The organism is Pseudomonas sp. c313 (genome assembly GCF_055407145.1).
In genome coordinates, this window is sequence record NZ_JBUZRD010000002.1 from 1 (window position 1) to 57,161 (window position 57,161).

The window sequence follows — 57,161 nt, forward strand, 5'->3', positions numbered from 1 at the left end:
GTCAATTGGAAAAAGCATCGGCGTTCCCTCGCGCTGAGTGATCAGGCGAGAGACTTTGCAGAGGTTTACAAGGCTGGGGAGTAGAGGTTATCTGGCCGCTTGGTAGGACGTTTCGTTAAAAAACAGCGTGGTTTCAAACCTCCGGACCCCAAGTAGCCGTTACCACAGCAACGGATATGCACTCCAACAAAAAGATCCCGACCCGCTACCAGCCCGCCCCCGAATGAAGCTTTTATGACAAAAGTTCGGTAGCTCCACCCCACCCCCGTCTTGCCTATGTAACGCGCTTGAGACCGCCGCAAGGCGCTTTTTCAGCCGGTAGCAGCAAGCCAGGAGCAGGGCGGGATGGGCACTATGGAACGTTACTCGAAAGTAGGCATGCAAGAGCTCGATCAGCGCCTGTCGAAGATCGTCGAGGCCGCGCGCAAAAAGCCGGTTTCGGTCTATCGCTACGGCGCGCCGTGGGTTTGGATCGTTTCCCAGGACGACTGGCAAGGCGCCCTGAAAGAAGTCTCCAACTACATCCCCGCAGGCCACTCGCTGGTGCTGCTGCGCCCGCAGATCGACGAGGTGTTCGACCAGCACCGCGACCTGCTCCAGGCCCTCAACACCGAGCCTGGCCTGTTGATTGCTCCCCGCACCGTGCTGCAAATCCTTTTGCTGCAACTGCTGTATTCGGTCCCCAGTGACCAGCAACTGCACGAACAGCTCAACTACAACCTGCTGTTCCGCTGGTTCGTCGGCCTGGACCTCCACCAGAAAGTCTGGGGCATCAACGTCCTGCAACGCGACATCGCCACGCTGTTGGACAACCCGCAGGCGGTGCAGCTGATCCAGAAAATCATCGGTGAAGTGTTCTGTGGCGCCTTGCTGCACATGCCGGAGTTCTCGCTGAACTTCGCCTTGCTGCATACCTGGCTGGCACGGCACGTCAACACCAAGGCATCCAGCCATTGAGCAGGCCAAACGCTGTGCAGACAGCGACGGCGAATATTTTCAGCAATCTAGGGGGCGGTGTGGAGCATCTGTTCAAGTCAACGCTGGCGCTGTGCTGGCTGACGCTGGGAGCACTGGCGCAGCCGGTGCAGGCCGAGGAGGAGGGCGCCGAGCCCCAGGCTCCGGTGCGGCTGGTGGACGTCAATGAGTACTTCGTGCGCGGCAATACCGTGCTCGATGCCCGGGCCATCGAGGAGGCGGTGTACCCGTTCCTGGGGCCGCAAAAAAACCTGGGAGATATCGAGGGCGCTCGCGATGCCTTGCAGAAGATCTACCAGGAACGCGGCTACCAGTCGGTGTTTGTCGAGCTGCCGGAGCAGAAAGTCGATGACGGCATCGTCTACCTGCAAGTCAGCGAGACCACCGTCGGGCGGGTGCGGGTGGTCGGTGCCAAGCACTATTCGCCCGTTGAGATTCGCGACGAAGTTCCTGCGCTCAAGGAAGGGGCCGTACCGAATTTCGCCCGCGTGCAAACCCAGTTGGCCGGCCTCAATCGCGGCGCCGGGCGCCAGGTCACGCCGCTGGTGCGCGAAGGCCAGCGCCCCGGCACCATGGACGTCGACCTGCAAGTCGAAGACCAGAATCCCTGGCACGCCAGTATCGGCCTGAACAACGACTACAGCGCCGACACCGAGAAGCTGCGCAGCGTCACCACCCTGGGTTACGACAACCTCTGGCAACTGGGCCACAGCGTTTCCCTGACTTACTTCACGGCGCCCCAGGACAGTGAAAACGCGAAGGTCTGGTCGGGCTCCTATAGCGCGCCGTTGAGCGAGCGCTGGACCTTGCAGTTCTCCGGTTATCAGTCCGACAGCAACATCGCGACCATCGGCGGCAGCAACGTCCTCGGCAAGGGCCACTCCTACGGTGTGTCGGCCATTTACAGCCTGCCGGCGGCGGGCAACTGGGCCAACTCGCTGTCGGTGGGGGTGGACTTCAAGGACTTCGATGAGCAGATGAAGTTTGGCGCCAGCAGCGACCAGATCCCACTCAAGTACGCACCGTTGACCTTCGGCTACAACGGCTACCGCTACAGCGACAACTCGCAACTGGGGCTGGGTTTGAACCTGGTGGTCGGCACCCGGGCATTTTTCGGCTACGGCAGCGATAACGAAGAGTTCCAGTACAAGCGTGACAAAGCCAGCCCCAGTTTTGCCGTGCTCAAGGGCGACCTGAATTACACCTACACCTTTACCGGCGACTGGCAGTCGGCGTCCAAGGCCGGTTTCCAGTTGGCCTCAGGGCCCCTGGTATCCAACGAGCAGTACTCCGCTGGCGGCGCTACTTCGATACGCGGGTACCTGGCCGCCGAGCGCACCGGCGATGAAGGCTACCTGTTATCCCAGGAACTGCGCACGCCGTCCCTGGCCAAGTTTCTCGGCAGTTATGTGCAGGAGTGGCGCTTCTACGCCTTCGCCGAAGGCGCTCGCTTGCGCCTGCATGACCCACTGCCCGAGCAAGAAGATGAATACAGCCTGGCCAGTGTCGGCCTGGGCACCCGCGCCAGTTTGAGCAAGTGGTTGTCCGGCAGCCTGGATTGGGGCTATCCGCTGCTCGATGGACCAAACACCCAGAAACAGGACTCGCGACTGCACTTCAGTGTGCAGGCGACTTTCTGACCCTTTTTACGGAGATCCCTTCACATGCAACGCCTATTTCTGAGCCTGTTGATCTGCCTGGGCTTCGCGCTCCCGGCCACCGCCCATGCCTGGTGGCAGGACGACTGGCATTACCGCAAGCAAGTTTCGGTGGACACCACCCCCCAGGGAGCGGCGATCAACCAGGCCCTGGGCCGCACCGCATTGTTGGTGCGTCTGCACACCGGCAACTTCACCTTCGACGGGGTCAAGGACGACGGCGCTGACCTGCGCTTTGTCAGCGCCGACGACAAGACCGTATTCAACCACCAGATCGAAAGCTTTGACCCGCTGATGGGCATGGCGTTGATCTGGGTTGATGTGCCCAAGGTCGAAGGCGCCCAGCGCCAGGACCTGTGGATGTACTACGGCAACCAGAAGGCCCCGGCCACCGCCAACGGTCAACTGACGTTCGATCCAAACTACACCGCGCTCTACCATTTTGACGGTGCCAACGGCACGCTGCCCCGCGACACCACGGTCTACGGCAACACCGCGCTGAACGCTATCGGCGCCAGCATCGACGGGGTGATCGGTCGTGCATTGCAGTTTAACGGCCAGCCGTTGCTGCTGCCCGCCAGCCCATCGCTGCAACACAACGCCGGCAGGGCGTTTACCTTCAGTGCCTGGCTGCGTCTGGACCAGGCCAATGGTGAACAAGTGGTGCTGGCCCGTCGCGAAGGCGCAGTCAGCCTGCTGCTGGGGTTGAACCAAGGCATGCCGTTCGTGGAAATCGACGGCCAGCGCGCGGTCTCGACCCAGCCGCTGAACCCCGGCCAATGGCAGCACCTGGCACTGACGGCCGAGGGCGACAAGGTGACGCTGTACGTCAATGGCCGCGAAACCGCGACCCTGGCCATGGCGATGCCGGCGTTCAATTCGCAGCTGGCCATCGGTGCTGATCTGCCGGAAGCGATCAGCAGCTTCCTGCCATTGGCCGGGGCCATGGATGAACTGCGCCTGTCCAAGGTCGCTCGTCCGGCCAACCTGTTGCTGGCGGATGCCAGCGCCCAGGGCGCTGAGTCGAAACTGGTGGCTTACGGGGTCGATGAAGAGCAGTCGGGCTTCGGTTTCGGCAGCCTGGGTTTCTTGCTCAACGCCGTGCCGGTCGACGCCTGGGTGATCATCCTGGTGCTGGTGGCGATGATGTTTCAGTCGTGGGTCATCATGATCCGCAAGAACCGCATGGTTAGCCGGGTCAGCAGCGCCAACGAGATCTTCCGCGAACAGTTTTCGCAGATCGGTACACGGTTGGAAATGTACTACGACGACGCTGTGTTGGCCGAGCGGTTGACCTATTCCTCGCTGTGGCGCCTGTACCGCGTGGCGGTCAAGGAAATTCGTACCCGCCGTGCCCAGGGCGCCGACACCACGTCGGTCTCGGCGGCGACCATTGAGGCCATCCGCTGCTCCATGGATGGCGTGCGCACCCGCGAAAACCAGCAACTGAGTTCCAAGCTCTCGACGCTTTCCAACGCTATCGCCGGTGGCCCGTATATCGGCCTGCTGGGTACGGTGCTGGGGATCATGGTGGTGTTCCTTGGCACGGCCATGGCCGGCGATGTGAACATCAACGCCATCGCCCCCGGCATGGCGGCGGCCTTGCTGGCCACGGCCATGGGCCTGTTCGTCGCGATTCCGGCGCTGTTTGGCTACAACCGGCTGATTACCCGCAACAAGGAAGTCAGCGCCGACATGCGCGTATTTGTCGACGAGTTCATCACTCGCCTGGCGGAGATGCACGGCGAAAGCCAGTCCAGTGAAGCGGCGCATACGCGCGGCCACCACGTCACCGTATCGGCCTGAGGAGAACCAGCATGGCTTCCGTGAATGCCTCCCACGACGATGACGATGATGCGCCCGTCGACAGCATCAATATCACGCCCCTGGTGGACGTGCTGATGGTGGTACTGGTGATGTTTATCCTCACCGCCACCGCCCAGGTCTCGGGGATTCAGATCCACTTGCCCAAGGCCAGTGCTTCGGTGTCGCTGTCCGAGGCCAAGACCAAGGCCATTTCGGTGAATGACGGCGGCCAGGTGTTCCTCGACGCCTACCCGGTGACCCTCGGTGAGCTGGAAGAGCGCCTGCGCATCGAGAAGGCGCTGAACCCGGATTTTCCGGTGATCGTGCGCGGCGATGCCCTGGTGCAGTACCAGAAGGTGATCGAGGTGCTCGACTTGTTGCGCCGGCTTGAGCTGTCCCAGGTCGGGCTGGTCACCGGCAAACCGAGTCAGGGCTGAGCCATGACCGCACAGATCCCGAGCCCACCCATGCCTGTGAAGAACAAGCCGACGTTGCGCCTGCTGAAGTGGGGCGCAGGCCTGCTGCTGGCCGCTGTGGCGGCCTGGTTCCTCTGGCAATGGGCCAATGACATGAGCGGCGTGCGCCGTGAAGCGCCCAAGGTGCCAATGATTATTCCGTTGCCACCACCGCCACCACCGCCACCGGAAAAACCCAAGGAACCCGAGCCCCAGGTGGAAGAAACGGTGCCTGAGCCAGAACCAACGCCTACCCCCGACGAGGTCAAACCCGAGGAAGAAGCTCCACCAAGCCCCGCCGATGACCTGGCCAACCCGATGCAAATCGACGGTGATGCCCAGGCCGGCAACGACGGTTTCAACATCGGCGCAGGCAAGGGCGGCGGCATGGCCGGCTCTGGTGGCGGCGGCTTGGGAACCGGGACGTTCAAGCAGTACCTGGCCGGCGTCTTCCAGCGCCTGCTGCGTGAAGACCCGGAGCTGCGCAAGAAGGCCTACGCGGTCCAGGCCGATTTGTGGTTGAGCGCTGATGGCCAAGTCACCCGCGTGGAGCTTGCGAAGTCCAGCGGTGATGCCCAGACCGACGCCCAGATATTGGCAGCCTTGCGTGCCACGCCGCGCTTCAAGGAGCGCACGCCGACCTCGCTGACCCTGCCGGTACGCCTGTCCCTCAAGGGCCGGCGCCCGGATTGATCGAACCCTTTTTGCAGTTTCTACAGGAGTTGTGTGCAGATGATTTCCCACGTGAATCGATTGACCCTGGCGGTCGGTATGGTTATCGCGACCCTGGTCGGCCAGGCGGCGGCAGCCCCGGCCGCGCCTTCGCAAAACGCCACGATCAACCTGATCCGCCTGCTGGTGCAGCAAGGTGTGCTCAAGCAGGAACAAGCCGAAGGGTTGATTGCTCAGGCCGAAAACGAGGCAGTGCAAGCACGCCAGGCCAGTACCGCCACAGCGGCAGCAGCAGGCCCGGCCACGGCGGCGGGGGACGTGCGTGTGCAGTATGTACCGGCGGCAGTGCGTGACCAGATTCGCGACCAGGTCAAGGCCGAGGTCATGGCCACCGCCAAGCAGGAAAACTGGGCCCAGCCCAACACTTTCCCCGACTGGGTCTCGCGCATCAGCTTCGACGGCGACATCCGCCTGCGGGACGAGTCGCGGTTCTTCTCGGGCAGTAACAGCAATGAAATCGTCGACTACGCCAAGCTCAACGAGAGCGGCCCCTACGACGTCAACAAACACACCAATACCCGGCTACCGCCCCTGCTCAACACCCGTGAAGACCGCGACAACCTGTTCCGCCTGCGCGCTCGCCTAGGCATGAAAGCCATCATCTCGCCGGAATGGACCGCCGGCATTCGCATCGGCACGGGCTCCGACAACAACCCGGTCTCCACCACCCAAACCCTGGGCGGCGGCTTTGGCAAGAAAGACATCTGGCTTGACCAGGGCTACCTGACCTGGAAAGCCACCCAGGACCTGACGTTGACGGGTGGGCGGATCGCAAACCCGTTCTATTCCACCGACATGATGTACTCCAACGACCTCAACTTCGACGGTGTGGCAGCAATCTTCAATCACAGCCTCAACAACGACTGGGGCGTGTTCGGTACCCTCGGCGCGTTCCCGGTGGAATACAGCTCCGACACCGCCAGCAGCAACGGTTTCGACAAGGAAGACAGCGACAATAAATGGCTGTTCGGCGGCCAGATTGGCGCCAACTGGAAGCTCAACCGCAGCAACAGCCTCAAGGGTGCGTTGGCCTACTACCGCTTCGACGATATCGAAGGGCAGCGCTCCAGCCCGTGCTCGCCGTGGGCCGGTGCGCCGGGTTGCGACACCGACGGCTCGCGCGTGGCCTTCATGCAAAAGGGCAACAGCGTGTTCCTGCTGCGCAATATCAACGCCAACCCGGCCACCCCTGGGCTGACCCCGCAACCGCAGTACGTGGGCCTCGCCTCCAAGTTTGATGTACTGGACCTGAATCTGGTGTGGGACAGCGAGTTGCCGGACGACCTCAAACTGCGTAGCCAGACCAACTTCATCCACAACCTGGCCTACGACAAGGGCGAGATGCTCAAACGCAGCGAAGGCGAGATCGTCAACAACATTAACCGCAAGGGCGAATTCGAAAGCGGCGCCAATGCCTTGATGGTGCAGTTCACCCTGGGCAGCGCGCTGGAGATGAAAAAGGCCGGCGACTGGAACCTGTTGGCCGGCTACAAGTACATCCAACCCGATGCATTGCCGGACGGCTTTAACGATTCCTCGTTCCACCTGGGTGGTACCAATGCCAAGGGTTATTTCATCGGCGGCAACTACGGCATCGACAAGAATATCTACGCCAGTGCCCGTTGGCTCAGCGCCTCCGAAGTGTATGGCGCGCCGTTTGAAGTCGACGTCATGCAGCTGGAAATCAACACGCGCTTTTGACGCGCAGGGAGAAGCCACATGAACACGCGAATTTGCGGGCTGCTGTTGGTCCTTGGCTGCCTGGCCGCCAGCGGCGCCTCGGCCGAAGGCATGGAGGAACGCTTGCGCACCCAACTGCGCAGCACCACCGCGCAGTTGCAGACGCTGCAAAGCGAACAGGCCCAGGCCGCTGCCGCACGCATCGCCGCCGAAAACCAGGCCAAACAGGCCCAGGTGCAAATCAAGCAATTAACCGCTGAGCTGGACAAGGCCCGGGGCGTCGCCGAACAACTGGCCGGCCAGCAACAAAGCCTGCACAGCCAAGCCCAGGCTCAGGTGACGGCGAGCAATGAACAGACCGGCAAGTTCAAGAAAGCCTACGAAGAATTGCTGGCCATGGCCCGTGGCAAAGAGACCGAGCGGGCGCTCTTGCAAGTGCAATTAACCGAACGTGACACACAAGTGCAGCAATGTTCAGCCAAGAATCAACAGATGTACGGCGTGGCCCAGCAGTTGCTCGCGGCCTACGAAAAAATCGATGTGGCCCAGGTGATGAGCATTCGCCAACCCTTCGCCAGCGGCGCTCGGGTCAAGTTTGAAGAAATGGCCCAGGGCTTTGGCGACGATCTGTACAAAACCCGTTTTGATGCCCCCCAGGCAGCCGTTAATCACTGATCAACAAGGAAGAGATGACCATGAGCGAATTGATTACCAGCGTCACCCCCCAGAGCCTGACCGAGTTGCTGCAAGAAGCCGGTTATCGGGTCAACCAGACTGAACAGAACGGCATCGTGCAGTTGCTCAGCGCCAGCCAGGGCATTGGCTTTGCCGTGCGCTTCGGCAACCCGGCGGCAGAGCAGGGCAGTTACGTGGACTTCACCTACAGCTGCGCACTGCGGGTTCAGGGCCAGTTGCCCGATGGCCTGGCCCAGGTGTGGAATGCATCACGGCGATTTGCGCGACTGTCGTTGCAGGGCGAGTTTTTGTTGATGGAAATGGACGTGGTAGTGGCCGGCGTCGGCGCCACTCACCTGCGCAGCCAGTTGGAGCTGTGGGATCGGCTGTTGCAGGAGTTTATCGTCTACCTGCGTGAGTACAGCCAGCAGGCCGCCCAGCTTCAGGCTCAGGCCGAAGACGCACCTGCCGTGGATACCCGTGAAGAGGCGCCTGCCCTGTGAAAAAACCAACCCTGGTGGTCGGCGCCGGTGCGCTGGCCCTGCTGGTGGTGGCGGTGGGCTTGAGCCTGCGCCCGGGCAGCGACCCGGTCGCCGCCCAGCAACCGTCGCCTGCTGTCAGCCTTGATGGACCCGCGGTGGCGCGGCTGGGCAATCAACAGGTTGCACTGCCCGAACTCCAGGCCTTGCTGGCGACCTTGCCGGCCGACTCCCGCGAGCAGTTGCGCGGCAATCGTGGCGCCCTGGAAACCTGGATTCGTTCGCGCTTGGCGCAAAAAGCCGTACTCGAACAAGCCGACGCCCAAGGCTGGCGCCAGCGCCCGGAGGTGGAGCAACAAACCCGCGCCGCCACCGAGCAGATCGTGTTTCGCGACTACATGTTGTCGGTCAGCCAGGTGCCGGCCGATTACCCAAGTGCTGGGGAGTTGCAACAGGCCTATGACAGCGGCAAGGCGCAGTGGGTGACGCCGCCGTTGTACCAGGTCAGTCAGATTTTCCTTGCGGTGAATGATCCGCAAATGGTCGAAACGGTGCGCCGTCAGGCCCAGGAACTGAGCCGCCGTGCCCAGTCGGCGCCGGGTGAGTTTGGTGCCTTGGCTAGCCAGTATTCCCAGGACCCCGACAGCGCCCGGCGCGGTGGCGATTCCGGTCTACAACCGTTGCAGCAATTGGTGCCGGAGGTGCGTGGTGCGGTCTCGCGCCTGAAAATGGGCGCGGTGTCGGACGTGGTGCAGAGTGCGGCGGGCTTTCATGTGCTCAAACTTACCGGGCAACAGCCGGCGCGCACCGCCAGCCTCGATGAACTACGCGAACGCCTGACTCAGGCACTGCGTGCGCAACGCCAGGAACAGATTGCCAAGGCCTACTTGGAAGGCATGCTCAACACCGCCACCCTGAGCATTGATGGCGCCGAGTTGAACAAGGTTCTGGAGTAACCGGCCACTGCACGCATGGATGCACAGACCCATCAGACAGGGAGTCCCTCATGGCCTATTTAGAACCCGCTGCACCCCAAGGTATGACGCCATACCGTGCGCCTGGCGACGGGCGAGAGACCTGGCTGGCCGTGGCTGCCACTATCGATCCGGAGGTGGCCCGCTACTTCCTGATCAGCGCCCGTTGCGGCTGCTTCATGCAGGCGGCCCGCAGCCTCAATATCAAGGCGACGCTGTTGCGTAAACGGCTGGCGCAGTTGGAGGAGCAAATGCGCCGCACGCTGTTCAGCTACCAGGGCAACGTCCTGGCCCTCAGTCGCGACGGCCAGCAGTTGCAGGCGCGGCTGATTGCCCTGGCCCATGAGCGGCGCTTGCCGGTGATCGAGCAGCCGTTGATTCGCCTGGCGGTTGCCGAGTCGATCCTGCACGACGTTATCGGCCGCGACCTGATCGCGCTGCTGCGGCGTAACGCCAGCGTACGGCTGGACATTATCTCCATCGACAGTCAGCTGTCGTTGCAGGCTGTACAGGCCGACGTGGTGCTGTGGCTGGCAGGTATCGACTCGCCTGAGCCGGGGCCGAGTTTTGCCACACAAGCACCGCAAGCCCTGGCTCGCCTGGATTACCTGCCCCATATCTCCAAGCGCTACTCGCGGCTGGCGGCGCGACCGGACAGCGTTGATGATCTGGCCGATTACATGCTGGTGCAATGGCAGCACGACCGGCAGATCGAAGCCTTGCGGCCCTGGAACAGTGTGGTGGAACAGCGCCTGGCCGGAGTGGTGCAGGTGCAGGCGTATCCGTTGATGCTGGAGATGATTCGTTGCAGCGCCTGCATCGGTTTACTGCCGCGCTATATGAGCTGCTTTGACCGTGGGTTGACGGCCTTGCCGGGGTTGTTTGCCCAGAGTATGCAGCGTCAGGTGTGGATGGCGGTCAATGCCCAGGTTGAGCACCTGCAGGAGGTGGAGTTGATTGTTGAGCTGGTCCTCAATACGTTTCGGGAGCGGGGGGAGTGGTTTGATTGAGGGGGTGTTCAACTCCACCCCCAAAACTGCAACCACCAACCATGCCCGACCAGCCCGACGCCCAACAGTAGGCAAAACCATGCACCCGTGCGCGGCGCCAGGGCAATATCCTTGAGTTGCCGCCATCCCAGCCACAAGCACCAGCCCATCGCGGTGGCCAGTAACAGCCCCCGCGCCGGCTGCACCCAGTCCAGCAATAGCCCTTCGTAGCGCAGCAATTTCACCGTGGTCGCCGACAGCCCCAGAAACAGCCCCGCACCACCGAGTGGCGTAAGGGTCAGCGCCAGAGGCCAATACAGTGTGCGATCACCGGCAAGGCGTGCAGCCAGGCGCAGCAGGATCAGCAACCCACCGCCGATCAGCAATGAAGAGGCCCCCAGATAAACCACAATGCAAAAACCATCCAGCCAACTGAAGCTGTCATTGGCTTGTGGGTAATGCGTCAGCAGCCACCAGGGCGCCGTGTCCTGCAACGGCCAGAGCCAATCGCGCTCCACCAGCCACTGCGCGAGAAACTGCTTGAGACCAATAAACCATGGGCTGACCGTCCACTGAAACGCGCCCATCGCCAAGCCGATCACACCAAACAGCAACAGCCGCGCATCCCACACTGATGCTGGCCTGTGCGGCGCCTGGAGGATTTCTTCGTTACACGAGCGAGCGATCAACCGCACCGCGCCACGTTGCCCGCTGCAACGCCCACAGGCATGGCAGGTACTGGCGCCTTGCAGGCGACGGATGTCCAGCAAGGGGGCGCAATTGGGCAATGGCAGGCGTGGGCCATCGTTGGCTTTCCAGCGTTGTTCGTCCACCTGGAAATGCATCGGCGCCAGACGGGCGAGGAGGGCGAAGACGCCGCTGACCGGGCACAGGTAGCGACACCAGACCCGCTTGCCACGCCCGAACAGCAAGCCGACGATCACCGCCGCGACCGTGGAACCGCCGAGGATTAGCAACGCCGCCTGGGCGTAGTCATAGACGCTGATCAACTGGCCATAGAGGGTGGTCAGGAAAAACCCTAACGTCGGCCAGCCACCCCAGCGCAGGCTGCCGGGAATGCGCAGGCCGCGACCATGGTGGCTGGCCCATTCGCTGAGCGATCCTTCCGGACAGAGCACGCCGCACCACAGGCGCCCAAACAGCACTATCGACAGCAGCACAAACGGCCACCAGATCCCCCAGAACAGAAATTGCGCCAGCAGCGCCAGGTTATCCAGTATCCGTGCCTGGCTATCGGGCAAAGGCAGTAGCGTGGGGAGCAACAGCAGGCCGGCGTAGAACAGCACCACTGTCCATTGTGCGAGGCGAATCAGCCGGGCATGACGGCGCATGCCGTCGCCAAAACGCTGCAACCAGGGGGTATTCACAATGACGCTCGACGGGTCTGATGCAGGCCGCAGCCCACCAGTAACCAGTAGCCAGCGAGCACCAGCAGGGTAACGACGCTGGGTGTCGCTCGGTAACCGGCAAACCCGGCGAGCACGGCGCCGACACCATGACTGTCGCTAAGCAGGGCGCTGCTGTCCCACCAGGCTTCACCGAAGCTTGCGTAGACCCATTCGGGCATGTCCATCGCCAGCAATTGCCCGCCAATGCGCTCAGCGGCGGCCACCAGCATGGCGGCGCCCAGCAGCAACAGCAGGGCTTCGCTGAGGGCGAAAAAGCGTGACCAGGAGATGAAGCGACGGGTGCTGCGTAACAGCATCACCGTCAAGCCCGCCAGTATCAGCCCCAATACGCCGCCGAGAGCGAACAGACCCAGCGCCGGGCCGTGCAAGTGTGCGCCGGCGCCGAACAGGAAGACCACGGTTTCGCTGCCTTCGCGACTGACCGCCAATAGCGCCAGTGACAACAATCCCAGGCCGCCCTGGCGTGCCAAGCGCTGGTCGGCGTCCCGCAGCAGCGTGTGCTTGAGAGTGGGGCCGTGGCGGTGCATCCAGAACACCATTTGCACCATCAACAGGCTGGCGACCAGGGTCATCCCGGCCTGGAACCATTCGCCGCTGGCGCCGCTCATGGCGTCGCCGGCCCATAGCATCAGGCCGGCCAGTAGCCCGGAGCACAGCAGCCCCAGGATCACGCCCGCCCACAGGAAGCGGCCCAGGCGCGAGCCGTCGGGTCGCTGGCTGATCCAGGCCTGGAGGATGCCGATCACCAGCAACGCCTCGACGCTTTCGCGCCAGACGATAAACATTGATTGATTCATCAAACGCTCCAGGGCCGTTATTGGGCGAGGATGCTGCCTTCGGGCAACTGTGAATTGAATTCGTCGAAGAATGGGTACTTGCCAGGCTTGAGGGGATGGATCACCACAAAGGTGGTCACTCCCGGCGACAGCACTTTTTCCACCCGTAACGGCGTACTTTCAAACTCGGCCGGGCCCTGGCCGATGTTCTTGAGCACGATCTTGAAGCGCTCCCCGGCGGGCACCTTGAGTTGCGCCGGGCTGAAGTGACCGTCTTGCAGGGTCAGTTCATAGGTGGGCAACGGTGCAGCCAGGGCCGTGCTGCCGGCCACCAGCATCAGGCCGCCCAAAACCAGGGAGCGGGTCATTCAATAACCGCCTTTTTTGCCGATGCCGGCGTAGACGAACTCGTAGTGCAACTCGCAACGCTCGAACCAGGGAGCGACGCCGGTTTCCTTGTCGGTGTGGCGGCCCAGGGAGGCGTGACCACTGGGCGGCAGGACGGTGAAGGTCAGCTTGTACTTGCCAGGACCTTGCAGTTTGACGTTGTCGCCGTAGTGCGGACCGTCATTGGCCACCATGGCGTGGAAGTCACCGCTGATGGGGGTGGCGCTGCCTTGTTTTTCCAGACGGAATGACACGGTCAGGTACGGCACGAAGCTGCCTTCCTGGAAACCTTGCTGGTTGTCGGCGGTGGCGCGGATATCGGCTTCCAGGTGCACGTCGGAATCGGCGGTGGCGCGCATCATGCCTGCGGGCGCCATTTCAATCGGTTGCAGGTACACCGCGCCGACTTCCAGCCCAGGGCACATCTGCGGTTCGCCAATGGGGTACTCCTTGGCGAAGGCTGTGGATGTCGACAACAGCAGGGCCAGTGACAGCGTGAAGGGGATACGCATGGAGTGCTTCCTGACAGGGAAAAATTGTGAACCCGAGTCTAGAAACTTTCGCTGTAAATAATAATGATTCCTGTCAAGTTTTCAGGGGATATTTACCTGGCGGTTCTTGACGTTGATCAAGGTCGTGAAACCATCGTGGCGCTAGGCTCGACTCACTGCCCGCCACCGTGGAGCCAGGTCATGGCCAAGCCCTTTCCCCTGCATCCCAAGCATCCCGAACGTATCTGCTGGGGCTGCGACCGCTACTGCGCGACCACTGACCTGGCTTGTGGCAATGGCGCCGACCGCACCATGCATCCGGCAGAGATGATCGGGGACGACTGGTACTTGCATGGCGACTGGGGGATTGATCCGTTGATTGCCTCCGACAAGGTGCCCGAGCCTGTCTGACAACAGCGTTGGACATTGGCCTCCCGTGTTGGCAGCGTCCTTCGACTGCGCCAAGGCCGGGCGACCGCTTCCCCCCGGCAGTTCCTCAAAACGTCACCACCGGGAGCCGATCCCGAACAGGCGCTGCTCAGTTGGAACTGAGCCGTGGCCTGCAATTTTTAATGAACCCTCGCGCCCGTTGCCGGACCTAAGCCTTGAGACCTCAGGAGGTGAATCATGCAAATAGAATACGTTTGGATCGTTCTGGCGGCGCTATTGGTGCTGTCGGAGTTATGGGCGATCAATTGTGTACTGCGCAGTGGCAGTCGCTCCGAGACCAGATTGCTATGGGTGGTGGTGATTGTATTTGCTCCGCTGCTGGGGCTGATTCTCTGGGCAGTCACCGGGCCAAAAGTCGTGACCAAAGGGGCGTCCGGCCCTGGGCACAGCAAAAGCTGACAGGGAATGGGCAAAGCAAACAGGCGCCGAGGCGCCTGTGTTCTTGAGCGTTACCGACACCATTGCGAAGGCACTATTGGCGATACCCATGCCCGCCACAGCCGGTTACTCTCTGGGCTCAGTTCAGGGAGAGGTGGCATCGATGACGCTGATCACTACGATCGAAGACTTGCGTAAGCTGGCACAAAAACGCGTACCGCGAATGTTCTACGACTACGCCGACTCCGGCTCGTGGACCGAGAGTACCTACCGTGCCAATGAAACGGATTTTGCCCAGATCAAGTTTCGCCAGCGGGTGGCACGCAATATCGACGAGCGCTCGATACGCACCACCATGATCGGCCAGGACATGGCCATGCCGGTGGCACTGGCTCCCACCGGGCTTGCCGGCATGCAGCATGCCGATGGCGAAATCCTCACCGCCCGTGCGGCTGCGGCGTTTGGCCTGCGTTATACCTTGTCGACCATGAGCATCTGCTCGCTTGAGGACATTGCCGAACACGTCGGCAAGCCGTTCTGGTTCCAGCTGTATGTGATGCGCGACCGCGCCTTTATCGAACAATTAATTGAGCGAGCCAAGGCCGCTGGCGTTGATGCGCTGGTGTTGACCCTGGACCTGCAAATCCTCGGGCAACGCCACAAGGACCTGGTCAATGGCCTGTCGGCGCCGCCCAAGCTGACCCTGCCCAATATCCTCAACATGATGACCAAGCCTCGTTGGGCCATGGGCATGCTCGGCACCAAGCGCCACGGTTTCGGCAATATCGTCGGTCACGTCAAGGGCGTGGCGGACATGAGTTCCCTGTCGTCCTGGACGGCCCAGCAATTCGACCCACGCCTGAGCTGGGCCGATGTCGAATGGATCAAGCGTTGCTGGGGCGGCAAGTTGATCATCAAGGGCATTCTCGATGTGGAAGATGCTCGGCTGGCGGCGAATTCCGGCGCCGATGCCCTGGTGGTGAGTAACCACGGCGGGCGTCAGCTCGATGGCGCGCCGTCGAGCATCAGCCAGTTGCCGGCCATCGTCGAGGCGGTGGGTGAACGCATCGAAGTGTGGCTCGACGGCGGCATTCGTTCCGGTCAGGACGTACTCAAGGCCATGGCCCTGGGCGCCAAGGGCACGATGATTGGTCGCCCGCATTTGTATGGCTTGGGGGCGATGGGTGAAGCGGGTGTCACCAAGGCCCTGGATATCATTGCTCGGGAGCTGGATGTGTCAATGGCGTTGTGCGGCTATAACGATATTCGCAATGTGAACCGGGAGATTTTGCTGCCGGGCACTTTCCCCCAATAAAAATGCTTCCAGCGCAAAAAGAGTTGTCCACGAAAACCGTGGGTATCTCTGTGGATAACCTTGCGCGAGCCCGGTGGGGATGGCTATTTAACGTAAGGTTAATATTTGATCAGGCGACGTTGCAGGCCCGTATAGGGCGGCCTTGCGCTTGACACGCGCAGGCAAAACCGGTGCCGGATCAGCCTATGTCGCGTTGCCGCCGCGTGTAGGAACAGGCCCGGCGACCTGCTCGGGCATCTTCGCTTGCAGCAAGCCATTAAGGGCTTGGCGATAGCTGAGGCCGCCCAGGCTCATGCTGTTGTTGTGGCTGGCGCCGGGCACCAGCAACAGGCGCTTGGGTTCCTGGGCAGCTTCAAATAATTGCTGGCTGAAACGCGGTGGCACGTAACGGTCGTCCAGGCCGTGGACCACCAGCAATGGCATGTGGATGTCGGCGATCTTGTCGATGGAATCGAACTTCTGCGACAACAGCCAGCGTACCGGCAGCGAGGTATTGGCCACCGCCGTGGCGACGTCGGCCAGGGAGGTGAAGGTGGACTCGATCACCAGCCCGCGCACCGGTGCCGGGGCATGGGCCTGCGCCGCCTGCTTGCCCAGCTCTGCCGCCAGGTCGATGGCCACCGCACCGCCCAGGGAGTGGCCATAGATCAGGCGTTTGGCGGGATCAGGCTGCAATAGCTGGAAGCGCTCCCAGGCGATGCGGGCGTCTTCGTAGACGGTCTTTTCCGACGGCAAGTCGCCCAGGCTTTGGCCAAAGCCGCGATAGTCGATGGCCAGCACCGAGAAACCCTGGGCCCGCAGTTGCTGGATGCGAAACAGCTGGCCAGTGAGGTTCCAACGGACGCCGTGCAGATACAGGATCGCCGGTGCATCTTTCTGTTCTGCAGGCCACCACCAGCCATGGATGTTTTGCCCGGACTTGAAACTCGCCGGTTTCAGTTCGAACTCCTGTATTCCACGCGGCAAGCCGCTGTACCAACTGGCGGTACCCGGCTCGATGCGAAACACCAGCTCGCGCTCCTTGTGTTCCAGCACCGCACAGCCCACCGGCAAGCCGATGATCAGGACGGCCATGCACAGCAGGGGAAACCAGCGCAGGCTTAGGCGAGACAGAAAACGTGAAGGCATGGAGGTTCTAGGACAGAGGTGAAGCCGGTTTTTAACAGATGCCTCCGCCCCGCAGGAATTATTTCGACAGCCGTCACACCTGATTGCTTGCAAAGTGTTACAGCGAATTGAAGGGCAGGTGGCTGTCCAGCACTGTCAGAAAGTTGTCCAGCAACGGCGAGGTATTCTCACGGTTCCAGTTCAAGTACAGGCCGATGGCCGGGTTGGGCTGTGCGCCAACCTGGGTGATGGGCCGAAACACTACGTTGTCGCTGGCCACTGACCGGGCGATGGATTCAGGCACCAGGGCCACGCCAAACCCGCAGGCCACCAAGCCGATCAGCGTATGCAATTGCGCGGCTTCCTGAACTATTTTCGGTTGGAAACCGGCCGCCTCGCACAGGCTGATCAGTTGGTCGTGATAGCCACTGCCCAACACGTGGGGGGTGAACACAAAGTCTTCGTCGGCAAAATCGCTCAACTCGATCCGAGCCGCCCGGGCCTTGGAGTGGCCCAGGGGCAATGCCAGCAGCAACTGTTCATCGAGCAGCAATTGGCTTTCGATGTTGTCCGCCAAGCCAGGCAGTTGGCGCAGGAAAGCGATGTCCGCCTCGCCGCACAACAGTGCCTTGGCTTGGCTGGCGGAGGGCATTTCCTGGATAACCAGATGGACCTTGGGAAAGGTTTGACGGAACTGCCTGAGGGTGTCGAGCAGCGGTTTGTAACCGGGAATCGAAAGGGTGGTGACGGTGAGCGTACCGGCAATGCCCTGTGACACCAGCCTGGCATGAGCAATGCCTTGATCCAGTTGTCCAAGGATGGTCTGGGCCGTTTCCAAAAAGGCGGCGCCGGCTGGCAGCAACTTCACTGTGCGCTTGTCCCGTTCCAGCAGTGCAAAACCCAGTTTCTCCTCCAGGCGGTTGATGGCCTGGCTCAACGCTGGCTGGGCCATGTGCAGGCGCAGCGCGGCGTTGTGAAAGTGCAGCTCTTCGGCCACGGCAATGAACTGGCGCAAGAGACGGGTTTCGATCATTTCGATTGATCCTTCAAATGAGTTGTTCCTTCAGGGGCATTGATTCGCGATTGCCTGATACGCGGCAGCTATCAATTTCGCTGTTTTTTAGTATTAAACAACGAAGGTGCGCGTTGGTAGGGTGGGGCGCCTATCAGGAGAACACACCATGGACTTCAACGGTAAAACCGCAATCGTCACCGGCGCAGCCAGAGGGCTGGGCTTGAGTTACGCGAAGGAGCTGGCGCGCCTGGGCGCACAGGTCGTGATCAGTGATATCGGCGCGGACGGGGTCGGTGACGGCGCTGATTCGTCGGTGGTGCAGCAGGCCGTGGACGTATTGCAGGCGCAAGGCTACCGGGTGATTGGTCACAGTGGTGATCTGTCCGGCGAAGACGGGTGCAGTCAATTGATCGATCGCACTATTGATGCGTTCGGGCAGCTCGATGTGCTCATTCACAATGCCGGCTGGGTTGGCTATCAGCGGATTGAAGAGGCTGACGCCGCGTTTATCCAGCGGGCCCTGGACATCAGCCTCCATGCGCCTATCTGGCTGTGCAAACACGCCTGGCGGCACCTCAAGAAATCCGAAGCTCCGCGAATCGTCCTGACCACTTCCGATCGGGCGATGTACGCGCAATACGCCCAGTCGGGCCTGGTGGCTTATAGCGCCGGCAAGATGGCGCAACTGGGGATCATGAACGCGCTGAGCCGAGAGGGTGCCGAGGCTGGGATACTGGTCAACGCAGTATCGCCGGTGGCCAAGACCCGGATGTGGGGCGTGACCAGCGAACCGGATAACCTTAAGCCTGAGTGGGTAACGCCCGGCGTGTTGTACCTGGCGTCCGAATTGTGCCAGGACAGTGGCTACATCCTGCGGGCCAGCAACGGGCAATTCACCGCGATGCGCCTCAATGAAAATTCCGGTGTCGACTATCCCGTTGACCTGGCGCGGATCAAGGCTGCAAGCGTCGAGCAAGTGGTGGCGGCCTGGGCTCAAATCAAGGAGTGTTGATATGTCGGCCCAGGCCAACGTGCAGGTTTTTTCACGGTGTCAGGCCGACCTTGGGGAAAGTACGGCCTGGGATGCCAGGCGCCAATTATTGTTGTTCGTCACCGGTTCAGGACAGATGCCTAGGCCATCTGGACGCGGTTGCGTCCCCGATCCTTGGCCCGATACAGGGCTTGATCGGCTTGCGAAAGCAGGCGCGAAAGGTCGTAGCAAACCGGGGTCGTCGTTACGACGCCGATGCTCACACTCAGAAATCCCGGTGCCAACAGGTCCAGGTTGGCAAACCCCTGGCGAATGCGCTCGGCCACGTGGATGGCGCCTTGTTTATCGGTGTCGGCCAGCAGGCAAGCAAATTCTTCCCCGCCAATGCGGGCGAACAGGTCGTTTTTGCGCAACGCTGACTGGGTCACTCGGCTGAAGGCAATCAACGCCTGGTCGCCCATGGGATGGCCAAAACTGTCGTTCAAACGCTTGAAGTGGTCCAGGTCGCAGAGCAGCAGCGCCACGCTGGTGGCGCGTTTCTGGCTGTCGGTTAACAGTTGCTCGCCGTAGAGCATGAAGGCCCGGCGATTGCCGATTCCCGTCAGCACGTCGCTGAAGGCGGCGGCCTTGAACCGCAGTTCGGCCCGCTCCTTGACCATTGCCAGGGTTACGTAGGCAATGCCGATGGCATACAACATGGATTCAAACAGCATGAAGGAAAAAAACGATACCCCTTCACCCATCAAGGCATGCTCGCTCTTGATGGGCAGCCCTCGATCGATGAGGCTACGCATGCCGTAGAAAGAGGTGTGCCAAACGGTCAGGACCAGCGCCGGCATGTAGGCGACTTCAAGGGCCTTGCGATGACGCCACAGCTCCAGGGCCGACAGCACGCCATAGCTGGCCGCCAGTATCGAATACAGAGAGACCCGCGCGGACATTGAGCTGTAGAACTGCGGCACCAGGCACATCACCAGCCACAGGCCGGCGCCGCCAAGGATACCCGGCACACAGGGTTGGCGCCCGACAAACAGGCGCATGGCCGTCCAGTTCATTGCGGCGCTCAACAGCAGCACAATGTTACCCAGGATCAGCGCAACGAAATCCATGCCCACGCCGCGCACCACGATCAGCACTGTGCCCAGGGAGGCGAGCAGCAGCATGACACCCAGGTAGCCCAGGGTTGGTTCACGCACGCGACTCCAGGCGTGAACAGTCAGCAGGCCCATCAGGCAAAAAATGAACACCGAGACCATCAGCAGTGTTGGAATGTGCAGCATCATGTCCTTGACCCCGCAAACGCACTGTCGAGATACCCCCTGACGGACGCCAGGAAGTGGCGCAGCCTGGCTCTTGAGCCATCAGCGGGATGAAGATGGGGCGCGATTGTAGCCGGATCTACGGGGTGTTGCGCCATCGTCCGCTTGACGATGCGCGAGCGGCAACGACATGCTCCACATCCCAAGGAAAAAAGGCCTGGTCATGGACAACAGCTCTGTACGCATCACTGCTGAAGAAACCCTCTCGGACAACTGGTACCTGCTGAAAAAATACAGCTTCGACCTACGCCGTCGCGACGGCAGCTGGCAGGCACAGACCCGCGAGGTCTACGACCGTGGCAACGGCGCAACCATCCTGCTGTATAACGCCCTGCAACGCACCGTGCTGTTGATCCGCCAGTTCCGTATGCCGACGTTCGTCAACGGCCACGATGGCTACCTGATCGAATCCGCGGCGGGGTTGCTTGACAACGCCAGCCCCGAGGAACGCATTCGCCTGGAAGCAGAGGAAGAAACCGGCTACCGGGTCGGGCATGTGGAAAAGATCTATTCGGCCTTTATGAGCCCAGGCTCGGTGACCGAACGCATTCATTTCTTTATCGGCCAATACCAGCCCAGTGACCGTGTGGGGGATGGCGGTGGCCTGGAAGAAGAGGGCGAAGATATCGAGGTGTTGGAGCTGGGGTTTGAAGAGGCCATTGCCATGGTTGAACGTGGTGAGATCGTTGATGGCAAGACCATCATGTTGCTGCAGTACCTGGAGTTGCGGTTGCTCAAGGCCGCGTTGCCTGCGGATTAACGGTGTGGTGAGTGGCCTTGGCCCCCCACCACAAAAGTCATCCATCAGGCATAACCGGTGTGTTTGCCTACGGTGACGCGGCATTTCCGCAGGTTCGGTAGCGCGGGCGGCGATGTTGCTGCATTTGAGCAATAGCCTGGAGCGGATGCCGGGGGAGTGAGGGGCATTTTCTTCAATACCTGATCGGCAAGGCGCTTTATCGTGTTTGTCATACCCACCTGACAAAACAAAAGGGAAGCGCAATGAGTTTGATCATGTCCATGGCCGCCTTCGCACTGGCTACCTCCATTACACCGGGGCCGGTGAACGTGGTGGCCTTGAGTTCGGGGGCGCGTTTTGGTTTTGGCGCGAGCCAGAAGCATGTGGCCGGGGCATCCCTTGGATTCACCTTGCTGCTGGTGTTGATTGGCCTGGGGTTGCATGAGCTGTTGGTGCGCTGGCCGGTGCTGACTCAGGGCATTCAATGGGCCGGCGTCGCCTTCTTGCTCTATATGGCCTACAAGCTGGCGGTGGACGATGGGCGGCTCGATGCCGAAACCACAGCAACGGCTCCATCAATGCTCTACGGCGCGATTATGCAATGGCTCAATCCCAAGGCTTGGCTGGCTTGTGTCGCGGGGATGGGGCTGTTCGCCGCTCAGGGAGAGGCCAGGCAGGTCTGGCAATTGGCGGCGGTGTATCTGGTGGTCTGTTATCTATCGGTGGCGTGCTGGGCCTACGTCGGGACGTTCTTTCGCCGTTACCTGAGTAATGCCCGTGGCATGCGCCTGTTCAACCGAGTGATGGCGCTGTTGCTGGTGATCAGCGTGGTGTACCTGCTGCTGGCCTGACTCAGCCGCGATACTGCCCTGGCGTGGCCGCCAAGTGCTGCTTGAAGGCACGTTGGAAATGCGCCTGGTCGGCAAAGCCCGCGGCCAGTGCCACGTCGGCGATCAACTGGCCGTCGCGCAGTTGGGCGCGGGCAAACTGGATGCGCCGGTTAACCAGGAACGCATGGGGCGTCATGCCGTAATACTGTTTGAACGCCCGGATCAGGTACGACGGCGACAGCTGTGCCGCCAGGCAGATGTCTTCCAGTTTCAGCGCCTCGGTGCAATGTTCGCGGATGTACTCGGCGGCCCGTTCCAGCTTGTGGTTGACCTCACGTACAACGGTTGTCGCCGGGTTCAGGCGTAACTGCACCTCACTGAAGAAACTCACCACCGCGCTCTGCTTGTGCAAGTGCTCGGCCTGCTCGTCCACCAATACTTCATACAGCTCGTTCAGACCGCCAAATAGCACGGGGTCGCGAGTGTGGGTGGTGGTGAACTGACGAAAGTCCAGCTCGGTGCTGAACCCCAATTGATGCTGCAGATCGGTCAGCCAGGGCGTGTCGATATACAGCATGTGATAGGACCAGGGCTGGTCGTCGATGGGATTGCAGGCGTGGACGTCGCCGGGGTTCATCAGGACCACGGTGCCGGCGCTGATCTGGAAAGTAGACGAACCGTGGATATACAGGCTCTGCCCGGCGATGATTGCGCCAATCGAAAAGTGCTCGTGGGAATGCCGGGTGTAGCAGACCTTGCGACCATCGGCGATGGTCCGGGCCTCGATGAAAGGCAGGCTGTCGTCGCGCCAGAAGCGCGGCGACCGCGAAGGTTGATCAGTGGCGTTCAGCGACATGTCCGTAGCTCCATCCCGAGCAAGGTCGAGCCTGGAACATTACACAGCCTTGCGCTGAATCGCCACGTGCATCAGGTCAGAAGTCCCACTTGGTCGCTAGTTGCAGGCTGCGGGGCTCGCCATAGAAGCCGGTGCCAAAGTTGCCCAGGCCCGTGTAGTACTTTTTGTCGAAGGCATTCTTGACGTTCAAGGTGGTGCTCAAATGCTCGTTGAAGCGATAGCGCGCCATCAGGTCCACCAGGAAGTAGCTGTCCTGGGTGATACGTTCGTATTGACCGAAGTTGACCGGGTCATTGGGATTGGGCTGGAACACGTTGCCGAAGAACTCGTTCTGCCAGTTCACGCCGGCGCCCAGCGTCACGTTCTCCAGGGCGCCCGGCAGGCGATAGGAGTTGAACAGGCGCACCACTTGCTGCGGCGTGGTGGTTTGCAGGACTGAGCTGTAGACGTAGTCGTTGTTGGCATCGCGAGTGTGCTGGTAGGTGTAGCCGGCCGAGACATTCCAGCCATCGAGCACTTCACCGGCCAGTTCCACCTCGAAACCCTTGGTGGTGGCGCCGGCAATCGGGCGATACACCGAGTCGGTTTCAAAGCCGGAGACGTATTGGGCAACGTTGTCCTGCTCGATGCGGAAGGCGGCGAAACTGGCATTCAGACGACCGTCGAAAAATGCGGCCTTGAGGCCGGCTTCGTAGGTGTCGCCTTCGATTGGGTCAAGCAGTTTGCGGTCGACGTCCTTACTGTTTTGTGGCTGGAAGATCTTGGTGTAGCTGGTGTACACCGACCAGATGTCGTTGAGGTCGTAGACAATACCAGCATACGGGGTGACGACGCCGGTCTGCTTGTAACTGGTGCGGTTATCGGCAGTCGCCGGGTCGTAGAAATCGGTGTTGTCGTTGCTGCTGAAGTTGCTGAGCCGTGTGCCAAGGATCACCGACAAGTCATCGGTGGGCTTCAGTCGGGTGGCCAGATAGGCACCGGTCTGGCGCTCGACGATGTCGGTCTGGCCACTGCGCGGGATGTTCGGTTTCAGGTATTCGCCGCGCCAGTCATAAATGCTGCCACCCACTGGCGGGTAGATCGAGCCGTAGACCGGAATGTCCTGTTTCGAGCGGGTGGCCATGAAGCCCATGATCAACTCGTGCTCGCGGCCAAACAGGCTGAACGGGCCGTTGAGGTTGACGTCCAGGGTGTTCTGCACCTGATCGCCCTTGTACTTGCCCATGAACATGTACATGCCGTCGCCGGTGACCTGGTCCGGGTTGCCGCCACTGGCGGAGGCGAGCAGGGTGTCGTGCTGGCTGCGCTTGCGGTCCAGGCTGACTTTCAGCGACCAGTCGTTGGCCAGTTTTTGTTGCACCGAGGCGAAGAGCGTCTGGTTCTGGAAGTCGCGGCGGCTCCAGTCGGCGGCCGGGTTGAAGGACCGGGAGAAATTAGTCCGATTGCCGTTGCTGAAATACATCGGGAACCCGGTCCAGCTGGCGCCACGGGAGCGGGTGTCCTGCTGGTCGATGCCGAAGGTCAGCAAGGTGTCCGGCGTCAGGTCGGCTTCGAGGATGCCGTAGGCGATATCCTTGGTGTTCTGGTAGTGGTCCAGGTAGGACGAGCGATCCTGATAGACCCCGACAAAGCGTCCGCGCACGTTGCCCGATTCGGTCAGCGAGCCGGAAATATCGCCTTCGGTGCGGTAGTTGTCCCAGGAGCCGACGGTGCCGGTCACCGAGGCCTTGAATTCCTTGGTGGGCTTTTTGCGGATCAGGTTGACCGTGGCCGATGGGTCGCCAGCGCCGGTCATCAGGCCCGAAGAACCCTTGATGATTTCCAGGTGATCGTAGACGGCCATGTCGGTGCTGGTGGTGCCATAGTCATACACACCGTCGTAGGTGGAGTTGACGCCGTCGTACTGGAAGTTGGTGATCGGCAGGCCACGGCTGGAGAACTCCCAGCGCTCACTGTCGTAGTTCTGCACGCTGACGCCCGGCGCGCGGCGCAGGGTGTCGGCGATGCTGTTGGAACCCTGGTCGTCCATTTGCTGGCGGGTAATCACCGTCACCGATTGTGGTGTCTCGCGGATCGATAGCGGCAAGCCGGTGGCCGAAGACATCGAACCAGTGGTGTAGGAGTGACTGTCTTCGGTGGTGGCGTCCAGGCCCTGGCCGGAGATGGTGGTAGCGCCCAGTTCCAGGGCGCCGGTGCTGACAGGCGCCAGTTCCAGCACGTAGCCGTTGTTGTCCTGGGGTAGGGCTTGCAGGCCACTGCCTTGCAACAGGCGCTGCAAACCGCTGGCCGGTGTGTAGCTGCCACTGAGACCTGGGCTGGTTTTGCCGGTGGCCAGGCTGTTGTGACCGGCGATGAAAATTCCCGACTGCTCGGCAAAGCGGTTCAACACGCTGACCAGGGAGCCAGCGGCGATGTTGTAGCTGCGGGTGGCTTCTTGGGTCGATGGCGCTTCGGCGGACTGGACATTGAGCGAGCCCAGGCAGAGCAGGGTAGCGGTGATGGCCAGCGCCAACGGACGTACAGCGAAAGCAGCGGGTTGCGACATGGAGGGTTTCCCTTTTTTCCAGGCGTTGGATCAAGTCGTTCGGTGAATACGAAAGCGTCTGCTGGGTTAACCGAGCGAGCGTTGGAAAAGGGAACTGATAACGGAAACTTTTTTATGCCGAAGGGTTTTTTGGCCCGACCGTGACCCACCATGGCATGAGTATGTCCACGCGAATCGGCAGTGCGGCTTGCAGCAGGTGCAACGCGTGATTGCTGTCCTTGAGGGGGAATGAGCCCATCACCGGCAGTTGTGCCACCGCCGGATCGCAACCCAGATGGCCTGGGCGATAGCGATTGAGCTCGACGATCAGCTTGCCGAGAGGGAGGTTGTCCGCCAGCAACACGTCGCGGCTCCAGGCTTCGCGGGTGGCGGACGCTAGCGAGGTGGCGTTGAATCCGTTGCGGGTGAATGTCACCTGCTGCCCGGCCTCGATAATTCGCACCTGCTGGCTGGCGGCGGTGCGCACTTCGACTCGGCCCTCAAACACATTGAGGGCAGTGCTGTCGCCGTCTTGCAAGACACTGAAACGGGTGCCCAGTGCACGCAGGCGGCCCTGCTCGGTCTCCACCAGGAACGGACGGTTCCCATCCTTGGCGGTCTCGATCAGCACTTCGCCAAAGCGCAGGTACAGCAAGCGTTGAGCGGTATCAAAGCGCACATCCAGGGCGCTCAATGCGTTGAGCCATACGTGGCTGCCATCAACCAGCAGCGTTTCGCGGGTTTCACCGCTGGCGGTGGCATAGTCTGCACTCCAGCCGCCCACCAGCCGGGGCAGGGCGGTGTTGCGCCAGGTGCCCCAGGCCAGCGTTGAACCTGCGCACAACACCAGCAGGGCCTTGAGGGCCTGGCGCCGGGAACTGCGCAGGGCGCGGCTGGCGCCATGGGACTCCTCGGCCAGCGGCGCAAAGCGTTGGCTGACACGCTCCACATAACGCCAGGCAGCCTGGTGCTCAGGACTTTGCCCCAGCCAAGTCTGCCAGTGTTGCTGTGCCTGCGCGCCCACCGGCTGATCCTGCAGGCGTACGTACCATTGCGCGGCCTGTTCCAGGCTGGCGTGGCTGAGCTTTCCAGGGCTGTTCATTCCACCAGCATCCCGTCCAGTTCCGCTTCCAGCACCGCGCAATGCAGCAGCGCCTGGGCCAGGTACTTTTTCACCATCCGTTCGCATACCCCGAGCTGAATGCCGATTTGCTTGTAGGGCATTGCGTGCAACTGGGCCAGCAGGAAGGCCTTGCGGACCTTCTGGGGCAGGCGAGCCAGCATCGCGTCCACTTCGTAGAGGGTCTCGACGATGATTGCCCGTTGTTCCGGTGATGGCTGTACGGCTTCAGGGCGTGCAGCGAGACTTTGCAGCCAAGCCTGTTCCAGCTGTCGCCGGCGCCAGTGATCAATGCACAGGCCACGGGCGATGGTGGCCAGATAGGAGCGCTCGCGCACTTCACCAGCCTCGGCCGGTGGGCGCTTGAGCACGCGGATAAACGTGTCGTGGGCCAGGTCAGCCGCATCCCAACGGTTGCTCAGGCGCCGACGCAACAGCCCCAGTAGCCAGGAATGGTGAGTGCCATAGAGGAGGCTGAATGAGGTAGGCGAGGTCGACACAATATCCATCCGGCACAAATGCCTTGGTGTAAATAGGAATTGGTCGCGATTAAAGCAAAGAGGCGAAAGCAGTGCAAATGATATTGGTTTGCTTTTGGGTGTATTTCCTCAGAGTCCGTTGCCGCTACAGGGGGATAGATTCAGGGGCGCTCTGTGCACGGCACCAGAAACGCCGCCTCCAGTAACTGCCGGGTATACGCATGCTGAGGATCGGCGAAGATCGCTTGCGCATCACCCTGTTCCACCACTTGCCCATGCTTGACCACCATCAACTGGTGACTCAAGGCCTTGACCACCGCCAAGTCATGGCTGATGAACAGGTAGGTCAGGTTGTACTTGGCCTGCAGGTTGCGCAGCAGTTCTACCACCTGGCGCTGCACCGTGCGGTCCAGGGCCGAGGTCGGTTCGTCCAGCAGGATCAGCCTTGGTTTGAGCACCAGTGCCCGGGCGATGGCGATGCGCTGGCGTTGACCGCCGGAGAATTCATGGGGGTAACGGTGGCGGGTTTGCGGGTCCAGGCCGACTTCCTTGAGGGCGGCGATAATCGCTTCCTCCTGTTCGGCCGGGCTGCCCATCTTGTGAATGCGCAGGCCTTCGCCAACGATCTCGCTGACGCACATGCGCGGGCTCAAACTGCCGAATGGGTCCTGGAACACCACCTGCATTTCCCGGCGCAATGGTCGCACCTGTTGTTGGGTGAGGCGATCCAGTTGCTGGCCTTCGAAGCGAATACCGCCCTTGCTGCCGATCAGCCGCAGGATCGCCAGGCCTAATGTCGACTTGCCCGAACCGCTTTCACCGACGATGCCCAGGGTTTGGCCCTGGGGCAGGCTGAAGTTGATGCCGTCTACTGCCTTGACGTAATCGACGGTAGTGCGCAGAAAGCCCTTTTTGATCGGGAACCAGACCTTCAGGTCATCGACCTCCAGCAATGGCGGGCCGATGACATTGGTGGCTGGCAAGCCGCTGGGCTCGGCGGCCAGCAGTTCCTGGGTATAAGGATGTTGCGGTGACTGAAATAGCGTTTCGCAATCAGCCTGCTCGACGATACAGCCGCGCTGCATCACGCACACCCGGTGGGCAATGCGCCGCACCAGGTTCAAGTCGTGGCTGATCAACAGCAAGGCCATGCCCAACCGTGCCTGCAGCTCCTTGAGCAGTTCCAGGATCTTCAACTGCACGGTCACGTCGAGGGCGGTGGTCGGCTCGTCGGCGATCAGCAGTTCCGGCTCGTTGGCCAGGGCCATGGCGATCATCACCCGCTGGCGCTGGCCGCCGGACAGTTCGTGGGGCAAGGCCTTGAGGCGCTTGTGGGGCTCGGGGATGCCCACCAGCTCCAGCAGTTCCAGGGTGCGTTTGGTGGCGGCCTTGCCGGTCAGGCCCTTGTGCAGGCCCAGCACTTCGTTGATCTGCTTCTCGATGGAATGCAGTGGGTTCAACGAGGTCATCGGCTCCTGGAAGATCATCGCAATGCGGTTGCCGCGAATATGCCGGATGGTTTTTTCTTTCAGGGTCAGTAAGTCTTGCCCGGCGTACTGGATAGTGCCGGACGGATGCCGCGCCAGCGGGTAGGGCAGCAGGCGCAGGATCGAGTGAGCGGTCACCGATTTACCAGAGCCGCTTTCGCCAACCAGGGCCAGGGTTTCGCCGCGCTTGATATCAAAACTCACGCCATCGACCACGCGCTGGTGGTTGGCGCCCACCACGAACTCGACAGAGAGGTCGCGGACTTCGATCAGATTGTCCTGATTCATCTCATTTCCTCGGGTCGAAGGCATCGCGAGCGGACTCGCCGATAAACACCAGCAAACTCAACATGATCGCCAGCACGGCAAAGGCACTCATGCCCAGCCACGGCGCTTGCAGGTTGGATTTACCCTGGGCCACCAACTCACCCAGAGACGGCGAACCGGCTGGCAGGCCAAAGCCCAGGAAGTCCAGGGCGGTCAGGGTACCGATGGCGCCAGTCAGAATGAACGGCATGAAGGTCATGGTCGAGACCATGGCGTTGGGCAGGATATGGCGGAACATGATCGCGCCATTCTGCATGCCCAGGGCCCTGGCCGCGCGCACGTACTCCAGGTTGCGCCCACGCAGGAACTCGGCGCGCACCACGTCCACCAGGCTCATCCAGGAAAACAGCAGCATGATCCCCAGCAACCACCAGAAGTTCGGTTGCACGAAACTGGCGAGGATGATCAGCAGGTACAGCACCGGCAAGCCCGACCAGATCTCCAGGAACCGCTGCCCGACCAAGTCGACCCAGCCGCCATAGAAACCCTGCAACGCGCCGGCCACCACGCCGATGATCGAGCTGAGTACCGTCAATGTCAGGGCAAACAGTACCGAAATACGAAAACCGTAAATCACGCGCGCCAGCACATCGCGGCCCTGGTCGTCGGTGCCCAGCAGGTTGTCCGCTGAAGGCGGGGCCGGGGCCGGGACTTTCAGGTCGTAGTTGATGCTCTGGTAGCTATAAGGGATCGGCGCCCACAGGGTCCAGGCGTCCTTGGCCTTGAGCAGCTCACGGATGTACGGACTTTTGTAGTTGGCTTCCAGGGGGAATTCGCCGCCGAAGGTGGTTTCCGGGTAGCGCTTGAGGGCTGGGAAATACCAGTCGCCGTCGTAATGCACCGCCAGCGGTTTGTCGTTGGCGATCAGTTCGGCGCCCAGGCTTGCGCCGAACAAAATCAGGAACAGCCACAGCGACCACCAGCCACGCTTGTTGGCCTTGAAGCGCTCGAAACGACGGCGATTGAGGGGGGATAGATTCATCTCAATGCTCCCGGCTTTCGAAGTCGATGCGTGGGTCCACCAGGGTGTAGGTGAGGTCGCCGATCAGCTTCACCACCAGCCCCAGCAAGGTGAAGATAAACAGCGTGCCGAACACCACCGGGTAGTCGCGGTTGATCGCCGCTTCAAAACTCATCAGGCCCAGGCCGTCGAGGGAGAAGATCACTTCCACCAGCAACGAGCCGGTAAAGAAGATGCCGATAAACGCCGAAGGAAAACCGGCGATCACCAGCAGCATGGCGTTGCGAAACACATGGCCATAGAGCACGCGATGGTTGGTCAGGCCCTTGGCCTTGGCGGTCACCACGTATTGCTTGTTGATCTCGTCGAGGAAGCTGTTTTTGGTCAGCAAGGTCATGGTGGCGAAGTTGCCGATTACCAGGGCGGTGACGGGCAACGCCAGGTGCCAGAAATAATCGAGTACCTTGGCGCCCCAGCTCAACTCGTCAAAGTTATTGGAAGTCAGTCCTCGCAAGGGAAACCAGTCGAAATAACTGCCGCCGGCAAACACCACGATCAGCAGGATCGCAAACAGGAACGCCGGTATCGCATAGCCGACGATGATCGCCGAACTGGTCCAGACGTCGAAATGGCTGCCATGGCGCGTGGCCTTGGCGATCCCCAGCGGGATCGACACCAGGTACATGATCAAGGTGCTCCACAGCCCGAGGGAGATGGACACCGGCATCTTTTCCTTGATCAGGTCGATGACCTTGGCGTCACGGAAAAAACTGTCGCCGAAATCCAGCCTGGCGTAGTTCTTGATCATGATCCACAGGCGTTCCGGCGCCGACTTGTCGAAGCCGTACATCTTCTCGATTTCCTTGACCAGCGCCGGGTCCAGACCCTGGGCACCACGGTAGCTGGAGCCCGCCACCGACACTTCGGCGCCGCCGCCGGCAATTCGGCTGGTGGCGCCTTCAAAGCCTTCGAGCTTGGCGATCATCTGCTCCACCGGGCCACCGGGAGCGGCCTGGATGATGACGAAGTTGATCAGCAGGATGCCGAACAGGGTCGGAATAATCAGCAGCAGTCGGCGAAAAATATAGGCCAGCATGTTAATCGCCTCCGCTCGCCGGATCGGCGGTTGGGTCTGTATCCAGGGTCACGGCAGGTTTGGCATCGGGCTTGATCCACCAGGTGGCGATACCGACGTCATAGCGCGGAGGGACCTTCGGGTGGCCGAGGTGATCCCAGTAGGCCACTCGGTAGGTCTTGATGTGCCAGTTGGGGATCACGTAGTAGCCGAACTGCAGCACCCGGTCCAGGGCCTTGGCGTGGGCTATCAGGCTTTTGCGCGAGTCGGCGTCGATCAGCTCTTCCACCAACTGGTCGATGGCCGGGTCTTTCAGGCCGATGTAGTTACGGCTGCCCGGATTGTCGGCGCTGGAAGATTTCCAGAACTCACGCTGCTCGTTACCCGGTGAGGAGGATTGCGGGAAGCTGCCCACCACCATGTCGAAGTCACGGGAGCGGATGCGGTTGATGTATTGAGAGACGTCGACCCGACGAATCACCAGGTCTATCCCCAAGTCGGACAGGTTGCGCTTGAACGGCAACAAAATGCGCTCGAACTCGGTCTGGGCCAGGAGGAACTCGATGGTCACCGGCTTGCCGGTGGCGTCGACCATCTTGTCGTCGACGATACGCCAGCCGGCCTCTTGCAACAGTTGATAGGCTTCGCGCTGCTGGGTGCGGATCATGCCGCTGGCATCGGTTTTTGCCGGCTGGAAGGCTTCAGTGAATACCTGGGGCGGGATCTTGTCGCGCAGCGGTTCAAGAATTGCCAACTCTTCGGGGCCGGGCAGGCCGATGGCCGCCATGTCCGAGTTTTCAAAGTAACTGCGGCTGCGGGTGTAGGCGCCGTTGAACAGTTGCTTGTTGCTCCATTCAAAGTCCAGCAGCAGGCTGATGGCCTTGCGTACGCGCACATCCTGGAACATGGGCTTGCGAATATTGAAGACGAAACCCTGCATCCCGGTCGGGTTGCCATTGGGGATCTCTTCCTTGATCAGCCGGCCCTGGGTGACGGCTGGAATGTTGTAGGCGTTGGCCCAGTTTTTCGCACTGATTTCCTGCCAGTAGTCGAACTGGCCGGCCTTGAGTGCTTCCAGTGCAACGGTGTTGTCGCGGTAATAGTCGGTGACTCGGTAATCGAAGTTGTACAACCCCTTGTTGATCGGCAGGTCCTTGCCCCAGTAGTCCTTGACCCGCTCGTAGCGAATAGATCGGCCGGGCTTGACCTCGACGACCTTGTACGGCCCGCTGCCCAGTGGGACCTCCAGGTTGCCCTTGGCAAAGTCCCGAGTCGCCCACCAATGCTTGGGCAGTACCGGCAACTGACCGAGGATCAGCGGCAGTTCGCGGTTGTTGGTGCGCTTGAACTTGAACAACACCCGCAGTGGGTCTTCGGCCACCACTTCGTCGACGTCAGCGTAGTAGGTGCGATAGATCGGCGAGCCTTGTTTTATCAAGGTCTGGAAGCTGAATACCACGTCTTCGGCGCGCACCGGGTGGCCATCATTGAAGCGTGCTTCGGGCCGCAGGTAGAAACGCGCCCAGCTGTTGTCGGGGGCTTTTTCGATCTTGCCGGCAATCAGGCCGTATTCGGTAATGGGCTCGTCGAGGCCTTGCTGGGCGAGGGTGTCGTAGACCAGGGTGATGTTGTCCGCCGCTACGCCCTTGTTGATGAAGGGATTGAGGCTGTCGAAACCACCCATGCTGGACTCGCGAAAGGTGCCGCCCTTGGGCGCGTCGGGATTTACATAGTCGACATGCTTGAAATCGGCGGGGTATTTGGGCGGTTCGTCATAGAGGGTCAGGGCATGTTTCGGCGCGGCATTGGCCGCAGCACAGAACAACAGGCCACCAAGAATCACAGTACGCAAAGGTATCATTGGGCTTTCTCCGAAGCTTTCAGCCACCATGCGCTCAGGCCCAGGCTGTAGGGCGGCGTGGTGACGAAGGCGAACCGATTACGGTACGCCAGGCGATGATAGTTGAGGTACCAGTTGGGAATACTGTAGTGCTGCCAAAGCAGGACCCTGTCCAGGGCTCGGCCCGCTGCCAGTTGCTCGTCGCGGGTCTGCGCGGCCAACAGTTGTTCCAGCAGATGGTCGACCACCGGGCTGGAGATGCCCGCGTAATTCTTGCTGCCCTTGATCCCAGCCTGGCTGGAATGGAAATACTGCCACTGCTCAAGCCCCGGGCTAAGGGTCTGGTTGAGGGTCATCAGAATCATATCGAAGTCGAATTGGTCGAGCCGTTGTTTGTACTGCGCCCGGTCAACGGTGCGCAAGCGGGCGTCGATACCGATGCTCGTCAGATTCTCCACATAAGGCTGAAGGATTCGTTCCAGGTTTGGGTTGACCAGCAGTATCTCGAAGCGCAGCGGCTGCCCCTCGCTGTTGAGCAGGCGCTGGCCGGAAAGCTTCCAGCCGGCTTCGGCCAGTAGCGCCAGGGCGCGACGCAGGGTGTCTCGGGGAATGCCGCGTCCGTCGGTCTGGGGCAAACTGAAGGCCTGGGTGAAGAGGTTGGTCGGCAGTTGCTCGCGATAGGGCGAGAGCATCAGCCATTCATGGCCCACCGGTACCCCGGTGGCGGAGAATTCGCTGTTGGGGTAGTAGCTGAGCGTGCGCTTGTAGGCGCCGCTGAACAGGGTGCGATTGGTCCACTCGAAGTCGAACATTAGCCCCAGGGCTTCGCGGACCTTGGTTTGGCTGAAAGTCGGGCGTCGGCTGTTCATGAACAGACCTTGGCTCTGGGTCGGGATCTGGTGGGCAATCTGCGCCTTGATCACGTCGCCACGATTGACCGCCGGGAAGTTGTAGCCGTTGGCCCAGTTTTTCGCCTGATGCTCGATATAGATATCGAACTCACCGGCCTTGAAGGCTTCAAAAGCCACGTCGCTATCGCGGTAGAACTCCACCTCGACCTTGTTGTAGTTGTAAAAGCCACGGTTGACCGCCAGGTCCTTGCCCCAATAGTCCGGAACCCGCTCGAACACCAGTTGCCGGCCCGGCTGGACCTTGGCGATCCGATAGGGGCCGCTGCCCAGCGGGGGCTCGAACGTGGTGGCCTTGAAGTCGCGGTTTTTCCAGTAGTGCTGGGGCAGAACCGGTAATTCGCCCAGGCGCAGGATCAGCAGCGGATTGCCGGCGCGCTTGAACACAAAGCGGATGCGATGACGATTGAGGATGTCTACCCGCGCCACTTCCTGAAGATTGGTGCGGTATTGCGGGTGGCCTTCGGTCAGCAGCGTGCGATAGGAGAACGCTACGTCGTAGGCGGTGATCGGCTTGCCATCGTGGAAACGGGCTTGCGGGCGCAGGTTGAACACCACCCAACTGCGGTCCTCGCTGTATTCCACCGATTGAGCGATCAGGCCGTAGCTGGAGGTGGGTTCATCACCGGAGGGGGCGTATTGGCCGGTCCCGACCATCAGCGGCTCGTTAAGCTCGTTGACGCCGTATTGCAGGAAATTGGCAGTGGACACCGGGCTCGTACCCTTGAAGGTATAAGGGTTGAGGGTGTCGAAGGTGCCCGCGGCCATGACCCGCAAGGTGCCGCCCTTGGGCGCTGCAGGGTTTACCCAGTCGAAGTGGGTGAATTTGGCCGGGTACTTGAGCGTGCCGAACTGCGCATAACCGTGGCTCTCGGTAATGGTGGCGTTCGCGGAAAAGCTCAAGGCCAGACTTATTAGTAGAAGGAGGGAACGCTTCAAGTCAGAGATCCGATCCAGGCGGCTTGGGCTTTATGATCGGTACAGTAACAGCTTGTTCCGGCTGGAAAAAGGGAGTTGCTGTGGGATGGATCGGGCGGGCTAATTCGCTGATGAATGGGGTGAAGATCAATGTAGGAGCTGTCGAGCTGGGCTCGACAACTCCTACATTAGATTTGCAGTGCCATCGAACCCTTAGCGCGGTCCGGAAACCACCAGCATCTGCCCGGGCTTCAGCGCCAGGCCAGTACGCGGGTTCCAACGCTTGAGATGTTGCATCTCAACGTTGAAACGCTTGGCCACGATGTACAGCGAGTCGCCTTTCTTGACCTTGTACTGCGCCGGTTTCTTGCCGCCGGCCTTGGCCATCACCTTGCGGGTGTCTTGCATGACCAGGGTCTGGCCGACCTTGAGGCTCTGGCCGTTTAGCTTGTTCCAGCGCTGCAGGTCATGGACATCGACCTTGTTAGCCTTGGCAATGAACGTCAGGTTGTCACCGCTCTTGACCTTGTAGCTGCGCGAGCGACCGGCGATGGCTTTGTGTTCCACTTCGTCGAACACCGGCTTTTTCGGTCGCAGGCTCAGCAACTCCTCGGGATTCATCGCCGACAGGCTGCTGGCCAGCAACTGCGCCTTGGACGTCGGCACCAGCAAATGCTGGGGGCCATCCAGGGTCGTGCGCTGTTTGAGGGCCGGGTTGAGCTGGAACAGTTCGTCTTCGTCGATCTCTGCCAGCGCCGCGACCCGGGACAGGTCCATGCTTTGCTTGACTTCGACCACTTCGAAATAGGGCGTGTTGGCGATCGGGTTCAGGTTGACGCCGTAGGCCTCGGGGGCCAGCACCACCTGGGACAGCGCCAGGAACTTGGGTACGTAGTCCTTGGTTTCCTGAGGCAGTGGCAGGTTCCAGTAGTCCGTTGGCAAACCGAGCTTTTCGTTGCGCTCGATGGCCCGGCTGACCGTACCTTCACCAGCGTTATAGGCTGCCAGGGCCAGCAACCAGTCGCCGTTGAACATGTCATGCAGACGTGTCAGATAGTCCAGGGCGGCGGTGGTGGAGGCGGTGATGTCGCGGCGGCCATCATAGGCGCGGGTCTGGCGCAGGTTGAAGTAGCGCCCGGTGGAAGGAATGAACTGCCACAAGCCGACCGCATTGCTGCGTGAATAGGCCATCGGGTTGTAGGCGCTTTCAATCACTGGCAGCAGCGCCAGCTCCAGGGGCATATTGCGTTCTTCAAGGCGTTCGACGATGTAATGAATATAGAGACTGCCGCGTTCGCCGGCGTTCTCCAGGAAGGATGGATTGCTGGCAAACCACAAGCGCTGTTGCTCGATGCGCGGGTTGACGCCCACCCCGTCCTGCAATTGGAAACCCTGGCGCATACGTTCCCAGACATCCTGGGGCACCTGGGGGCTTGGTTTCTCTGATAACCAAAGGGGCTTTTGCTTGATCTTGGCAGCAAGGATGGGTTTGGGTTGCACGGTGGATTGTGCAGCGAAATTAGTCGTTTGGCAGCCCGCCAGAGTCGCGGAGACAGCCACCGCAATGGCTTGAGCCAAGCGGGTCAATGCGTCTGAATGGTTGGATTTACGAATAGGTGACGACATTGGCTGGAAGTTAGTTCCGGGCAAAAATGTCGGGCGATTCTAGAAAGCGCTTTGGTTGCGGTCAACCATTCAGAAATTTCGTACCAGAACCTGTCTTCTTAGAACGTATCTTTCCAAGACCGCAAGCTAGCAAAAACCGCGCTCCCGGACCGGTTATTCAGGCCATTCCGTTCGTCCGCTTTTTCTTTAACAGATGTTTCCGAGGTGCGCAGGAAAGGGTTCGTGAGTTTTTCCAGGGCCAGGGTCGAAGGCAGTGTCATCTTGCCGTTGGCCCGCAACTGACGGACCTTTTCCACTCGCTCGGCGATATCGGTGTTATCCGGTTCCACGGCCTGGGCAAATTTTAGGTTGCTTTGTGTGTACTCGTGGGTGCAGTAGACCAGGGTGTCGGCGGGTAGGGCAGCCAGACGTTCCAGAGAAACATGCATCTGCTCGGGGGTGCCTTCGAACAGTCGACCGCAACCCGCGGCGAACAGGGTGTCGCCACAAAACAGCAGGCCGTGATGATAGAAGGCAATGTGCCCCAAGGTATGGCCGGGTACGGCGAAGACATCGAAATCCAAACCCAGCACGGTGATCCGGTCATTATCGTTCAGGGCGACGTCCCGGGCCGGGATCTGTTCATTCGCCGGGCCATAAACCGTTGCGCCTGAAATACTTTTCAGTTGCTCGACGCCACCGACATGATCATGGTGATGGTGAGTGACCAGGATATCGCTGAGGGTCCACTCCGGATGCTGCTTGAGCCAGCCCAGGACGGGCGCGGCGTCACCGGGATCGACTGCCGCGCAGCGATGGCTGCGATGATCCTGTAACAACCAGATGTAGTTATCGGTGAAGGCGGGCAGGGCACTGATCTGTATCATTCTTTGATTCGCCAAGCTGAACACATTGGTGCATCTTAGAACGTCTTGGTGAGTTGGAGAATGCAATGACTGATAAAGCGTTCGCCCAGGCCGATCCCGAGTGGCTGGCCCTGATCGGCGCCGCCCGTGAATGGCTGTCCGGGCCTATCGGGCAATTTTTGCTGGATGAAGAGCGGCGCATGCTCGAAGACGAGCTGGGGCGGTTCTTCGGCGGTTACCTGGTGCACTACGGTCCCTCGGCGCAGCCTCCGCCGGTTGCGCCCCAGGTACAGCGCAATGTGCGCCTGGGCGCGCCGTTGCCGGGGGTGGAGATTGTCTGCGAGGAGCAGGCCTGGCCGTTGAGCGAGCACGCCGCCGATGTGGTGGTACTGCAACATGGCCTGGATTTCTGCCTGTCGCCCCATGGGTTGCTGCGCGAGGCGGCCAGCAGCGTGCGTCCTGGTGGCCATTTGCTGATCGTCGGCATCAATCCCTGGAGCTCGTGGGGCCTGCGGCATGTGTTCGCCCATGACGGGTTGCGCCAGGCCCGCTGCATCTCGCCGTCACGGGTGGGTGACTGGCTTAACCTGCTGGGCTTCGCGCTGGAGAAACGCCGCTTCGGGTGCTATCGTCCGCCGCTCGCGTCGACCAAGTGGCAGGGCCGCCTGGCAGGATGGGAGCGCAAAGCCGGAGCCTGGCAGTTGTCCGGTGGCGGTTTCTATTTGCTGGTGGCCCGCAAGATTGTGGTCGGGCTACGGCCAGTGAGCCAGGTCCGGCGCGAACGGATGGGCAAGCTGGTGCCGATGCCGATGGCCAAGGTCAATCGCCGATCCAGCGAGCAATAAAACACTCTTTAGTATTTCGGTCGAGCTTCTCGGCCTCGGGTTTTGCTGGTCGATTATCGGCAGCCCGCTTTGATGGCCCCCGGCTTTTATGGAAAGTATGCAATGACCGATAGCGTAGAACTCTTCACCGATGGTGCCTGCAAGGGCAATCCTGGTCCCGGCGGCTGGGGCGCCTTGCTGGTGTGCCAGGGCGTGGAGAAGGAATTGTGGGGCGGCGAAGCCAACACCACCAACAACCGCATGGAACTGATGGGTGCCATTCGCGGCCTTGAAGAACTCAAGCGCCGTTGCGACGTGCTGCTGGTGACCGACTCCCAGTACGTCATGAAAGGCATCAACGAGTGGATGGTCAACTGGAAGAAGCGCGGCTGGAAGACTGCGGCCAAGGAACCGGTGAAAAATGCCGACCTATGGAAGTTGCTCGATGAGCAATGCAATCGCCACAACATCACCTGGAAGTGGGTTCGCGGGCACATCGGGCATCCCGGCAACGAACGGGCCGATCAGTTGGCCAATCGCGGTGTGGATGACGTGCGGGGTTACAAGCAGAGCTAAAGGCGGGTGGTGCACAGTCGCTGTGCTGCGGCGGGCTTATAGAGCAGCAATCGCTGTTGCCCGTTGCATGTCGGCCTTGGGCCGTCTGTGGCATGACGTGCTAATATCCCGCCCCTTGAAATACACCGAACCGTTGAGAGCTGAACCCTGATGGCCATCCGATCTGTTGTACTCGATACCGAAACCACCGGCATGCCGGTGACCGACGGCCACCGGATCATTGAAATCGGTTGTGTCGAGCTGATGGGACGCCGCCTCACCGGCCGCCACTTCCACGTGTACCTGCAACCGGACCGGGAAAGTGACGAGGGCGCAATCGGCGTCCACGGCATTACCAACGAATTCCTGGTGGGCAAGCCGCATTTTGCCGAAGTCGCCGATGAGTTCTTTGAATTCATCAACGGCGCCCAGTTGATTATCCATAACGCGGCGTTTGACGTCGGCTTCATCAATAACGAATTCGCCCTGATGGGCCAGACGGATCGCGCCGATATCACCCGGCACTGCTCGATCCTCGACACCCTGATGATGGCCCGTGGACGTCACCCGGGCCAGCGCAACAGCCTCGATGCCTTGTGCAAGCGCTATGGCGTCGACAACTCCGGCCGTGAGCTGCACGGCGCCTTGCTCGACTCCGAGATTCTGGCCGACGTCTACCTGACCATGACCGGCGGGCAGACCAGCCTGTCCCTGGCGGGTAATGCCTCGGATGGCAACGGTTCGGCAGAAGGCTCCGGCAATCGGTCTTCGGAAATTCGCCGCCTGCCTGCCGATCGCACGCCCACTGCGATCATTCGTGCCAGCGAGCAGGACATGGCCGAGCATGCGGCGCGCCTGGAGGCGGTTGCGAAATCCGCTGGCGCTCCTGCGCTGTGGACCCAACTGTGCGAACGATAGCCCTCCCGTAGATACTCTGTTCACGGTCAAGCTTTAGCGAGGCTGCGTGGGGGTGACTTGGTGCTGGGGGCTGATCTGAGGCTACAGTTGAAATTCCTCATTTGACTCTCTTCATTCGCTACAACCGCCCCCAGCTTCTACCCTGAGTACATTGCTCTCAGGACGCCAAGCTCCCATGTACAAAGACCTGAAGTTCCCCATCCTTATCGTGCATCGCGACATCAAGGCCGACACCGTCGCCGGTGATCGGGTCCGGGGCATCGCCCGGGAGCTGGAACAGGAAGGCTTCAGTATCTTCTCTGCGGTGGATTACGCTGAAGGCCGGCTGGTGGCCTCGACCCATCATGGCTTGGCCTGCATGCTGATCGCTGCCGAAGGCGCGGGGGAAAATACCCATCTGCTGCAAAACATGGTTGAGCTGATTCGCCTGGCGCGAGTGCGGGCGCCACATCTGCCGATCTTCGCCCTGGGTGAGCAAGTCACCCTGGAAAATGCCCCCGCCGACGCCATGAGCGAACTCAACCAGTTGCGGGGCATTCTCTACCTGTTTGAAGACACGGTACCGTTCCTGGCTCGCCAGGTAGCCCGCGCCGCTCGCACCTACCTCGATGGCCTGTTGCCGCCGTTCTTCAAGGCATTGGTGCAACACACGGCTGACTCCAATTATTCCTGGCACACCCCTGGCCACGGCGGTGGGGTGGCCTATCGCAAGAGCCCGGTGGGGCAGGCATTTCATCAGTTCTTCGGGGAGAACACCCTGCGCTCGGATTTATCCGTGTCGGTGCCGGAGTTGGGTTCGTTGCTGGATCACACCGGCCCCCTGGCGGAAGCTGAAGCGCGGGCGGCGCGCAACTTTGGTGCCGATCACACCTTCTTCGTGATCAATGGCACCTCGACCGCCAACAAGATCGTGTGGCACTCCATGGTCGCGCGCGATGACCTGGTACTGGTGGACCGCAACTGCCACAAGTCGGTGCTGCACTCGATCATCATGACCGGTGCCATCCCGCTGTACCTGTGCCCGGAACGTAATGAGCTGGGAATTATCGGGCCCATTCCCTTGAGCGAATTCAGTCCTGAATCCATTCGCGCCAAGATCGACGCCAGCCCGCTCGCCCAAGGCCGGGCGCCAAAGGTCAAGCTGGCAGTAGTCACCAACTCTACCTACGACGGCTTGTGTTACAACGCCGAGCTGATCAAGCAGCAACTGGGCAACAGTGTCGAGGTGCTGCACTTCGACGAAGCCTGGTACGCCTACGCGGCCTTCCATGAGTTCTTTGCCGGCCGCTACGGCATGGGCACTTCACGCACGGCTGATAGCCCTCTGGTATTCACCACCCATTCCACTCACAAGCTGCTGGCAGCCTTCAGCCAGGCATCGATGATCCATGTGCAGGACGGCGGCGCCCGACAACTGGATCGCGACCGCTTCAACGAAGCGTTCATGATGCATATCTCTACGTCGCCGCAGTACAGCATCATCGCCTCCCTGGACGTCGCCTCGGCAATGATGGAGGGGCCGGCGGGGCGTTCTCTGTTACAGGAAATGTTTGACGAAGCCCTGAGCTTTCGTCGCGCGCTGGCTAACCTGCGTGAGCACATCGGCGCACAAGATTGGTGGTTCTCCATCTGGCAGCCACCGTCGGTGGCGGGTATTGACCGCGTGGCGACTGCCGATTGGTTATTGCAACCGCAGGCCGACTGGCACGGCTTTGGTGATATTACCGAAGATTACGTGCTGCTGGACCCGATCAAGGTCACCCTGGTAATGCCCGGGCTGACCGCGGGAGGCGCCCTTGGTGAGTGCGGAATTCCGGCCGCAGTCGTCAGTAAATTTCTATGGGAGCGTGGGTTGGTGGTGGAGAAAACCGGTCTTTATTCGTTTCTGGTGTTGTTCTCCATGGGCATCACCAAGGGTAAGTGGAGTACCCTGCTGACGGAATTGCTGGAGTTCAAACGTAATTACGACGCCAATGTCAGCCTTGCAAGCTGCTTGCCTTGCGTATTTCAAACAGGCTGCGCACGTTATCAAGGCATGGGTTTGCGAGATCTGTGCGATCAGTTGCACAGCTGTTATCGCAGCAACGCAACGGCCAAACACCTCAAGCGGATGTACACGGTTTTGCCGGAGATTGCGATGAAACCGGCGGATGCCTACGATCAATTGGTCCGTGGTGAAGTCGAGGCCGTGTCCATCGATGCCTTGCCAGGGCGCGTTGCAGCGGTGATGCTGGTGCCTTATCCGCCGGGTATTCCGTTGATTATGCCGGGGGAACGCTTTACCGAATCGACTCGTTCGATCATTGATTACCTGGCATTTGCCCGGACCTTTGATAGCAGCTTTCCCGGTTTTGTTGCCGATGTTCATGGATTGCAACACGAAGACGACGGCGGTGGTCGTTGTTACACCGTCGATTGCATCAAGTGTTAAGGATGGTTATGCAAGCTGTAATGAATCCGAAGTACCCGGGGCTCAGTGTTCGAGTCGCCGACGAGGGATTTGAACCCTACGTATGGGGCAACGATTTCAGTTTTGACGTCAGCGCCTATGGCGTACCGGAGATCGGCAAGCGTGTCGATCAATGGGCGCTTGAGCAGATCTTGCCATACCGCAAGTGCTACGGCATCGACCCGCAAGAGTTCGCCAGCTACCGCGATGCAGCCGACAGCGCGGTGTTCATGGCCTACCTGGATGACCGCCCTGTGGGGCATGTAGTGGTCAGCACCAATTGGAACGGTTTTGCCCACGTTGATGAGCTGGCAGTGGTGCTGCCTGCGCGTCGCCATGGGGTGGCCAAGGCGTTGCTGGATGTGGCGCAGTTCTGGAGCCGCAAGAAAAGCCTGCAGGGAATGATGCTGGAAACCCAGAACAACAATCTTGGCGCGTGCCGTTTGTATGAGCGTTGCGGGTATGTGATGGGCGGGATTGATCACCTGCGGTATCGCGGGATTGATCCGCAGACCAGGGAAGTGGCAATTTTCTGGTATCGGTTGTTCAAGTCAGAGCTGGAAGCGGTTTGATCTGTGCGGGTTAAGTCACAGCGCCCGCCAGCAATCCCTCGGCCTTTTGCGTGACAATTTCCACCAGAGCATTCAGTGCCGGGGAAGCGACGCTGTCTTTTAGCGTCAATGCATACAGCGTCACCAGAATCGGTGGTGACAGCGGGCAGGCATCCAGCCCTGCTTCGCGCGCGCCGCTGGCGGTGAACGGATCGACAATCGCCAGACCTTCCCCGGCCTCCACCATGCTGCGCATCATCTGGTAAGTCTGCACCCGCGTCTGGATTACCGGCAGCGGCCGCAGTGCCTGTAGCTTGCTGTCAAGTAATCGACTCAGCGGGTCTTGCCCCTCCAGGCCGACCATCGCTTGGCCGGCCAACTCCTGCAGCGCAATGTACTTCTGTCGCGGCTTGAGCCAGCCGTGGGGCGCCAGCAGTTGCAGCTTGCCCTGGGCCAGCACGGCGCTGTGAATCTGCGGGTGTTCGGGGTCATGCAGGCTCAGGCCCAGGTCCGCTTCGTGTAGCAGCAGGCTTTTGACGATATCCCGGGTTGGCTGGCTCGACAGGTTGCACGGCGTGTCCTGGAACCGTCGACGCAGCAGGGCAATGCTTTGTGGTAGTAGTTGGTTGGCCAGTGGCGGTGTGCAGAGGGCGCGTAGCGGCGGGGAGTGATGGTGTTTCAGGCTGCTGGCCAGGCGCTGCAGGGGCTCTAGCGCCTCATGGATATGAGCGATGTGGGCCTGCAGTTCCAGGGTTTCACGGGTAGCTTGCAGCCGCCCGCGCACGCTGGCGAAGAGCATGAACCCCAATTGTTGCTCGGCATCCTTGAGCGCGGCGTCAACATCGGCCACGGGCAGTTGCAACCATTCGGCGGCCGTGCCGAGGTGTCCGGTCTGCAAGATGGCCTGAATCACTTCGATATGACGTAAACGCATGCCCGGAGTCTATGTTCAGCCGATTGGGGATTCAATGGGGGAAACCGGAACGCGAGAAATAAGTACGTGATGCTCGGCGAACAGGCTTGAATAATGGATGCAAAAGCACTGGAGGGGAGAGTCGAGCCGTCCCGGCCCAGTCACCACGCCATCAATGGCCAGGACTGAGCAGGTTCGCCTCTGAGACGTTGTATTGAAACCAAGTCTTATGAAGCGTGGGTCGTTTGCGATTCGCGGACGATTATGGTGCCCGACTGGATCAATCGGAACTCATCGCCTTCCATTTTTTCTACACGGTCGCCAATGGCCAGCTTGTAGGTAGTGGTGGGCGCCGAGCCAGCCAGGCCGTCGAGCGGCGGGGTGGATTCCTGGAACTCATGCACGGAATAAACGCGACCTTCCGCGTCTCTGGCATGGAACTGTCCGACAAGTACTGCTGCCATCTGTTTAGAGCCTCTGGAGATAAACACTCGATTTGCGGTTCTGTAGACCGTAGAGGAGCGGGGTAGTTTACCTATGGAAAAAAAATACTATTCGTTGACTTTTTCAGACGTCACTTACACGGACGAGTGCAAGATGAACGTCAGGGGAGTTGCCAGAACCTGCTGGTGATAGGGCCGTGAAGGCTCTATAACTACAAGCTCCTTTAGTCAGACGTCGGGAAACCCCAATGAGCAAGGTCTACACGATTGCCGTACTGGTTGGCAGCTTGAGAAAAGAGTCGATCAACCGTAAGGTCGCCCTGGCATTGGTCGAGTTAGCACCTGCCAACCTCAAACTCAATATTGTCGAAATCGGCGAGTTGCCGCTCTATAACGAAGACATTGACGGCACAATACCGCCCGCAGCCTACAGTACTTTCCGTCAACACGTGAGCTCATCCGACGCGGTGTTGTTCGTGACCCCCGAATACAACCGCTCTGTGCCCGCCGCGCTGAAGAATGCGATCGACGTCGGCTCCCGTCCTTACGGCCAAAGTACTTGGAGTGGCAAGCCTGGTGCGGTGATCAGTGTGTCGCCTGGCGCTATCGGCGGTTTTGGCGCCAATCACCATTTGCGCCAGTCTCTGGTGTTCCTTGACGTGCCCTGCATGCAGCAGCCGGAAGCCTACCTGGGCGGCGCTGGCAATGCGTTTGATGAGTCGGGGAAAGTGTCGGAGAAGACCAAGCCGTTCCTGCAAGCGTTTATTGATGCCTACGCAAAGTGGGTCGAAAAGCAGAAGGGTTGAGGTTGTGGCGAGCGGGCAAGCCCGCTCGCCACAAGGTGGTGTTCGGTTACCGCAACCAGTTAGTCCGTGCCAGCTCAATCACCTCGTCCCCGCGTCCACTCATCACCGCCTTGAGCATATACAGGCTGAAGCCCTTGGCCTGCTCCAGCTTAATGCTCGGTGGCATGGCCAGTTCCTGGGTCGCCGTCACCACATCCACCAGCACTGGGCCATCATGAGCCAGGGCGCTGCGTAGCGCCGGCTCGAGGTCTTCGGATTGCTCCACGCGAATCCCCAGAATACCCATGGCATTGGACATGGCCGCAAAGTCCGGGTTTTGCAGCTCCGTGCCGGTGTCTAGGTAACCGGCGGCTTTCATCTCCATGGCGACGAAGCTCAATGAAGCGTTGTCGTAGACGATGACCTTCACCGGCAGGTTCAACTGCGCCAGGGAAATGAAATCGCCCATCAGCATGCTGAAACCACCGTCTCCCGACAACGATATAACCTGGCGACCGGGAAACGCTGCCTGGGCACCGATGGCCTGGGGCATGGCGTTGGCCATCGAGCCGTGGTTGAACGAGCCGATCAGCCGGCGTTTGCCATTCATCTTCAGATAACGCGCCGCCCACACGGTGGGTGAGCCGACATCGGCGGTGAAGATGGCATCGTCGTCCGCCAGCTCGCTGAGCAGCCGGGTGACGTACTGCGGGTGGATCGGTCGGTTGGCTTTTGATGGCTGTGCCAGGTCGTCCAGGCCCTGCCGGGATTTCTCATAGTGTTTGAGGGACGACTCAAGGAAGCTGCGATCAGCATTGCGGGTCAGGCGCGGCAGCAGCGCCTGGATGGTTTCGCTGACATTGGCGGCGATTCCCAGGTCCAGCGTGGCGCGACGGCCAAGGGCCTGGGGATTGCGATCGACCTGGATGATCTTCGCGTCGGAGGGGTAGAACTGGCGATAGGGAAAGTCGGTGCCCAGCATGATCAGCGTGTCGCAGTTGAGCATCGCGTGATAGCCCGAGCTGAAGCCGATCAACCCGGTCATGCCGACATCGAAGGGGTTGTCCCATTCCACGTGCTCCTTGCCTCGCAGCGCGTGTACCACCGGGGCGCCAAGGACGTCGGCCAGGGCCACCACTTCATCGTGGGCTCCCGCGCAACCGCTGCCGCACAGCAGGGTGACGGATTTACTTTGCTCAAGGATGTCGGTCAGGCGTTGCAGGTCCTGTTCCGCCGGCAAGGTACGTGGCGCCAGCAACGCGGGCCATGGCTTGAATGTGTCTTCGACTTCCAGCAGCGACACATCCCCAGGAATGACCACCACCGCCACGCCGCGATTGAGGATCGCCGAGCGCATGGCGCGATGCAGCACATGGGGCATTTGTTCGGGGTTGGTCACTAGTTCAATAAAGTGGCTGCACTCCTTGAACAACTCCTGGGGATGGGTTTCCTGGAAGTAGTTCAGGCCGATCTCAGAGGACGGGATCTGTGCGGCAATGGCCAGTACCGGGACCTGGTTGCGGTGGCAATCGAATAGACCATTGATCAAGTGCAGGTTGCCCGGCCCGCAACTGCCGGCGCACACCGTCAGCTCGCCAGTGGCCGCGGCTTCTGCACCGGCGGCAAAGGCGGCAACTTCCTCGTGACGCACATGCATCCACTCGATGCTGTCCATGGTGCGCAGCGCGTCGGTGAGGCCATTGAGGCTGTCGCCGGTCAGTCCCCAGATGCGTTTGATGCCTGCTTGTTCAAGAGTGGTCGCCAGTTGCTGGGCCAGGGTGATTTTCGCCATGAAGAACTCCAATCGTCAGTGAGCTGATCAATAGGGGACAACTCGATGGTTGCCAATGTTCACCTTGAGTGGCATTGCCTGGCTCACATGAAAGATGTTTCACCGGGTGACGATCGTTTCAACGCCCACAAAAAAGCCCTGAACTCCAGCTATCCGGGGTTCAGGGCTTAGTGTGGCGGGCTAAAGCTTAACGCCGGCGAAACAACGGCAAAGGCTCATCCGTCGCCGCCTGGTACGTCACCGAGAAGTCCTTGAGACTATCCAGCGCTTCGTACGGGTCTTTGTCCGCCCGTAACGCATAGGCATCAAACCCACAGCGGCGCAGGTAAAACAGCTGGTCGCGTAGTACATCGCCAATCGCCCGCAACTCACCCTTGTAACCATAACGGTCACGCAGCAAGCGGGCGTTGGAGTAGTTGCGACCGTCGGTAAAGGCCGGGAAGTTCAGGGCGATGACCTGGAAGTGCTCCACGTCGTCACCGATCTCTTCGGCTTCTTCATCGGCGTCCAGCCACACACCCAGGCCGCCGTCGCGGGCCTTGAGGGCGTGAGCATGCTCGCGCCAGAGGGCCAGCGGCACAATCAGGTCGTCGCAGTTGGAAATGCCATCGAAGGTCGTGTCCTTGGGCAGCAAGTGCCAGGTTTCGTCGACCACTTCGTTGTTCTTAATGATTCGCTGCATAGACACGCTCCTTGAACAGGTCAATGCCGATGCGCTGGTAGGTGTCGATGAAGCGCTCATCTTCGGTGCGTTGTTCGATGTAGACGTCGATCAACTTGCCGATCACCTCGGGCATGGCTTCCTGGGCGAAGGACGGGCCCAGGATCTTGCCCAGGCTCGCATCGCGACTGGCGCTGCCGCCCAGGGACACTTGGTAGAATTCTGCGCCTTTCTTGTCCACCCCGAGGATGCCGATGTGGCCGACGTGGTGGTGACCACAGGCGTTCATGCAGCCAGAGATATTCAGGTCCAGCTCGCCGATGTCGAACAGGTAGTCCAGGTCGTCGAAACGGCGCTGGATCGATTCGGCAATTGGGATCGATTTGGCGTTGGCCAGGGAGCAGAAGTCACCGCCCGGGCAGCAGATGATGTCGGTCAGAAGACCGATGTTCGGCGTGGCGAAGCCTTGTTCGCGCAACTCGCCCCACAGGGTGAACAACTGGCTCTGTTCAACGTCTGCCAGGATGATGTTCTGTTCGTGGGAGGTGCGCAGTTGGCCGAAGCTGTAGCGCTCGGCCAGGTCGGCGACGCCGTCCAGTTGCTTGTCAGTGATGTCGCCTGGCGCTACGCCGGTCGGTTTCAGCGATAGGGTCACGGCGACATAGCCTGGCTTCTTGTGGGCCAGGGTATTGCGCACACGCCAGCGGGCAAAACCTGGGTGTTGCTGGTCGAGTTCGGCCAACTCGGCGTCCAGATTGCTCAGTGCCTTGTAGTCCGGATCGACGAAGTGCTTGGTGACGCGATGCACTTCAGCGTCGGTCAGGGTGGTCTGGCCGCCGCGCAGGTGTTCCATCTCGGCGTCGACTTTCTGCGCAAAGACTTCAGGCGTCAGGGCCTTGACCAGGATCTTGATCCGCGCCTTGTACTTGTTGTCACGACGGCCATAGCGGTTGTAGACCCGCAGGATGGCGTCGAGGTAGCTCAACAGGTCTTGCCACGGCAGGAACTCGTTGATGAAGGCGCCGACCACCGGGGTACGACCGAGGCCACCACCCACCAGCACACGGAAGCCCAACTCACCGGCGGCGTTGTACACCGGCTCCAGGCCAATGTCGTGGACTTCAATCGCCGCGCGGTCCGAGGTCGAGCCATTGATGGCGATCTTGAACTTGCGCGGCAGGTAGGCGAATTCCGGGTGGAAGGTGGTCCACTGGCGAACGATTTCGCACCATGGGCGGGGGTCGATCACCTCGTCGGCTGCAACGCCGGCGAACTGGTCGGTGGTGACGTTGCGCAGGCAGTTACCGCTGGTCTGGATCGCGTGCATTTGCACGGTGGCCAGTTCTTCCAGAATGTCCGGCACATCTTCCAGGGCCGGCCAGTTGAACTGCACGTTCTGGCGGGTACTGATGTGGGCGTAGCCCTTGTCGAAGTCGCGAGCAATCTTGGCCATCATTCGCGTCTGGCGCGAAGTGAGTTGGCCATAGGGCACGGCAACCCGCAGCATCGGCGCAAAGCGCTGAATATAAAGGCCATTTTGCAAGCGCAGAGGGCGAAACTCTTCTTCGCTCAGCTCGCCTGCCAGATAGCGTCGGGTCTGATCACGGAACTGCTTGACGCGGTCCTCGATGATGCGCTGATCGTATTCGTCGTATACGTACATATAGGTCCTGTTCTCGGCAAATCTGCGCGCACGGCCGCGCACTCCAAACGGAGCCGGCGCACGATACCAGTTTGCGTTTATGCGCAAAAGTGATGTTTAAGTATATGCAAAGAACCAAATCGACTAATGAGATTGATTATTGGATTACCCACATTTGTCACGGGGGCAATCATGGACTTTACTGTGGGCGAGTCTTAATGCAATCACCCATAAAACCGACAAGAGGCGATGCGATGAGCAATCCGACTAAAGCCAGCAAAAGCGACAGTTCCGTGGACGCTTGGGCCATTCTCTTTCTGATTATTTTGGTGGTTTCAACGGCTGTGTTCTGGGTCAGCCATCAATAAAGGACGTTGCCTGAGCTTCGGGGGGTGTCCCGCCGTGGCGATTAGCCGAGATTGAGCGGCTTATTGTCATTACACTGGGCGGCAACTATCTGGGGCTCAGGTAATGATGCTGAAGGTTCTCTACAAGTGTTTGCTGGTGGCGAGTATGCCGTTCTGGGCGATGGCCCATGCAACGTCGGTGGTTTTTCTCAACCCTGGAACCTCGACCGAAACCTTCTGGGTCAACTATGCGCAATTCATGCAGGCCGCCGCCAGGGACCTCGGCCTGGATTTGCGCGTGCGTTATTCCGAGCGCGATCCGCAAAACACCCTCCAGCAGGCCCGCGAAGCTTTACAAGGCTCCCAGCGCCCAGACTACCTGGTGCTGGTCAACGAGCAGTACATTGCCCCGCAAATCCTGCGCCTGTCCCAGGGCAGCGGGGTCAAGTTGCTAATCGTCAATAACGCCCTGACGCCTGACCAGGTGCAACTGTTGGACGCACGTAAATATCCCAACTGGATCGGTAGCCTCGTCGCCAACGACGAGGAGGGCGGTTACCTGATGCTCAAGGAACTGATGCGCATCCATGGCCCGGTCGCCGCCGGCCAAACCCTCGATTTGCTGGCCTTCTCCGGCGCCAAGAACACCCCCACCGCACAGCTGCGTGAACAAGGTTTGCAGCGAGCCCTGGGGGAGCATCCCGAAGTACGCCTGCGCCAATTGGTTTACGGCGAATGGAACCGTCTGCGCGCCTTTGAGCAGGCCACGCTGTTGTTCAAGCGTTATCCGCAGACCACGCTGGTGTGGTCGGCCAATGACGAGATGGCTCTGGGCGCCATGACCGCCCTGCAGAACAGCGGCCGCACGCCGGGCAAGGATGTGCTGTTCAGTGCGGTCAACAGCTCACACCCAGTGCTTGCAGCGCTTCTTGATGGACGGTTGAGCGCGTTGGTGGCCGGGCACTTCACCCTGGGCGGTTGGGCTATGGTACTGGTGCATGACGATGCCAGGGGTGTGGACATCGGCCTGCATGGCGAGCGGGAACGCCAAGAGGCGTTGTTCCAGCTGATTGACCCCGCACAGGCCCGACGCCTTCAAGAGATCAATGCTCATCAGGATTATGACGTGGATTTTCGGGCGCTGTCAGCCGAAGGCAAGCCTGCGACCTACCGTTACCCTTTCAGCTTGCAACTGCTCATGCCCTGATCGCTTTCACACTCCGGCCAAGTGCAACACCAGCTTGACGATGCCAAACAGCGTCAGGGCAAAGATGGCTGTGAACAGGATGCCAAGCACCACGAAATGACTGGGTTTGCCGTGGGTAAAATCGCGGGCGCGATTCTTCCCGCTTTGCACGCCGAAGGCGGCGGCTATCACGCTGTGGAGCATCTGCCAGAAGGTTGGCGGTTTGTGGTTGGCTGGATCGTCCATACATCCCCCGGTGAAGGTGTGTATGGACAGCATAGTCAATCCAGCGCCGTTAGTTGTCGTAACCCAGGTTCGGCGCCAGCCAGCGCTCGCTCACAGCCAGGTCCTGGCCTTTGCGGGCGGTGTAGCTGGCGATCTGGTCCTTGTCGACTTTGCCCACGGCAAAGTACTGCGCCTGCGGGTGGGCGAAGTACCAACCGCTGACCGCTGCCGCCGGGAACATCGCGTAGTGCTCGGTAAGGAACACGCCACTGCGCCCGGCCTGCATTTCGCGGGCTTGAGGGTCGAGCAGCTGGAACAAGGTACCTTTCTCGGTGTGATCCGGGCACGCAGGGTAGCCAGGGGCAGGGCGGATGCCGCTGTATTGCTCCTTGATCAGCGCATCGTTATCCAGTTGCTCGTCCTTGGCGTAGCCCCAGTAGTCCTTACGCACTTGCTGGTGCAACCATTCGGCGCAGGCCTCGGCCAGGCGGTCGGCCAGGGCCTTGACCATGATCGAGTTGTAGTCGTCACCAGCGTCCTGGTAGGCCTTGGCCACTTCTTCGGCGCCGATGCCAGCGGTGGTAATAAAGCCACCCACATAGTCGGTGATGCCGCTGTCTTTGGGTGCGACGAAGTCGGCGAGGGAGAAGTTCGGCTTGCCGTCAGTCTTGATGATCTGCTGGCGCAAGTGGTGCAGTTTTGCCAGAGGCTTGCCGTCATCGCCGTAGACTTCCAGGTCATCGTCCTGCACCTGGTTGGCCGGCCAAAAGCCAAACACGGCGCGGGCGCTGATGAGTTTTTCGTCGATCAGCTTGGCGAGCATTTCCTGGGCATCGGCGTACAACGAGGTGGCGGCTTCACCCACCACTTCGTCAGTGAGGATGCGCGGGAATTTGCCGGCCAGGTCCCAGGAGATGAAGAACGGCGTCCAGTCGATGTACTTGGCCAGCACTTTCAGGTCGATATTGTCCAGCACCTTGGCGCCAGTGAATGTGGGCTTGACCGGGGTGTAAGTGCTCCAGTCGAACTGCGGCTTCTTGGCGATGGCCACCGGGTAGCTCAGGCGTTCAGTGCGGGCGCTGCGGTTGGCGGTGCGCTCACGCACTTCGATGTAGTCCAGGCGGGTTCTCTCGACGAAACCGGCTTTCAACTCCTTGGACAACAACTGCGTCGCCACGCCCACAGCGCGGGAGGCGTCGGTGACGTAGATCACCGCGTCATTGCTGTACTTGGGCTCGATCTTCACCGCCGTGTGGGCCTTGGAGGTGGTAGCACCACCGATCATCAGCGGCAGGTGGAAGTCCTGGCGCTGCATCTCGCGGGCGACGTGCACCATCTCATCCAGGGACGGTGTGATCAGGCCGGACAAGCCGATGATGTCGCACTTCTGTTCCTTGGCCACTTGCAGGATTTTCTCGGCCGGGACCATCACGCCAAGGTCGACGATGTCATAACCGTTGCAACCGAGCACCACGCCGACAATGTTTTTGCCGATGTCATGCACGTCGCCTTTTACCGTCGCCATGAGGATCTTGCCCTTGGCTTCTGGCTTGTCGCCTTTTTCCAACTCGATAAACGGGATCAAGTGGGCCACGGCCTGCTTCATGACCCGGGCGGATTTCACCACTTGGGGCAGGAACATTTTGCCGGCACCAAACAGGTCGCCAACGATGTTCATGCCGGACATCAGCGGGCCTTCGATCACTTCAATGGGGCGGGCGAACGACTGCCGGGATTCTTCGGTGTCTTCGACGATGTGTGAGGTGATGCCCTTGACCAGGGCGTGTTCCAGGCGCTTGTTGACTTCCCAGCTACGCCACTCTTCAGTCTCGGCTTCCTTGACGCTGCCGTCGCCCTTGTACTTGTCGGCAATGGCGAGGAGGGCGTCGGTGCCTTCCGGGGTGCGGTTGAGCACCACGTCTTCCACAGCGTCGCGCAGTTCGGCCGGGATCTGGTCGTAGATCTCCAACTGGCCAGCGTTGACGATGCCCATGCTCAGGCCGTTGCGGATCGCATACAGCAGGAACACCGAGTGAATCGCCTCACGCACCGGGTTGTTGCCACGAAATGAGAATGACACGTTGGACACGCCACCCGAGGTCAACGCATGCGGCAGTTCGTCACGGATGTAGGCACACGCGTTGATGAAATCGACGGCGTAGTTGTTGTGCTCTTCGATACCGGTGGCGACCGCGAAGATGTTCGGGTCAAAGATGATGTCTTCCGGCGGGAAGCCGACTTCATTGACCAGGATATCGTAGGAGCGTTTGCAGATTTCCTTCTTGCGCGCTTCGGTGTCGGCCTGGCCGGATTCGTCGAAGGCCATCACCACCACCGCAGCGCCGTAGCGCTTGCACAGTTTGGCGTGATAAATGAACTGCTCCACGCCTTCCTTCATGCTGATGGAGTTGACGATACCCTTGCCCTGGATGCACTTGAGGCCCGCTTCGATCACTTCCCACTTGGAGGAGTCGATCATGATCGGTACCCGGGAGATGTCCGGCTCGCCGGCAATCAGATTGAGGAAGGTCACCATGGCCTTCTTCGAATCGAGCATCCCTTCGTCCATGTTGATGTCGATCACCTGGGCGCCGGCTTCCACCTGCTGCAGGGCGACTTCCAGGGCTTCGGTGTAGTTGTCTTCACGGATCAGCCTTGCGAAGCGCGCGGAACCGGTGATGTTGGTCCGCTCGCCAACGTTGACGAACAACGAGCTGCGATCAATGGTGAACGGTTCCAGGCCCGACAGGCGGCAGGCCTTGGGGATGTCGGGGATCTGACGTGGCGCATAGCCGGCCACGGCCTTGGCGATGGCTTCGATATGGCCCGGCGTGGTACCGCAGCAGCCGCCGACGATATTGAGGAAACCGCTCTGGGCGAACTCCTCGATGACCTTGGCGGTCTCTTCCGGCAGTTCGTCGTATTCACCGAATTCGTTGGGCAAGCCGGCGTTTGGGTGCGCGGAAACGTAGGTGCTGGCCTTGTTCGACAACTCTTCCAGGTACGGCCGCAGTTCGCTGGCGCCGAGGGCGCAGTTCAGACCGACGGAAATCGGCTTGGCGTGGCAGATGGAGTTCCAGAACGCTTCGGTGGTCTGGCCCGACAGAGTCCGTCCGGACGCATCGGTGATGGTCCCGGAAATCATGATCGGCAGTTCGACACCCAGCTCTTCATAGACGCCTTGCACGGCAAAGATCGCGGCCTTGGCGTTGAGGGTGTCGAAGATGGTTTCGATGAGGATCATGTCCGCACCGCCTTCGATCAGGCCCTTGGTGGCCTCGGTGTAGTTTTCCACCAATTCATCGAAGGTCACGTTGCGGTAGCCGGGGTTGTTGACGTCCGGCGACAGCGAACAGGTACGGCTGGTCGGGCCGAGCACGCCGGCGACAAAGCGCGGCTTGTCCGGGGTCTCCAGGGTTTTCGCGTCGGCAACCTTGCGCGCCAGGCGGGCGCCTTCTACGTTCAATTCATAGGCCAGCCCTTGCATGCCGTAGTCGGCCTGGGACACTTGAGTGGCGTTGAATGTGTTGGTTTCGAGGATGTCGGCGCCGGCATCCAGGTAAGCCTTCTCGATCCCGCCGATCACGTCTGGGCGAGTGAGGATCAGCAGGTCGTTATTGCCCTTGATGTCGCTTGGCCAATCGGCGAAGCGTTTGCCACGGTAGTCCTCTTCCTCCAGTTTGTAGCTCTGGATCATCGTGCCCATACCACCATCGAGGATCAGGATGCGTTCCTTGAGGGCTTGGTGAAGGGCTTGCAGACGAGCGCTACGATCGGGCATGGGACTACTCTGGTCAGGCATTACGGAGGGCGTGGATCATAGCAAACCTGTGCGCTTTTAGAGCATGTTCGGCTTTTGCATGAATATCGCTCATGTTGGGTGAGGGTGCAGATCGGTAGAATCACCGGGATTTTCACCGTATGCATTGAATCGGGACCGGAAACATGTCACTTCGCCTCATCATCAGCGCCGTTCTTGCGCTGATCGCCAGCAGCACACAGGCCCAAGGTCCCGCGCAGAGCCTTTCCTATACCCGTGATATCCAGCCGATTTTCACCGAGAAGTGTGTGGCCTGCCATGCCTGCTACGACTCGGCCTGCCAGCTCAACCTGGGCAGCGGCGAAGGTGCCGCACGGGGCGCGAGCAAGGTTGCGGTCTACGACGGTGAGCGCAGCCAGGCTTCGCAGCCCACGCGCTTGTTTTACGATGCGTTCGGCAAGGCGCAGTGGCAGGCGCTGGGCTTCGGTTCGGTTTTGGACGCCCAAGGCAGCCAGGCGGCGTTGATGGCGCGGATGCTCGACCTGGGCCACAAGACGCCATTGGCGCCCAATGCCAAGTTGCCCGCCGAGATTGTGCTGGGCCTGAACCGGGAAAACATGTGCCCGCTGCCGGGGGAGTTCGATGCCTATGCCAGCGACCACCCCAGGGAAGGCATGCCGCTGGCAGTTACCGGCCTGACCGACCAGCAGTACCAGACCCTGCAACGCTGGTTGGCCTCCGGTGCACCCATCGATGAACAAGGGCTGGCGCCGAGCGCCCAGGAGGCCTTGCAAGTGCAGCAGTGGGAAAACCTGCTCAATCAGCCCGGTGCGCGGGAAAGCCTGGTGGCGCGCTGGCTCTACGAGCATCTGTTCCTTGCCCATATCTATTTAGAGGGCGGCGAGCCGGGGCATTATTTCCAGTGGGTGCGCTCGCGTACGCCCAGCGGCCAGCCGATTGACCTGATCAACACCCGCAGACCCAATGACGACCCGGGCATCCAGGTGTACTACCGCTTGTGGCCGGTGCAAGGGGTTATCGTCCACAAGACGCATATCACGTACCCGTTCAGCGCCGAGAAAATGGCCCGGATCAAGTCGCTGTTCTACAGCGGCGACTGGCAGGTCCACGCGCTGCCTGGCTATGGTCCTGCACGCCGGGCCAATCCGTTCGAGACCTTCGAGGCCATCCCGGCCAAGGCGCGCTACCAGTTCATGCTGGATAACGCCGAATACTTCGTACGCACCTTTATTCGCGGGCCGGTATGCCGTGGGCAAATTGCCACGGACGTGATCCGCGACAACTACTGGACCCTGTTCCAGGACCCCGAGCACGACCTGTACATCACCGACGCCCGTTATCGCGGCCAGACCACGCCGTTGCTGGCGATGCCGGGGCAGAACGACGATGTGGGCAGTGTGTTGAGCCTGTGGCGGGCCTACCGCGACAAGCGCAACGAATACGAAGCCCTGCGCCGGGACAGCTACGCGGATCTGCCGCCGCCGAGTTGGTCGAGCCTGTGGACAGGTAATGACAATGCCTTGCTGTCGATCTTCCGCCATTTCGACAGCGCGTCAGTGAACAAGGGCCTGATCGGCGAAGTACCGCAAACGATGTGGTTGTTCGACTATCCGCTGCTGGAGCGGACCTATTACCAGTTGGCGGTCAACTTTGACGTGTTCGGCAATGTCTCCCACCAGGCGCAGACCCGGCTGTATTTCGACCTGATCCGCAACGGCGCCGAGCAGAACTTCCTGCGCTTGATGCCAGCCGACTCCCGGGACGGATTTCTCGATGACTGGTACCAGAACAGCGGCAAGGTCAAGCTGTGGCTGGACTATGAGGCCATCGATAATGACAAGCCCAGCGGGCTGAAGCTGGATGAGAAGGACCCCAAGCGCGATTTCGCCAACCAGTTGCTTGCCCGTTATGGCGACCTCAATGCCAGCCCTGACCCGATCAACCGCTGCATCGGTGCGTACTGTTCGCGGCCCGCAATTGATCCGGCGTTGCGAGACGTCGAGCAGGCGTTGAGTCGCCTGACCTCCCGACCTGCGGCGGGCCTCAAGGTGATCGAGCAACTGCCTGAAGCGACGATGTTGCGCATCGAGACCCGTAGCGGCAAGCGCGAGGTCTACAGCCTGTTACGCAATCGCGCCCATAGCAACGTAGCGTTCATGCTCGGTGAGGCCTATCGCTATCAGCCTGGTCTGGACACCCTGACCATTTATCCTGGCGTGCTCAGCAGCTATCCGAACTTCATCTTCAATATTGCTGCCGAAGACGTGCCTGAGTTCGTCGAAGACATGGAATACGCCAAGGACGCCAAGCGGTTTGAGAGAATCGTCGACCGCTGGGGTGTGCGTCGCAGTCATCCGCAGTTCTGGCTGTATTTCCACGATTTGTCGCAGTACATCCGTGAAACCACGCCGATGGAAGAGGGCGTATTGGACATGAATCGCTATGAAAACCTTTGATTACGGCGCGTTTTCTTTTCCGACAAAAATACTAGGACTTTGTGCCTCCGCAATGATTGGCGTAAACTGCCGGCAAGCCTGTGAGGATTTTCCATGACTGCCATAACCATTACTGACGCCGCCCACGATTACCTGGCTGATCTGCTGTCCAAGCAGAACACTCCAGGTATTGGTATCCGTGTCTTTATCACCCAGCCTGGCACCCAGTACGCAGAGACGTGCATTGCCTACTGCAAGCCGGGGGAAGAGAAACCCGAAGATACCGCCCTGGGGCTCAAGAGCTTCACCGCGTACATCGACGCCTTCAGCGAAGCCTTTCTTGACGATGCCGTGGTTGACTACGCCACCGATCGCATGGGCGGCCAGTTGACCATTAAAGCGCCTAACGCCAAGGTGCCGAGCGTCAACGCCGACAGCCCGGTCAACGAGCGTATCAACTATTACCTGCAAACCGAGATCAACCCTGGGTTGGCCAGCCACGGCGGCCAAGTCAGCCTGATCGACGTAGTGGATGACGGTATTGCCGTGTTGAAATTCGGCGGCGGTTGCCAGGGCTGTGGCCAGGCGGACGTGACCTTGCGCGAAGGCATCGAGCGCACCTTGCTTGAGCGGGTTCCCGAGCTCAAGGGTGTACGTGATGTGACTGACCACACGCAGAAAGAAAACGCCTACTACTAAGGTGTTCGCTGCGAGCATGAAAAACGGCGCCCCGTGAGCGCCGTTTTTTTATGAGCTTAATTCAATGGGTTATATGGGTTTTGTAATAATTAGGGTTAAGTGTGGGGGCAGGTTTGAGTACATATCCGTTGCTGCGGTAATGGCGACTTAGGGTTATGCCCTTACGGCGTGTCACTTTGCAAAAGCGGCAAAGTAACCAAATGTATGGTCAGCCCCACCACTTGGTGCCTCGCCTAGGCTCGGCGTACCCTCACCGTGGGTCGCCGCGCTGGGCCATCCCTGGCCCAGCGCGGCTAAACCGGCGTCCTGCCGGTTTACCCACTGCGCAACACCTGCGT

At 60.4% G+C, this 57,161-nt stretch carries 50 protein-coding genes; 25 read left to right on the forward strand and 25 right to left on the reverse strand.

All coding sequences use genetic code 11. From position 1 onward, the window contains the following. Positions 1-354 precede the first annotated feature (354 nt). From ACZRKZ_RS04905 to ACZRKZ_RS04950, 10 genes are read left to right on the forward strand one after another with little or no spacing between them, the layout of a single operon-like run. Positions 355-957, forward strand: coding sequence for a transposase (locus ACZRKZ_RS04905; RefSeq protein ID WP_463981449.1), 603 nt, complete (start codon positions 355-357; stop codon positions 955-957). 59 nt (positions 958-1,016) lie between these two features. Then, positions 1,017-2,615 carry a ShlB/FhaC/HecB family hemolysin secretion/activation protein gene (locus ACZRKZ_RS04910; protein WP_463980888.1) on the forward strand — a complete coding sequence of 533 codons (1,599 nt, stop codon included), beginning with the start codon at positions 1,017-1,019 and terminating at the stop codon, positions 2,613-2,615. Between the two features lie 24 nt (positions 2,616-2,639). Beyond that, entirely contained in the window at positions 2,640-4,439 is a 1,800-nt protein-coding gene (locus ACZRKZ_RS04915; protein WP_463980889.1) for a DUF2341 domain-containing protein, read from the forward strand. An 11-nt stretch (positions 4,440-4,450) separates the two neighbouring features. Further along, the gene (locus ACZRKZ_RS04920) at positions 4,451-4,876 is read left to right on the forward strand and encodes an ExbD/TolR family protein (RefSeq protein ID WP_133103182.1); all 426 of its coding nucleotides are present in this window, start codon (positions 4,451-4,453) and stop codon (positions 4,874-4,876) included. A 3-nt stretch (positions 4,877-4,879) separates the two neighbouring features. Beyond that, positions 4,880-5,587, forward strand: coding sequence for an energy transducer TonB family protein (locus tag ACZRKZ_RS04925; RefSeq protein ID WP_463980890.1), 708 nt, complete (start codon positions 4,880-4,882; stop codon positions 5,585-5,587). Positions 5,588-5,626: 39 nt separating this feature from the next. After that, positions 5,627-7,327 (forward strand): putative porin, encoded by a 1,701-nt coding sequence (locus ACZRKZ_RS04930; RefSeq protein WP_463980891.1) that lies wholly within the window; start codon positions 5,627-5,629, stop codon positions 7,325-7,327. An 18-nt stretch (positions 7,328-7,345) separates the two neighbouring features. Continuing rightward, a complete protein-coding gene (locus ACZRKZ_RS04935) occupies positions 7,346-7,981 on the forward strand; it encodes a DNA repair protein (protein ID WP_463980892.1) in 636 nt (211 codons plus the stop codon). 14 nt (positions 7,982-7,995) lie between these two features. After that, the gene (locus ACZRKZ_RS04940) at positions 7,996-8,484 is read left to right on the forward strand and encodes a YbjN domain-containing protein (protein ID WP_463970512.1); all 489 of its coding nucleotides are present in this window, start codon (positions 7,996-7,998) and stop codon (positions 8,482-8,484) included. Then, entirely contained in the window at positions 8,481-9,416 is a 936-nt protein-coding gene (locus tag ACZRKZ_RS04945; protein ID WP_463980893.1) for a peptidylprolyl isomerase, read from the forward strand. The genes ACZRKZ_RS04940 and ACZRKZ_RS04945 overlap by 4 nt, the downstream gene beginning before the upstream one ends. Before the next feature lie 50 nt (positions 9,417-9,466). Then, positions 9,467-10,444 carry a LysR family transcriptional regulator gene (locus ACZRKZ_RS04950; protein WP_463970510.1) on the forward strand — a complete coding sequence of 326 codons (978 nt, stop codon included), beginning with the start codon at positions 9,467-9,469 and terminating at the stop codon, positions 10,442-10,444. Between the two features lie 8 nt (positions 10,445-10,452). On the opposite strand, the gene ACZRKZ_RS04955 is transcribed toward ACZRKZ_RS04950, so the two are convergent. Genes ACZRKZ_RS04955 through ACZRKZ_RS04970 form a run of 4 tightly spaced genes read right to left on the reverse strand, consistent with a single transcriptional unit; the run spans position 10,453 to position 13,528 of the window. Next, positions 10,453-11,775, reverse strand: a complete 1,323-nt coding sequence (locus tag ACZRKZ_RS04955; RefSeq protein ID WP_463981450.1) for a 4Fe-4S binding protein — start codon at positions 11,773-11,775, stop codon at positions 10,453-10,455. A 32-nt stretch (positions 11,776-11,807) separates the two neighbouring features. Then, on the reverse strand, positions 11,808-12,650 hold the full coding sequence (locus ACZRKZ_RS04960) for an FTR1 family iron permease (RefSeq protein ID WP_463980894.1): 843 nt from the start codon (positions 12,648-12,650) through the stop codon (positions 11,808-11,810). Between the two features lie 17 nt (positions 12,651-12,667). Further along, entirely contained in the window at positions 12,668-12,997 is a 330-nt protein-coding gene (locus ACZRKZ_RS04965; RefSeq protein ID WP_463980895.1) for a cupredoxin domain-containing protein, read from the reverse strand. Beyond that, positions 12,998-13,528 (reverse strand): iron transporter, encoded by a 531-nt coding sequence (locus ACZRKZ_RS04970; RefSeq protein ID WP_463980896.1) that lies wholly within the window; start codon positions 13,526-13,528, stop codon positions 12,998-13,000. It abuts the gene before it with no gap. Positions 13,529-13,708: 180 nt separating this feature from the next. Here ACZRKZ_RS04970 and ACZRKZ_RS04975 point away from each other — a divergent pair, with 180 nt between their 5' ends. The 3 genes from ACZRKZ_RS04975 to ACZRKZ_RS04985 all read left to right on the forward strand — a co-directional run bounded on the left by ACZRKZ_RS04975 (position 13,709) and on the right by ACZRKZ_RS04985 (position 15,650). Beyond that, the gene (locus tag ACZRKZ_RS04975; protein ID WP_463970521.1) at positions 13,709-13,918 is read left to right on the forward strand and encodes a DUF3079 domain-containing protein; all 210 of its coding nucleotides are present in this window, start codon (positions 13,709-13,711) and stop codon (positions 13,916-13,918) included. A 216-nt stretch (positions 13,919-14,134) separates the two neighbouring features. Next, positions 14,135-14,356 (forward strand): PLD nuclease N-terminal domain-containing protein, encoded by a 222-nt coding sequence (locus ACZRKZ_RS04980; RefSeq protein WP_463980897.1) that lies wholly within the window; start codon positions 14,135-14,137, stop codon positions 14,354-14,356. 142 nt (positions 14,357-14,498) lie between these two features. Continuing rightward, positions 14,499-15,650, forward strand: coding sequence for an alpha-hydroxy acid oxidase (locus ACZRKZ_RS04985; protein ID WP_463970506.1), 1,152 nt, complete (start codon positions 14,499-14,501; stop codon positions 15,648-15,650). Between the two features lie 183 nt (positions 15,651-15,833). On the opposite strand, the gene ACZRKZ_RS04990 is transcribed toward ACZRKZ_RS04985, so the two are convergent. Continuing rightward, positions 15,834-16,778: an alpha/beta hydrolase gene (locus ACZRKZ_RS04990; protein WP_463980898.1), complete on the reverse strand. Its 945-nt coding sequence runs from the start codon at positions 16,776-16,778 to the stop codon at positions 15,834-15,836. Positions 16,779-16,875: 97 nt separating this feature from the next. Further along, positions 16,876-17,790, reverse strand: coding sequence for a LysR family transcriptional regulator (locus ACZRKZ_RS04995; protein ID WP_463980899.1), 915 nt, complete (start codon positions 17,788-17,790; stop codon positions 16,876-16,878). A gap of 148 nt (positions 17,791-17,938) precedes the next feature. Here ACZRKZ_RS04995 and ACZRKZ_RS05000 point away from each other — a divergent pair, with 148 nt between their 5' ends. Further along, the gene (locus ACZRKZ_RS05000) at positions 17,939-18,784 is read left to right on the forward strand and encodes an SDR family NAD(P)-dependent oxidoreductase (protein ID WP_463980900.1); all 846 of its coding nucleotides are present in this window, start codon (positions 17,939-17,941) and stop codon (positions 18,782-18,784) included. 119 nt (positions 18,785-18,903) lie between these two features. Here the strand turns inward: ACZRKZ_RS05000 and ACZRKZ_RS05005 are convergent, their stop codons facing one another. Then, positions 18,904-20,046 (reverse strand): GGDEF domain-containing protein, encoded by a 1,143-nt coding sequence (locus ACZRKZ_RS05005; protein WP_463980901.1) that lies wholly within the window; start codon positions 20,044-20,046, stop codon positions 18,904-18,906. Between the two features lie 199 nt (positions 20,047-20,245). Here ACZRKZ_RS05005 and ACZRKZ_RS05010 point away from each other — a divergent pair, with 199 nt between their 5' ends. Both ACZRKZ_RS05010 and ACZRKZ_RS05015 read left to right on the forward strand, forming a co-directional pair. Beyond that, a complete protein-coding gene (locus tag ACZRKZ_RS05010; protein ID WP_463980902.1) occupies positions 20,246-20,842 on the forward strand; it encodes a GDP-mannose pyrophosphatase in 597 nt (198 codons plus the stop codon). A gap of 242 nt (positions 20,843-21,084) precedes the next feature. After that, positions 21,085-21,672 carry a LysE family translocator gene (locus ACZRKZ_RS05015; RefSeq protein ID WP_463970503.1) on the forward strand — a complete coding sequence of 196 codons (588 nt, stop codon included), beginning with the start codon at positions 21,085-21,087 and terminating at the stop codon, positions 21,670-21,672. Position 21,673: 1 nt separating this feature from the next. On the opposite strand, the gene ACZRKZ_RS05020 is transcribed toward ACZRKZ_RS05015, so the two are convergent. The 11 genes from ACZRKZ_RS05020 to gloB form a co-directional block, all read right to left on the reverse strand. Next, a complete protein-coding gene (locus ACZRKZ_RS05020; RefSeq protein WP_463980903.1) occupies positions 21,674-22,507 on the reverse strand; it encodes an AraC family transcriptional regulator in 834 nt (277 codons plus the stop codon). Positions 22,508-22,583: 76 nt separating this feature from the next. Next, positions 22,584-25,052: a TonB-dependent siderophore receptor gene (locus ACZRKZ_RS05025; RefSeq protein ID WP_463980904.1), complete on the reverse strand. Its 2,469-nt coding sequence runs from the start codon at positions 25,050-25,052 to the stop codon at positions 22,584-22,586. A gap of 112 nt (positions 25,053-25,164) precedes the next feature. Continuing rightward, positions 25,165-26,133, reverse strand: coding sequence for a FecR domain-containing protein (locus ACZRKZ_RS05030; RefSeq protein ID WP_463980905.1), 969 nt, complete (start codon positions 26,131-26,133; stop codon positions 25,165-25,167). Further along, on the reverse strand, positions 26,130-26,660 hold the full coding sequence (locus ACZRKZ_RS05035) for a sigma-70 family RNA polymerase sigma factor (RefSeq protein WP_463980906.1): 531 nt from the start codon (positions 26,658-26,660) through the stop codon (positions 26,130-26,132). Before ACZRKZ_RS05035 ends, ACZRKZ_RS05030 begins: the two co-directional genes overlap by 4 nt. 131 nt (positions 26,661-26,791) lie before the next feature. Further along, a complete protein-coding gene (locus ACZRKZ_RS05040) occupies positions 26,792-28,405 on the reverse strand; it encodes an ABC transporter ATP-binding protein (protein ID WP_463980907.1) in 1,614 nt (537 codons plus the stop codon). Position 28,406: 1 nt separating this feature from the next. Next, positions 28,407-29,426 (reverse strand): ABC transporter permease, encoded by a 1,020-nt coding sequence (locus tag ACZRKZ_RS05045; RefSeq protein ID WP_133103206.1) that lies wholly within the window; start codon positions 29,424-29,426, stop codon positions 28,407-28,409. A 1-nt stretch (position 29,427) separates the two neighbouring features. Beyond that, the gene (locus ACZRKZ_RS05050; RefSeq protein ID WP_463980908.1) at positions 29,428-30,501 is read right to left on the reverse strand and encodes a microcin C ABC transporter permease YejB; all 1,074 of its coding nucleotides are present in this window, start codon (positions 30,499-30,501) and stop codon (positions 29,428-29,430) included. A gap of 1 nt (position 30,502) precedes the next feature. Next, on the reverse strand, positions 30,503-32,341 hold the full coding sequence (locus ACZRKZ_RS05055; protein WP_463980909.1) for an extracellular solute-binding protein: 1,839 nt from the start codon (positions 32,339-32,341) through the stop codon (positions 30,503-30,505). Then, positions 32,338-34,167 carry an extracellular solute-binding protein gene (locus ACZRKZ_RS05060; protein WP_463980910.1) on the reverse strand — a complete coding sequence of 610 codons (1,830 nt, stop codon included), beginning with the start codon at positions 34,165-34,167 and terminating at the stop codon, positions 32,338-32,340. The genes ACZRKZ_RS05055 and ACZRKZ_RS05060 overlap by 4 nt, the downstream gene beginning before the upstream one ends. Positions 34,168-34,359: 192 nt before the next feature. Further along, positions 34,360-35,772: a lytic transglycosylase domain-containing protein gene (locus tag ACZRKZ_RS05065; RefSeq protein ID WP_463970494.1), complete on the reverse strand. Its 1,413-nt coding sequence runs from the start codon at positions 35,770-35,772 to the stop codon at positions 34,360-34,362. Positions 35,773-35,870: 98 nt separating this feature from the next. After that, positions 35,871-36,638, reverse strand: coding sequence for a hydroxyacylglutathione hydrolase (gene gloB / locus ACZRKZ_RS05070; protein ID WP_463980911.1), 768 nt, complete (start codon positions 36,636-36,638; stop codon positions 35,871-35,873). Between the two features lie 65 nt (positions 36,639-36,703). Between gloB and ACZRKZ_RS05075 the strand changes: the two genes are divergently transcribed. From ACZRKZ_RS05075 to ACZRKZ_RS05095, 5 genes are all read left to right on the forward strand, one after another. Then, positions 36,704-37,462: a class I SAM-dependent methyltransferase gene (locus ACZRKZ_RS05075; protein WP_463970492.1), complete on the forward strand. Its 759-nt coding sequence runs from the start codon at positions 36,704-36,706 to the stop codon at positions 37,460-37,462. 102 nt (positions 37,463-37,564) lie between these two features. Further along, a complete protein-coding gene (rnhA, locus tag ACZRKZ_RS05080) occupies positions 37,565-38,017 on the forward strand; it encodes a ribonuclease HI (protein WP_149414993.1) in 453 nt (150 codons plus the stop codon). Positions 38,018-38,173: 156 nt separating this feature from the next. Then, a complete protein-coding gene (dnaQ, locus tag ACZRKZ_RS05085) occupies positions 38,174-38,914 on the forward strand; it encodes a DNA polymerase III subunit epsilon (RefSeq protein ID WP_463981451.1) in 741 nt (246 codons plus the stop codon). Positions 38,915-39,089: 175 nt separating this feature from the next. Further along, entirely contained in the window at positions 39,090-41,345 is a 2,256-nt protein-coding gene (locus tag ACZRKZ_RS05090) for an Orn/Lys/Arg family decarboxylase (protein WP_463980912.1), read from the forward strand. Between the two features lie 20 nt (positions 41,346-41,365). Further along, on the forward strand, positions 41,366-41,935 hold the full coding sequence (locus tag ACZRKZ_RS05095) for a GNAT family N-acetyltransferase (protein WP_149415002.1): 570 nt from the start codon (positions 41,366-41,368) through the stop codon (positions 41,933-41,935). A gap of 10 nt (positions 41,936-41,945) precedes the next feature. Here the strand turns inward: ACZRKZ_RS05095 and ACZRKZ_RS05100 are convergent, their stop codons facing one another. Continuing rightward, entirely contained in the window at positions 41,946-42,848 is a 903-nt protein-coding gene (locus ACZRKZ_RS05100; RefSeq protein ID WP_463980913.1) for a LysR substrate-binding domain-containing protein, read from the reverse strand. A gap of 206 nt (positions 42,849-43,054) precedes the next feature. Then, positions 43,055-43,291: a hypothetical protein gene (locus ACZRKZ_RS05105; protein ID WP_133103217.1), complete on the reverse strand. Its 237-nt coding sequence runs from the start codon at positions 43,289-43,291 to the stop codon at positions 43,055-43,057. A 227-nt stretch (positions 43,292-43,518) separates the two neighbouring features. Between ACZRKZ_RS05105 and ACZRKZ_RS05110 the strand changes: the two genes are divergently transcribed. Beyond that, positions 43,519-44,076, forward strand: coding sequence for an NADPH-dependent FMN reductase (locus tag ACZRKZ_RS05110; protein WP_463980914.1), 558 nt, complete (start codon positions 43,519-43,521; stop codon positions 44,074-44,076). 46 nt (positions 44,077-44,122) lie between these two features. On the opposite strand, the gene poxB is transcribed toward ACZRKZ_RS05110, so the two are convergent. The 3 genes from poxB to ACZRKZ_RS05125 form a co-directional block, all read right to left on the reverse strand. Next, positions 44,123-45,847 (reverse strand): ubiquinone-dependent pyruvate dehydrogenase, encoded by a 1,725-nt coding sequence (gene poxB, locus ACZRKZ_RS05115; protein WP_463980915.1) that lies wholly within the window; start codon positions 45,845-45,847, stop codon positions 44,123-44,125. 187 nt (positions 45,848-46,034) lie between these two features. After that, a complete protein-coding gene (locus tag ACZRKZ_RS05120; RefSeq protein ID WP_463980916.1) occupies positions 46,035-46,529 on the reverse strand; it encodes a DUF934 domain-containing protein in 495 nt (164 codons plus the stop codon). Next, entirely contained in the window at positions 46,513-48,171 is a 1,659-nt protein-coding gene (locus tag ACZRKZ_RS05125) for a nitrite/sulfite reductase (RefSeq protein ID WP_463980917.1), read from the reverse strand. Before ACZRKZ_RS05125 ends, ACZRKZ_RS05120 begins: the two co-directional genes overlap by 17 nt. A gap of 453 nt (positions 48,172-48,624) precedes the next feature. Between ACZRKZ_RS05125 and ACZRKZ_RS05130 the strand changes: the two genes are divergently transcribed. Continuing rightward, positions 48,625-49,704 carry an ABC transporter substrate-binding protein gene (locus ACZRKZ_RS05130; RefSeq protein WP_463981452.1) on the forward strand — a complete coding sequence of 360 codons (1,080 nt, stop codon included), beginning with the start codon at positions 48,625-48,627 and terminating at the stop codon, positions 49,702-49,704. A gap of 6 nt (positions 49,705-49,710) precedes the next feature. Here ACZRKZ_RS05130 and ACZRKZ_RS05135 read toward each other — a convergent pair whose 3' ends face one another. After that, positions 49,711-49,929, reverse strand: coding sequence for a DUF2970 domain-containing protein (locus tag ACZRKZ_RS05135; RefSeq protein ID WP_149415001.1), 219 nt, complete (start codon positions 49,927-49,929; stop codon positions 49,711-49,713). A 49-nt stretch (positions 49,930-49,978) separates the two neighbouring features. Then, the gene (gene metH, locus ACZRKZ_RS05140) at positions 49,979-53,689 is read right to left on the reverse strand and encodes a methionine synthase (RefSeq protein WP_463980918.1); all 3,711 of its coding nucleotides are present in this window, start codon (positions 53,687-53,689) and stop codon (positions 49,979-49,981) included. 164 nt (positions 53,690-53,853) lie between these two features. Here metH and ACZRKZ_RS05145 point away from each other — a divergent pair, with 164 nt between their 5' ends. Then, complete coding sequence (locus ACZRKZ_RS05145) at positions 53,854-56,145, forward strand: fatty acid cis/trans isomerase (protein ID WP_463970485.1); 2,292 nt, start codon at positions 53,854-53,856, stop codon at positions 56,143-56,145. A 93-nt stretch (positions 56,146-56,238) separates the two neighbouring features. After that, entirely contained in the window at positions 56,239-56,823 is a 585-nt protein-coding gene (nfuA, locus tag ACZRKZ_RS05150; protein ID WP_149415341.1) for a Fe-S biogenesis protein NfuA, read from the forward strand. Positions 56,824-57,161 lie beyond the last annotated feature (338 nt).

What these genes read in the sequence shown, in the direction of transcription:
- ACZRKZ_RS04905 (WP_463981449.1), top strand. Translation starts at nt 355, where the DNA reads ATGGAACGTTACTCGAAAGTAGGCATGCAAGAGCTCGATCAGCGCCTG.
- ACZRKZ_RS04915 (WP_463980889.1), top strand. Translation starts at nt 2,640, where the DNA reads ATGCAACGCCTATTTCTGAGCCTGTTGATCTGCCTGGGCTTCGCGCTC.
- ACZRKZ_RS04920 (WP_133103182.1), top strand. Translation starts at nt 4,451, where the DNA reads ATGGCTTCCGTGAATGCCTCCCACGACGATGACGATGATGCGCCCGTC.
- ACZRKZ_RS04925 (WP_463980890.1), top strand. Translation starts at nt 4,880, where the DNA reads ATGACCGCACAGATCCCGAGCCCACCCATGCCTGTGAAGAACAAGCCG.
- ACZRKZ_RS04930 (WP_463980891.1), top strand. Translation starts at nt 5,627, where the DNA reads ATGATTTCCCACGTGAATCGATTGACCCTGGCGGTCGGTATGGTTATC.
- ACZRKZ_RS04935 (WP_463980892.1), top strand. Translation starts at nt 7,346, where the DNA reads ATGAACACGCGAATTTGCGGGCTGCTGTTGGTCCTTGGCTGCCTGGCC.
- ACZRKZ_RS04940 (WP_463970512.1), top strand. Translation starts at nt 7,996, where the DNA reads ATGACCATGAGCGAATTGATTACCAGCGTCACCCCCCAGAGCCTGACC.
- ACZRKZ_RS04950 (WP_463970510.1), top strand. Translation starts at nt 9,467, where the DNA reads ATGGCCTATTTAGAACCCGCTGCACCCCAAGGTATGACGCCATACCGT.
- ACZRKZ_RS04955 (WP_463981450.1), bottom strand. Translation starts at nt 11,775, where the DNA reads ATGCGCCGTCATGCCCGGCTGATTCGCCTCGCACAATGGACAGTGGTG.
- ACZRKZ_RS04960 (WP_463980894.1), bottom strand. Translation starts at nt 12,650, where the DNA reads ATGAATCAATCAATGTTTATCGTCTGGCGCGAAAGCGTCGAGGCGTTG.
- ACZRKZ_RS04965 (WP_463980895.1), bottom strand. Translation starts at nt 12,997, where the DNA reads ATGACCCGCTCCCTGGTTTTGGGCGGCCTGATGCTGGTGGCCGGCAGC.
- ACZRKZ_RS04970 (WP_463980896.1), bottom strand. Translation starts at nt 13,528, where the DNA reads ATGCGTATCCCCTTCACGCTGTCACTGGCCCTGCTGTTGTCGACATCC.
- ACZRKZ_RS04975 (WP_463970521.1), top strand. Translation starts at nt 13,709, where the DNA reads ATGGCCAAGCCCTTTCCCCTGCATCCCAAGCATCCCGAACGTATCTGC.
- ACZRKZ_RS04980 (WP_463980897.1), top strand. Translation starts at nt 14,135, where the DNA reads ATGCAAATAGAATACGTTTGGATCGTTCTGGCGGCGCTATTGGTGCTG.
- ACZRKZ_RS04985 (WP_463970506.1), top strand. Translation starts at nt 14,499, where the DNA reads ATGACGCTGATCACTACGATCGAAGACTTGCGTAAGCTGGCACAAAAA.
- ACZRKZ_RS04990 (WP_463980898.1), bottom strand. Translation starts at nt 16,778, where the DNA reads ATGCCTTCACGTTTTCTGTCTCGCCTAAGCCTGCGCTGGTTTCCCCTG.
- ACZRKZ_RS04995 (WP_463980899.1), bottom strand. Translation starts at nt 17,790, where the DNA reads ATGATCGAAACCCGTCTCTTGCGCCAGTTCATTGCCGTGGCCGAAGAG.
- ACZRKZ_RS05000 (WP_463980900.1), top strand. Translation starts at nt 17,939, where the DNA reads ATGGACTTCAACGGTAAAACCGCAATCGTCACCGGCGCAGCCAGAGGG.
- ACZRKZ_RS05005 (WP_463980901.1), bottom strand. Translation starts at nt 20,046, where the DNA reads ATGATGCTGCACATTCCAACACTGCTGATGGTCTCGGTGTTCATTTTT.
- ACZRKZ_RS05010 (WP_463980902.1), top strand. Translation starts at nt 20,246, where the DNA reads ATGGACAACAGCTCTGTACGCATCACTGCTGAAGAAACCCTCTCGGAC.
- ACZRKZ_RS05015 (WP_463970503.1), top strand. Translation starts at nt 21,085, where the DNA reads ATGAGTTTGATCATGTCCATGGCCGCCTTCGCACTGGCTACCTCCATT.
- ACZRKZ_RS05020 (WP_463980903.1), bottom strand. Translation starts at nt 22,507, where the DNA reads ATGTCGCTGAACGCCACTGATCAACCTTCGCGGTCGCCGCGCTTCTGG.
- ACZRKZ_RS05025 (WP_463980904.1), bottom strand. Translation starts at nt 25,052, where the DNA reads ATGTCGCAACCCGCTGCTTTCGCTGTACGTCCGTTGGCGCTGGCCATC.
- ACZRKZ_RS05030 (WP_463980905.1), bottom strand. Translation starts at nt 26,133, where the DNA reads ATGAACAGCCCTGGAAAGCTCAGCCACGCCAGCCTGGAACAGGCCGCG.
- ACZRKZ_RS05035 (WP_463980906.1), bottom strand. Translation starts at nt 26,660, where the DNA reads ATGGATATTGTGTCGACCTCGCCTACCTCATTCAGCCTCCTCTATGGC.
- ACZRKZ_RS05040 (WP_463980907.1), bottom strand. Translation starts at nt 28,405, where the DNA reads ATGAATCAGGACAATCTGATCGAAGTCCGCGACCTCTCTGTCGAGTTC.
- ACZRKZ_RS05045 (WP_133103206.1), bottom strand. Translation starts at nt 29,426, where the DNA reads ATGAATCTATCCCCCCTCAATCGCCGTCGTTTCGAGCGCTTCAAGGCC.
- ACZRKZ_RS05050 (WP_463980908.1), bottom strand. Translation starts at nt 30,501, where the DNA reads ATGCTGGCCTATATTTTTCGCCGACTGCTGCTGATTATTCCGACCCTG.
- ACZRKZ_RS05055 (WP_463980909.1), bottom strand. Translation starts at nt 32,341, where the DNA reads ATGATACCTTTGCGTACTGTGATTCTTGGTGGCCTGTTGTTCTGTGCT.
- ACZRKZ_RS05065 (WP_463970494.1), bottom strand. Translation starts at nt 35,772, where the DNA reads ATGTCGTCACCTATTCGTAAATCCAACCATTCAGACGCATTGACCCGC.
- gloB (WP_463980911.1), bottom strand. Translation starts at nt 36,638, where the DNA reads ATGATACAGATCAGTGCCCTGCCCGCCTTCACCGATAACTACATCTGG.
- ACZRKZ_RS05075 (WP_463970492.1), top strand. Translation starts at nt 36,704, where the DNA reads ATGACTGATAAAGCGTTCGCCCAGGCCGATCCCGAGTGGCTGGCCCTG.
- rnhA (WP_149414993.1), top strand. Translation starts at nt 37,565, where the DNA reads ATGACCGATAGCGTAGAACTCTTCACCGATGGTGCCTGCAAGGGCAAT.
- ACZRKZ_RS05090 (WP_463980912.1), top strand. Translation starts at nt 39,090, where the DNA reads ATGTACAAAGACCTGAAGTTCCCCATCCTTATCGTGCATCGCGACATC.
- ACZRKZ_RS05095 (WP_149415002.1), top strand. Translation starts at nt 41,366, where the DNA reads ATGAATCCGAAGTACCCGGGGCTCAGTGTTCGAGTCGCCGACGAGGGA.
- ACZRKZ_RS05100 (WP_463980913.1), bottom strand. Translation starts at nt 42,848, where the DNA reads ATGCGTTTACGTCATATCGAAGTGATTCAGGCCATCTTGCAGACCGGA.
- ACZRKZ_RS05105 (WP_133103217.1), bottom strand. Translation starts at nt 43,291, where the DNA reads ATGGCAGCAGTACTTGTCGGACAGTTCCATGCCAGAGACGCGGAAGGT.
- ACZRKZ_RS05110 (WP_463980914.1), top strand. Translation starts at nt 43,519, where the DNA reads ATGAGCAAGGTCTACACGATTGCCGTACTGGTTGGCAGCTTGAGAAAA.
- poxB (WP_463980915.1), bottom strand. Translation starts at nt 45,847, where the DNA reads ATGGCGAAAATCACCCTGGCCCAGCAACTGGCGACCACTCTTGAACAA.
- ACZRKZ_RS05120 (WP_463980916.1), bottom strand. Translation starts at nt 46,529, where the DNA reads ATGCAGCGAATCATTAAGAACAACGAAGTGGTCGACGAAACCTGGCAC.
- ACZRKZ_RS05125 (WP_463980917.1), bottom strand. Translation starts at nt 48,171, where the DNA reads ATGTACGTATACGACGAATACGATCAGCGCATCATCGAGGACCGCGTC.
- ACZRKZ_RS05130 (WP_463981452.1), top strand. Translation starts at nt 48,625, where the DNA reads ATGCTGAAGGTTCTCTACAAGTGTTTGCTGGTGGCGAGTATGCCGTTC.
- ACZRKZ_RS05135 (WP_149415001.1), bottom strand. Translation starts at nt 49,929, where the DNA reads ATGGACGATCCAGCCAACCACAAACCGCCAACCTTCTGGCAGATGCTC.
- metH (WP_463980918.1), bottom strand. Translation starts at nt 53,689, where the DNA reads ATGCCCGATCGTAGCGCTCGTCTGCAAGCCCTTCACCAAGCCCTCAAG.
- ACZRKZ_RS05145 (WP_463970485.1), top strand. Translation starts at nt 53,854, where the DNA reads ATGTCACTTCGCCTCATCATCAGCGCCGTTCTTGCGCTGATCGCCAGC.
- nfuA (WP_149415341.1), top strand. Translation starts at nt 56,239, where the DNA reads ATGACTGCCATAACCATTACTGACGCCGCCCACGATTACCTGGCTGAT.